46 protein-coding genes, 1 tRNA gene and 1 other RNA gene (2 of these 48 cut by a window edge) are annotated in these 52329 nt (G+C 47.4%); 40 read left to right on the plus strand and 8 right to left on the minus strand.

Going from position 1 to position 52329, the window contains the following annotated elements; translation table 11 throughout:
• A protein-coding gene (locus V1224_00330; protein WWR15944.1) for a DUF885 domain-containing protein crosses the window boundary here: on the minus strand, positions 1-532 show its 5' end (the start). It extends 1280 nt beyond the left edge of the window; the window shows 532 of its 1812 coding nt (coding positions 1-532); its start codon is at positions 530-532; its stop codon lies beyond the left edge, outside the window.
• Between the two features lie 122 nt (positions 533-654).
• Here V1224_00330 and V1224_00335 point away from each other — a divergent pair, with 122 nt between their 5' ends.
• From V1224_00335 to V1224_00445, 23 genes are all read left to right on the plus strand, one after another.
• Positions 655-2283 (plus strand): response regulator, encoded by a 1629-nt coding sequence (locus tag V1224_00335; GenBank protein ID WWR15945.1) that lies wholly within the window; start codon positions 655-657, stop codon positions 2281-2283.
• A complete protein-coding gene (locus tag V1224_00340) occupies positions 2280-3734 on the plus strand; it encodes a sensor histidine kinase (GenBank protein ID WWR15946.1) in 1455 nt (484 codons plus the stop codon). Before V1224_00335 ends, V1224_00340 begins: the two co-directional genes overlap by 4 nt.
• A 169-nt stretch (positions 3735-3903) precedes the next feature.
• Positions 3904-4989: an ABC transporter substrate-binding protein gene (locus V1224_00345; protein WWR15947.1), complete on the plus strand. Its 1086-nt coding sequence runs from the start codon at positions 3904-3906 to the stop codon at positions 4987-4989.
• 108 nt (positions 4990-5097) lie between these two features.
• Positions 5098-6618 (plus strand): sugar ABC transporter ATP-binding protein, encoded by a 1521-nt coding sequence (locus tag V1224_00350; GenBank protein ID WWR15948.1) that lies wholly within the window; start codon positions 5098-5100, stop codon positions 6616-6618.
• 2 nt (positions 6619-6620) lie between these two features.
• A complete protein-coding gene (locus V1224_00355; protein WWR15949.1) occupies positions 6621-7721 on the plus strand; it encodes an ABC transporter permease in 1101 nt (366 codons plus the stop codon).
• 1 nt (position 7722) lies between these two features.
• Entirely contained in the window at positions 7723-8778 is a 1056-nt protein-coding gene (locus V1224_00360) for a sugar ABC transporter permease YjfF (protein WWR15950.1), read from the plus strand.
• 315 nt (positions 8779-9093) lie between these two features.
• Positions 9094-9465 carry a response regulator gene (locus V1224_00365; GenBank protein WWR15951.1) on the plus strand — a complete coding sequence of 124 codons (372 nt, stop codon included), beginning with the start codon at positions 9094-9096 and terminating at the stop codon, positions 9463-9465.
• Positions 9462-12026 carry a response regulator gene (locus V1224_00370; GenBank protein WWR15952.1) on the plus strand — a complete coding sequence of 855 codons (2565 nt, stop codon included), beginning with the start codon at positions 9462-9464 and terminating at the stop codon, positions 12024-12026. The genes V1224_00365 and V1224_00370 overlap by 4 nt, the downstream gene beginning before the upstream one ends.
• 166 nt (positions 12027-12192) lie before the next feature.
• Positions 12193-14895 (plus strand): DegV family protein, encoded by a 2703-nt coding sequence (locus tag V1224_00375; GenBank protein WWR15953.1) that lies wholly within the window; start codon positions 12193-12195, stop codon positions 14893-14895.
• 135 nt (positions 14896-15030) lie between these two features.
• Positions 15031-16083, plus strand: coding sequence for an ABC transporter substrate-binding protein (locus V1224_00380; GenBank protein ID WWR15954.1), 1053 nt, complete (start codon positions 15031-15033; stop codon positions 16081-16083).
• Positions 16084-16102: 19 nt separating this feature from the next.
• Positions 16103-16381: a hypothetical protein gene (locus V1224_00385; protein ID WWR15955.1), complete on the plus strand. Its 279-nt coding sequence runs from the start codon at positions 16103-16105 to the stop codon at positions 16379-16381.
• Positions 16382-16405: 24 nt separating this feature from the next.
• A complete protein-coding gene (locus V1224_00390; GenBank protein ID WWR15956.1) occupies positions 16406-18013 on the plus strand; it encodes an FGGY-family carbohydrate kinase in 1608 nt (535 codons plus the stop codon).
• A 99-nt stretch (positions 18014-18112) separates the two neighbouring features.
• Complete coding sequence (locus V1224_00395; protein ID WWR15957.1) at positions 18113-18952, plus strand: transketolase; 840 nt, start codon at positions 18113-18115, stop codon at positions 18950-18952.
• Positions 18952-19896: a transketolase family protein gene (locus V1224_00400; GenBank protein ID WWR15958.1), complete on the plus strand. Its 945-nt coding sequence runs from the start codon at positions 18952-18954 to the stop codon at positions 19894-19896. Before V1224_00395 ends, V1224_00400 begins: the two co-directional genes overlap by 1 nt.
• 12 nt (positions 19897-19908) lie before the next feature.
• A complete protein-coding gene (gene rpe / locus V1224_00405; GenBank protein WWR15959.1) occupies positions 19909-20556 on the plus strand; it encodes a ribulose-phosphate 3-epimerase in 648 nt (215 codons plus the stop codon).
• 107 nt (positions 20557-20663) lie between these two features.
• Positions 20664-22637 carry a methionine--tRNA ligase gene (metG, locus tag V1224_00410; protein WWR15960.1) on the plus strand — a complete coding sequence of 658 codons (1974 nt, stop codon included), beginning with the start codon at positions 20664-20666 and terminating at the stop codon, positions 22635-22637.
• Between the two features lie 114 nt (positions 22638-22751).
• Entirely contained in the window at positions 22752-23732 is a 981-nt protein-coding gene (locus V1224_00415) for a 2-hydroxyacid dehydrogenase (protein WWR15961.1), read from the plus strand.
• 74 nt (positions 23733-23806) lie between these two features.
• Positions 23807-24286 carry a GNAT family N-acetyltransferase gene (locus tag V1224_00420; GenBank protein WWR15962.1) on the plus strand — a complete coding sequence of 160 codons (480 nt, stop codon included), beginning with the start codon at positions 23807-23809 and terminating at the stop codon, positions 24284-24286.
• A 35-nt stretch (positions 24287-24321) separates the two neighbouring features.
• The gene (locus tag V1224_00425) at positions 24322-25587 is read left to right on the plus strand and encodes an HD domain-containing phosphohydrolase (protein ID WWR15963.1); all 1266 of its coding nucleotides are present in this window, start codon (positions 24322-24324) and stop codon (positions 25585-25587) included.
• On the plus strand, positions 25584-26225 hold the full coding sequence (locus V1224_00430; protein WWR15964.1) for a DUF624 domain-containing protein: 642 nt from the start codon (positions 25584-25586) through the stop codon (positions 26223-26225). Before V1224_00425 ends, V1224_00430 begins: the two co-directional genes overlap by 4 nt.
• 113 nt (positions 26226-26338) lie before the next feature.
• On the plus strand, positions 26339-27448 hold the full coding sequence (ugpC, locus tag V1224_00435) for a sn-glycerol-3-phosphate ABC transporter ATP-binding protein UgpC (protein ID WWR15965.1): 1110 nt from the start codon (positions 26339-26341) through the stop codon (positions 27446-27448).
• A gap of 8 nt (positions 27449-27456) precedes the next feature.
• Positions 27457-28545: a helix-turn-helix domain-containing protein gene (locus tag V1224_00440; GenBank protein WWR15966.1), complete on the plus strand. Its 1089-nt coding sequence runs from the start codon at positions 27457-27459 to the stop codon at positions 28543-28545.
• Positions 28546-28629: 84 nt separating this feature from the next.
• On the plus strand, positions 28630-29772 hold the full coding sequence (locus tag V1224_00445; GenBank protein WWR15967.1) for a hypothetical protein: 1143 nt from the start codon (positions 28630-28632) through the stop codon (positions 29770-29772).
• Here V1224_00445 and V1224_00450 read toward each other — a convergent pair.
• Positions 29748-30296, minus strand: a complete 549-nt coding sequence (locus V1224_00450; GenBank protein ID WWR15968.1) for a GNAT family N-acetyltransferase — start codon at positions 30294-30296, stop codon at positions 29748-29750. The two genes, V1224_00445 and V1224_00450, sit on opposite strands and share 25 nt — an antisense overlap.
• Before the next feature lie 123 nt (positions 30297-30419).
• Between V1224_00450 and tadA the strand changes: the two genes are divergently transcribed.
• Positions 30420-30890, plus strand: coding sequence for a tRNA adenosine(34) deaminase TadA (gene tadA / locus V1224_00455; GenBank protein WWR17393.1), 471 nt, complete (start codon positions 30420-30422; stop codon positions 30888-30890).
• Positions 30891-30946: 56 nt separating this feature from the next.
• Positions 30947-31032 (plus strand) — tRNA-Ser (locus V1224_00460).
• Positions 31033-31087: 55 nt separating this feature from the next.
• On the opposite strand, the gene ffs is transcribed toward V1224_00460, so the two are convergent.
• Positions 31088-31350: signal recognition particle sRNA large type (gene ffs / locus V1224_00465), an RNA gene on the minus strand.
• Positions 31351-31527: 177 nt separating this feature from the next.
• Here ffs and V1224_00470 point away from each other — a divergent pair.
• Positions 31528-32349 carry a MurR/RpiR family transcriptional regulator gene (locus V1224_00470; protein ID WWR15969.1) on the plus strand — a complete coding sequence of 274 codons (822 nt, stop codon included), beginning with the start codon at positions 31528-31530 and terminating at the stop codon, positions 32347-32349.
• A gap of 83 nt (positions 32350-32432) precedes the next feature.
• Here V1224_00470 and V1224_00475 read toward each other — a convergent pair whose 3' ends face one another.
• From V1224_00475 to V1224_00495, 5 genes are all read right to left on the minus strand, one after another.
• A complete protein-coding gene (locus tag V1224_00475; protein ID WWR15970.1) occupies positions 32433-33200 on the minus strand; it encodes an SDR family oxidoreductase in 768 nt (255 codons plus the stop codon).
• A gap of 67 nt (positions 33201-33267) precedes the next feature.
• Positions 33268-34293: an alcohol dehydrogenase catalytic domain-containing protein gene (locus V1224_00480; protein WWR15971.1), complete on the minus strand. Its 1026-nt coding sequence runs from the start codon at positions 34291-34293 to the stop codon at positions 33268-33270.
• A gap of 86 nt (positions 34294-34379) precedes the next feature.
• Positions 34380-35498, minus strand: a complete 1119-nt coding sequence (locus tag V1224_00485; protein WWR15972.1) for an ROK family transcriptional regulator — start codon at positions 35496-35498, stop codon at positions 34380-34382.
• 208 nt (positions 35499-35706) lie between these two features.
• Positions 35707-36903 carry a hypothetical protein gene (locus tag V1224_00490; protein ID WWR15973.1) on the minus strand — a complete coding sequence of 399 codons (1197 nt, stop codon included), beginning with the start codon at positions 36901-36903 and terminating at the stop codon, positions 35707-35709.
• A 54-nt stretch (positions 36904-36957) separates the two neighbouring features.
• Positions 36958-37941 (minus strand): aldose 1-epimerase family protein, encoded by a 984-nt coding sequence (locus tag V1224_00495; GenBank protein ID WWR15974.1) that lies wholly within the window; start codon positions 37939-37941, stop codon positions 36958-36960.
• A 271-nt stretch (positions 37942-38212) separates the two neighbouring features.
• Here V1224_00495 and V1224_00500 point away from each other — a divergent pair, with 271 nt between their 5' ends.
• The 14 genes from V1224_00500 to V1224_00565 form a co-directional block, all read left to right on the plus strand.
• Positions 38213-39088: a ketose-bisphosphate aldolase gene (locus tag V1224_00500; GenBank protein ID WWR15975.1), complete on the plus strand. Its 876-nt coding sequence runs from the start codon at positions 38213-38215 to the stop codon at positions 39086-39088.
• A 303-nt stretch (positions 39089-39391) separates the two neighbouring features.
• On the plus strand, positions 39392-40720 hold the full coding sequence (locus V1224_00505; protein WWR15976.1) for an ADP-dependent glucokinase/phosphofructokinase: 1329 nt from the start codon (positions 39392-39394) through the stop codon (positions 40718-40720).
• Positions 40721-40739: 19 nt separating this feature from the next.
• The gene (xylB, locus tag V1224_00510; protein WWR15977.1) at positions 40740-42245 is read left to right on the plus strand and encodes a xylulokinase; all 1506 of its coding nucleotides are present in this window, start codon (positions 40740-40742) and stop codon (positions 42243-42245) included.
• A 35-nt stretch (positions 42246-42280) separates the two neighbouring features.
• On the plus strand, positions 42281-43804 hold the full coding sequence (locus tag V1224_00515) for a sugar ABC transporter ATP-binding protein (GenBank protein WWR15978.1): 1524 nt from the start codon (positions 42281-42283) through the stop codon (positions 43802-43804).
• A gap of 10 nt (positions 43805-43814) precedes the next feature.
• Complete coding sequence (locus V1224_00520) at positions 43815-44777, plus strand: ABC transporter permease (GenBank protein WWR15979.1); 963 nt, start codon at positions 43815-43817, stop codon at positions 44775-44777.
• A 123-nt stretch (positions 44778-44900) separates the two neighbouring features.
• Complete coding sequence (locus V1224_00525; protein ID WWR15980.1) at positions 44901-45977, plus strand: substrate-binding domain-containing protein; 1077 nt, start codon at positions 44901-44903, stop codon at positions 45975-45977.
• A gap of 147 nt (positions 45978-46124) precedes the next feature.
• Positions 46125-46577 (plus strand): ribose 5-phosphate isomerase B, encoded by a 453-nt coding sequence (rpiB, locus tag V1224_00530; GenBank protein ID WWR17394.1) that lies wholly within the window; start codon positions 46125-46127, stop codon positions 46575-46577.
• A 37-nt stretch (positions 46578-46614) separates the two neighbouring features.
• Positions 46615-47688 carry an ATP-dependent 6-phosphofructokinase gene (locus V1224_00535; GenBank protein WWR15981.1) on the plus strand — a complete coding sequence of 358 codons (1074 nt, stop codon included), beginning with the start codon at positions 46615-46617 and terminating at the stop codon, positions 47686-47688.
• Positions 47689-47723: 35 nt separating this feature from the next.
• A complete protein-coding gene (gene dnaX, locus V1224_00540) occupies positions 47724-49286 on the plus strand; it encodes a DNA polymerase III subunit gamma/tau (protein ID WWR15982.1) in 1563 nt (520 codons plus the stop codon).
• A gap of 18 nt (positions 49287-49304) precedes the next feature.
• Positions 49305-49658: a YbaB/EbfC family nucleoid-associated protein gene (locus tag V1224_00545; protein WWR15983.1), complete on the plus strand. Its 354-nt coding sequence runs from the start codon at positions 49305-49307 to the stop codon at positions 49656-49658.
• Positions 49658-50254, plus strand: a complete 597-nt coding sequence (gene recR, locus V1224_00550) for a recombination mediator RecR (protein WWR15984.1) — start codon at positions 49658-49660, stop codon at positions 50252-50254. Before V1224_00545 ends, recR begins: the two co-directional genes overlap by 1 nt.
• 14 nt (positions 50255-50268) lie before the next feature.
• A complete protein-coding gene (locus V1224_00555) occupies positions 50269-51306 on the plus strand; it encodes an aldose epimerase family protein (GenBank protein ID WWR15985.1) in 1038 nt (345 codons plus the stop codon).
• Between the two features lie 251 nt (positions 51307-51557).
• The gene (locus tag V1224_00560) at positions 51558-52238 is read left to right on the plus strand and encodes a hypothetical protein (GenBank protein WWR15986.1); all 681 of its coding nucleotides are present in this window, start codon (positions 51558-51560) and stop codon (positions 52236-52238) included.
• Positions 52239-52269: 31 nt separating this feature from the next.
• On the plus strand, positions 52270-52329 hold the 5' end (the start) of the coding sequence (locus V1224_00565; GenBank protein ID WWR15987.1) for a DUF5711 family protein. Its footprint extends 1134 nt past the window's final position; only the first 60 of its 1194 coding nucleotides appear in the window; its start codon is at positions 52270-52272; its stop codon lies off the right edge, out of view.

Raw genomic sequence — 52329 nt, forward strand, 5'->3', positions numbered from 1 at the left:
CTGCAATGCTGTCAAAATAATCGGGAATTAATGACAGTAGTGTCAGATAGTTTTCCACGTCCTGTCTGGAACGGAATGTATATTCAGCGAGAAGGATTGGCAGATTCGATTGCAGGCCGGAGGAAGGTGAGAGCGGTTCTTCATAGTAAAAGTAATCTGCGGCGTGCTGGCGGAGTGTGAGCCACTCCTTCAGCAGAGTATATAAAAGCCGGTCTTCCTTACTGATAAAAATGGGCGGAATCCGTTCCAGCTCCTGTAATATCTCTGTGATCTGTTCTTTCGAGTCTGCATAGGCGGCCCGGGAATACAGAGGCAGTACAGCGGTCTGATCAGAAATGCCGTATTTCTGTGGCTCGGCGAGTATGTAATGCATACTTAAAGTGTCCGCGGACATCTCCTCCGTGAAGAGCTGCGTCAGCAGTTTATGAAACCGCCGGGCGGGAGAGAGCAGATACAGAAAAGAGGCGAGGACAACCAGTATAACGAGAAAAACGATAACCGTTTTTCGGCGGAATTTGGATACATATTTCATGGGATACCTTCCAGTACCTTCTTATGACGATTAATTATATGTATGAGAATCGGGTTACGGATAGAATTTGTCTTTTCGATGTAGTAAAATGAGAAAGTAGCAGATCAATGCGGGAGGCGTTTATGTTAAAAGTATTTTTAGTGGAAGATGAGTTTGTCGTGCGTGAAGGGATTAAGAATAATGTGGACTGGACTGCGCACGGCTATGAGTTTTGCGGAGAGGCGAGCGACGGCGAACTGGCTTTTCCGATGATACAAAAATGCAGGCCTGACATTGTGATCACAGATATTAGAATGCCCTTTATGGATGGTCTTACGTTGAGTAAACTGATCAAGAAAGAGCTGCCGTGGACGGAGATCATCATTCTCACGGGATACGAAGAATTTGAATATGCCAAAGAAGGGATTAAAATCGGGGTAGCCCGGTATCTTTCCAAACCGATCAGCGGTGCTGAACTGATACGGGAAATGGATGCGCTTGCGGTTAAAATAGAAGAAAAGCAAAAGGAACGCAGTATTCACGAAAAATATGTGCAGGAGATGGAGGAAAACTTCCGCACCGAGAGAAAGACACTTTTTCAATCTCTTGTGACCGGGGATAAATCAGCGGCAGAGCTGCTGGAGATGGCGGATAAGCTGGGAACTGACCTCTCGGCGCTCTGGTATAATATCGTTCTCATTAAAGTACAGTCCAGAGAGCATGGATACAATGAATACTCCAACAGCCTGGTAGAGATTGAGCAGGCAATGAAAAGTCTTGACAATGAAGAACATCTGCTGATCTTTGACAGAAATCTGGAGGGAAATGCGCTTCTCTTTAAGGCAGATTCCCGGGAAGAGCTCTTGGAGTTTCAGGAGCATTATCTACATAAAATAAAACAGATACTGGCCCGGTATAAAGGAGTCCGCTATTTTGGCGGCATTGGGGCGCCCGTTGACAGACTGCGGGAGCTGCCCGTTTCTTTCGAGAAGGCAAGCCATGCGTTCGCGCACCGTTATCTGGTCAGTGACAGTCTCATATTGAGCAGCGCCGGTGGCAGCCAGGTCGCTTATCGGGAGAAGGAAGCATTTAACATGAGTACTGTCGATCTCAAGCAGCTTGACAGAGGCAAGATCAGGGAATTTCTCAAGCTCGGGGAAAAGGAGGAGACTATCTATTTTATTGAAGAATTTTTCAACGATCTGGGCGCCAATGCCATGAGATCGACGATGTTCCGGCAGTATATTACAATGGATGCCTACTTCTGCGTCTGCGAATTTCTGGAAGAGCTGCAGATCGAGCGCAAGAGCATAGAACCGCCGGACGCTGTCGCGGGCGTTTTGCAGGACCGGGAAAGCGCGATGCAGTATATTGTCAAGATTATGAAAAAAGCGCTGGAACTGCGGGAAAGTACGGCAAGTGGACATAACAGAGATATTGTAGGGGAAGTGATCGATTACATTGAGAAACATTATGCGGACGAAGAGCTGTCGCTGAACCAGCTGTCTTCGCATGTAAATTTTTCTCCCAATTATCTGAGCATGATCTTCAGTCAGCAGACAGGTAAGCCGTTTATCAAATACCTGACTGACTTTCGCATGAGTAAGGCAAAAGAGCTGCTCCGCTGCACCGGAAAGAGAAGCAGCGAGATCAGCGTGGAAGTCGGATACCGGGATTCACATTATTTCTCTTATCTGTTTAAGAAAACGCAGGGCATGACACCGACGCAGTATCGGGGCAGGAACAATTCCGAGGGAGGAGCCGGGGCATGAGAGAGCGGATGAAGCGGCTGTATGACGATTCCACACTTGCCACCAAGATCAGATATTCTTATCTGATGCTGCTGGTTCCGATTGTGCTGTTTCTGATCTTCTGTTTTTATAATCTGTGGTCGAGCAACCGCAAATATGAAGATATGATCAACTCCACGGTAATGGCCAGCGAGTTCAGCCAGGAGTTTAAGAAGGATTTTGATTATGAAGCCTATCTGCTGATTGTGGAAAATAAGTCGATAGCGGAATCTAAACTGGGGGATATGCTGAGCGAGGCGAGACGAGTAGTGACAGGACTGGAAGAACTGACGGATCCCAGAGAAAAAAATGCGCGCCTGAACAGTATGAAAAAATACCTGGAAAATCTCGAGACATACGTTGACCGCATTGAACAGAATCTGCTGGAAGGGAACCGTTACGAAGATAATATCGAGATCTGGGAAAATGACATTCAGATTGTGACAACGCTCATGCAGGAGACGATCTCGCAATATATTTATTATGAAGTCCGGGGAATCCAGGAATCGCGGATCGAATATCAGAATTTTTTTATGGATATGATCCGTTCTTCAGTCATTGCCTTTACCGGGATCGCGCTTTTGCTCCTCTTCCTCTCTTACAGCATACCGCTCAGCATCACGAGGCCGATCAAGGAGATCGGCAGGGTGACGGATCAGGTGGCGAAAGGAGACCTCACGGTCCGCTCGAATGTCAAAAACGGTGCCGAAGTGAGCCGATTGAGTGATTCCCTCAATGCGATGATTGATAAGATCAATGAATTGTTGGAACAGGTGAAGGAAGAACAGATCAGACTGCGGAAAGCAGAGTTTGAGAGGTTACAGTCTCAGATCAACCCGCACTTTCTGTATAATACGCTCGATGCGATCATCTGGCTGGCGGAGGCGGGAGAACAGAAAAAAGTTGTGAGCATGGTGGGAAGCCTCTCGGAATTCTTCCGTACCTCATTGAACCGTGGCAAGGACATCATATCTATCCGTGAAGAGCTGCAGCATGTGAGGAGCTACCTGGAGATCCAGCAGATGCGCTATCAGGATATTCTGCGCTATGAGATCAATGTCCCCCGGGAGCTGGAAAAATACCTGATCCCCAAAATCACGATCCAGCCTCTTGTGGAAAATGCGCTGTACCACGGAATCAAAAATAAGCGGGGAACCGGAATGATCACCGTGAGCGGCAGAAAAGAAAACGATTATTTTCTCATTCAGATCGGGGATAACGGTATCGGTATCGACGAGATGAGGCTGGAACAGGTGAGAGAGGGCATTAAAAATAAGGTATTGACGGGAAAAGACATGTATGGACTGTATAATGTGCACGAGAGAATTCGTCTGAATTTCGGAGAAAAATACGGGATCTCGATCGAGAGTGTCTATGGGGAGAGCACGATTGTGAATATTTGCCTGCCTTATATGGAAGTGGAAAATCAGTGAACATAAAAAAACAAACTTTTATCATAAAAATTTGAACTTTTCCCTGCTCACAATAAAAAAATGAACTTTTACAAGAACGATGTGAATGGATTTTCAGAGAAAACAACGATAAGATGAAAACATCAAAAGAACAGTCTTTTGACAGAATATTTTAAATGGAGGATAAGATATGAAAAAGAAAGTATTGAGTGCATTGCTCAGTGTGGCAATGGTGGCAACTCTGCTCGTTGGCTGCGGCAGCAGCGCTCCGGAAGAGACAGCAGCTCCTGCAGAAGAGGCAGAGGCAGCTCCCGCAGAGGATGCGGCAGAGGAAGCAGCTCCTGCAGAAGAGGCAGCAGGGGAAGAGGAAGCAGCAGAAGCTCCCGCAGCTTCCGGTGAGACAATCAAAGTAGGTATTATCAACAATGACCCGAACGAGTCCGGTTATCGTACAGCAAACGACAAAGATATGCAGGAAATGTTCACAAAAGAGAACGGATATGAGGCATCTTTCGCTTACAGTCTGAAGAATGATGAGCAGATTACAGCAGCTCAGAAGTTTATTCAGGACGGCGTTGACTATCTTCTTCTTTCCGCAGCAGATACGGCAGGCTGGGATTCCGTACTGCAGGACGCACAGAACGAAGGTATCCGCGTAATCTTATTTGACCGTACGATCGACGCTGATCCGGAACTGTATGAGGCATCCATCGTTTCCGATATGGCAAAAGAAGGCGAGACAGCGGTTGAATGGTTAAAGAGCCAGGGACTTGACGAATACAATGTTATCCACCTTCAGGGTGTTATGGGTTCCGCTGCACAAAAGGGACGTACAGGCGCTCTTGATGCAGCAGTGGAAGCTGGCGAGATGAATATCGTGACACAGCAGACCGCAGAGTGGAACGCTGAGAAAGCACAGCAGATCGTTCAGTCCGTAATCGATGCAGGCGATTCCTTCAACGTAATTTACGCTGAGAACGATGACATGGCGAAAGGTGCAGTGGCTGCTCTTGACAAGGCAAACATTTCTCACGGCGTTGGCAAAGACGTAATCGTTATGGGCTTTGACTGCAACAAGTGGGCATTGGAAGAACTGTTAAAGCAGAACTGGAATTATGACGGACAGTGCAATCCTTTCCAGGCATCCTATATCGATGAGATCATCAAGACAATCGAGAGCGGCGGAACAATTTCCGAGAAGACGATCATCATGGATGAGAAGGGCTTCGACGCTACAACGATCACACAGGAAGATGTAGATAACTACGGAATCTAATCCGATGAGATCATTTTAAAAGGTCGAAAAGGCGCGGCGCAGCGTAAAAGAAAATTGGTACGCTTGCACTGCGCTTTTTATCATAACAGGAAATTTGACAAGGGGGAAATGCAGGTGAAAGAGAAAGCCATATTGGAAATGAGAAATATCAATAAATCATTTCCCGGCGTACGTGCGCTGCAAGGGGTGGATTTTACCTTGTGTGAAGGGGAAGTCCATGCTCTGATGGGAGAAAATGGTGCGGGAAAGTCGACGTTGATCAAAGTCCTCACCGGAGTTTACGGAAAGGATGAAGGTGAGATCTTCATCAAAGGGCATGACAAAGCAGTAGCAATCCATTCTCCTCAGGATGCGCAGAATCTGGGTATCAGTACCGTATATCAGGAGATCACGCTCTGTCCGAACCTTTCCGTTGCCGAAAATATGTACATAGGCCGGACGAAAGGGCTCTGCCAGAACTGGAAAAAGATGAATACGGATGCCGACAGGATTTTGCAGTCACTGGATATTCCGGCGAAGGCAACACAGCAGCTTGCAAGCTGCTCGATCGCGATCCAGCAGATGGTTGCCATTGCCCGTGCGGTTGATATGGATTGTAAAGTACTGATTTTGGATGAACCGACTTCCTCGCTCGACGAACAGGAAGTTGCAAAATTATTTGGTTTGATGAGAGATCTGAAGGCAAGGGGAGTCGGCATCATATTCGTCACTCATTTTCTGGATCAGGTGTACGAGATCTGTGATAAGATTACGGTCCTTCGCGATGGTAAACTTGTGGGCGAATATGAGATCAAAGATCTGCCGCGTCTGAAGCTGGTATCCAAGATGCTTGGCAAGGAAATGGACGATATGTCTGACATCAAGGGTGAGCAGGCTGCCTACGACAATAAGGGTGCGACAGTGCCGGTACTGGAGGCGGAGCAGCTTGTCAGCGACGCGGGTATCAAACCGTTTAACTTCTATATTAATAAAGGCGAGGTAAACGGCTTCACAGGTCTTCTCGGTTCAGGACGAAGCGAGTGCGTGCGTGCGATCTTTGGCGCAGACAGAGTGCTTGGCGGAACCGTAAAGAAAAACGGAAAGACAATCAAAATCTCCAAACCGCTTGACGCAATGAAAAACGGGATCGCCTATCTGCCGGAAGACCGCAAGGTGGACGGTATTGTTGGGGACCTTTCCGTGCGGGAAAATCTGATCCTTGCCGCGCAGGTGCTTCGCGGATTCTTTAAACCGTTTACCAAGGCAGAGATGAGCAAGTTTGTAGATGAATATATCGATTTGCTCGACATCAAGACAGCGTCCCCGGAGACGCCGATTAAATCACTCTCCGGTGGCAACCAGCAGAAAGTAATCCTTGGGCGCTGGCTGCTGACGCATCCGGAATATCTGATCCTGGATGAACCTACGAGAGGAATTGATGTGGGAACAAAAGTTGATATTCAGAAACTTGTACTAAAGCTCGCCTCGGAAGGTATGAGCATCACCTTTATTTCTTCTGAGACAGATGAAATGCTCCGTACATGTTCCCGTCTGATCGTTATGCGCGATCGTGGACAGGTAGGAGAACTTTCGGGCGATGAACTGAGTCAGAGTATGATCATGAGTACGATTGCCGGAGGTGACAGATAAGTATGCAAACGAAAGAAAATAAAAAATCAGGGGCAATGGAGATGCTGAGCGGCCTTGTACGGAAACAGATCTTTATTCCGATCGCAGCCCTGTTGCTGCTGGGGATATTTAACTTGATTGCCGATCCTTCTTTTTATAAAATATCATTTGGTTACAACAGTGTGGGAGATCCCGTTCTCTCAGGATATTTGATGACTATTCTCGATTATGGTTCGGAATTAGCGATTCTGGCGATTGGTATGACGCTCGTGACAGCGGCATCCGGCGGGCAGGACATCAGCGTGGGCGCAACAATGGCTATCGCTGGCAGTGTCGTGCTGCGTGTACTTTGCGGAACCAATTCACGTCCGGAAACACTTCAGGCACCGATTATCGTGGCATTTCTCGTTGCCTGTGTTGTCTCCATGCTGTTTGGAGCGTTTAATGGCGGACTTGTGGCATATCTCGGGATTCCGCCGATGGTAGCGACACTGATCCTTTTCACAGCAGGACGTTCTATTGCGGCGTGGATCAATAACAATGAGCTGCCGATCGTCAGCGATGCGACCTTTACTTATTTCGGAGGATTTATCCCGGGGATTCCGATTCCGACTCCGTTTTTCATTGCCATGCTCTGCGTGGCCGCCATCGCGATTGTGCTGAAAATGACGAACCTGAGACTTTATATCCAGTCCGTAGGAATCAACGAGAGCTCTTCCCGGCTGAATGGTCTCAATCCGGAACTGATCAAGTTGTTGTCTTTTGTCATACTTGGTCTCTGTGTGGCGGTAGCCGGTTTTATCAAAGTGAGCCGTCTCTCTTCCATTAACTATTCTGTCATTGCCAAGGATATTGAGATGGATGCCATTCTCGCGGTAGCGCTGGGCGGCAATTCTCTTGGCGGTGGTAAATTTAATATGACGGCGTCCATTCTTGGCGCTTATGTTATCCAGTTCCTGACGACGACACTCTATAAACTCAATGTACAGTCCGATGCACTTCCGGCATACAAGGCTGTCGTAGTCATTGTACTGGTCGTATTGAGCGCGCCGATCGTGAGAGATTATCTCTCCGGCCTGTGGAAACAGCTTAAGGGAAAATCCAACGCAAAGGAGGTCGCTTAATATGGCAGACAAAGCATCAGGCGGAAACAACAGTTTCAGCGTTAAATTCAAAAATATGAGCGATACCAATCTACTGCTGACGATCACGGTCGTGGTCTTCTTCCTCATGTATATTGGGGCGATCGTATTTCAGGGGAAAGGATTCTTAAAGCCGCAGACTTTTATGAACATTCTCAACGCCAATGCGGCGCTGATTATTACTTCCTGTGGTATGAGTCTTGTCATGATCACAGGCGGCATTGACATTTCCGTAGGCGGCGTGGCTGCGCTTGTCAGCATGTGCTGCGCCGTATATCTGGATTTTAAGGGCGGCAGTGTGTTCGGGGCGATCCTGATCGCCATCGGCATTGGCCTTGCCTATGGCCTTGTACAGGGGTTCCTCGTCGCTTATCTGGAGATCCAGCCGTTTATTGTATCACTGGCAGGGATGTTCTTTGCCCGCGGCATGACGACGATCGTCAACACCAATCCGTTTAACGTGGAGAATGAGGCGTTTGTAGCGATCAAAGATACACGTGTACAGATCCCGGGGCTTGGCTCTGTCAATAAGATCGGGAAATATGTGCCGGCCTATATTGAAATCGGAGTCATTGTGGCACTGCTCATCGTCATCATATTGTTCTGTCTGCTGCGGTGGACGAGAACGGGCCGGGCGTTTTATGCCGTAGGCGGCAACAGTCAGAGCGCCCTGATGCTCGGTATCAATGTAAAACGGACGCGGTTTCTGTCTCATATGATTTGCAGTTTCCTCGCCGGAGTCGGCGGATTTGTCTATTTCCTTCATGTCGGCTCGGGTTCGCCGTCTCATGCCGCCGGTATGGAAATGAACGCGATTGCTTCCTCGATCATCGGCGGTACGATGTTGACCGGCGGTGTCGGCAACATCATCGGTTCCTTCTTTGGAGTACTTTCCCTGAGTACGATCCAGAATATCGTATCATCCGCCGGGCTTGACAAGGCATGGTGGACGGGGATCACGGTTGCAGCCATGCTTTGTCTGTTCCTTGTGATTCAGAGTGTGATCATGGTGCGTAAAAAGAGAGCTTTGGGCAAATAATATAAAATGACAAAAAGGTGGTCAATAAGGTCTGCCTCACATAAGAACAATAACAAAACTACCGTTCAGAGCATAGCGAAAGGGTAGCAGTCATTATGATTGCTGCTCTTTTGCTGTAGCTATGACCATATATTTCCACTGCGTAGCAAGTGACTAAAGAAAATGAAAGAAAGACGGCCGTGATACAGCCGGATGTGATTTAACTAATCGACAAAAAGGTTTCCTAATTAAACTTGATTTTCTCAGAGCATTCATTTAGAATAGATTTCACAGGCCGAAAAAAACTTGACTATAAAAATAAGGAGGCAAACTTTTATGCAGAATATGCAGAAACGCGTTTTGGTGGTGGACGATGACGATATGAATCTGATGAGGACGAAGAAGATCCTCGGGAAAGAATATGACGTATTTTTAGCCAGATCAGGGGCTGAGGCGCTGAAAACGCTGAGGCGTGAGCAGATGGATCTGGTTCTGTTGGATATTGAAATGCCAAGGATGGATGGATTTGAAACTTTTGAGCGTATGAAGGAGTTTGCGGATGAGACGCCTGTAATCTTTTTGACTGCCTCAGGACTGGAAGATGATGTGGTCAATGCAATTCGGCTGGGCGCGGTGAATTACCTGAAAAAGCCGTTCCCTCCGCAGGAGTTGCTAAGCAGAGTGGCGCGGGAGTTTGAGAAGAAATGAGGACGGCAGAACAGACGGGCAGGTATCTTTTGCTGGCTGTTATCACCACAGTATTCAGCGGGATGCTGAGCCTGATTACAGTTGTGATGGCGTGGGAGCTCTGGACAATTCCTCTGATGTTGACCAGCTGCTTTTGCATCTGGCTGCTGCACATAGGGAAGATAGGTTCGGAAAAATTTTATGAAAATATTTGCGCTGGCCTGATGCTGCTGGAATTCTTTTTCTTTGGCGTACACGAGACCAGCCTTTTTGATATACCGGCTGTAGCCTGCATTACGATTCTTGTGTTGTTTATGCTGAATAAAAATTGGATCCTGCATGTGCTCCGGGCGCTCTATATATTAGTGCTGCTGTACCATGTAATAATTCTGCATACTATTTCTTACAGCATCGAATTCCAGAATGCTTTTCGCCTGTTACTGGGCGCTGTTATAATCTTTGGCGGGGCGGCACTGGCGGGATACTGGATCAAACAGCGCCGCATCCAGCGGAAATGGTACGATCGTGTGTTTAATGAACTGGAAACGACCAGCAAACAAAACGCTGTCCTTTTATCCAATGTGTCCCATGAGCTGCGCACGCCGATCAATATGGTAATCGGGATCAGCGAGGTGGCGCTTGGAAAAGAACTTTCCCAGGATATTCGGGAGGATATGAGAGCCATTAAGCTGGCTGGGAAACGTCTGTCCAACCAGATCAACAATATGCTGGACTATACGGAGATCGTAGAGGGTACGCTGACTCCGGCCAGGGAAGAGTATATGATTACCTCGGTATTAAACGATGTAATCACAATGACTGCGCTGCAGAGTAATCGGCAACATCTGGAGATCGTGTTTGATATAGATCCAAAAGTGCCCGCGGTTCTTGTGGGAGACGCGGAGAAAATTTCCCATGTACTCAAAATTTTGGTGGAAAATTCTATCAAATTTACGGAAGAGGGCGGCGTAAACATTCGTATTGGCTACCGGCCGGAAAGTTATGGAATTAATTTGCTTATAGACATCTGCGATACGGGCATCGGCATGACAGATTCCCAGATGCGGCAAATGTACGATGATTTTTATCAGGCGGATTCCGGAAGCAGCCGCTTTGTAGGCGGGCTTGGGCTTGGACTGCCTATCGCCCGGGGGCTTTTGAATGCTATGGGCGGATTTGTCCATTTTGACAGCAAGCGACAGCAGGGTCTGCACGCTCATATTGCGATTCCACAGGGTGTGGCAGATAAGCGGCCGTGCATTGTACTTAATCACGCAGACGAGACGTGCGTTGCGTGCTATTTCAGGCCGGAGCGCTACAGCTGTGACGAGGTGAGAGGGTATTATGACAATCTGATTTTCAATTTGTTGAACGGGCTTGGCATCAATGGCTATCAGACGCATAATTTTGAGGGCCTGCTCAAGCTGCAGCACAGTCACAATTTGACCCATGTGTTCATCGCGCAGTCAGAATATGAAGAAAATCAGCCATACTATGAAGAGCTGGCGGATACGCTGCAGGTTGTTGTCATTGCAGATAAGGAGTTCGCTTTAGACAGTGAGAGTAAGCTGCATATTATACATAAACCTTTCTCAGCGTTATCTGTTGCCAATCTGATGAACGGGGAGATGGGGGCTCGCGGGTTTGCAGAGGCTCAGGCCACAGGAAAGAAACCCTTTACCTGCAAAGGCGTACGCGCGTTGGCGGTGGACGACGAGGAGATGAATCTGGTGGTGGCCAAAGGCGTACTTGGGAGCTATGGGATCGAGGTGGATACGTGTCTGAGCGGCCGGGAGGCTGTGGAGCAGTGTGACAGCGTTTCTTATGATATTATCTTCCTGGACCATATGATGCCGGGATTTGATGGCGTACAGACTTTGAAAAAGATACGGGAACTTCGCAGCGGTGCTTATCAGGATTTGCCAATCATTGCACTGACTGCAAATACCGTCAGCGGTGCACGTGAAATGTTCCGCAGCGAAGGATTCACAGAATTTGTCCCCAAGCCTATTGAACGCACTGTTTTGGAACGGGTACTGAGAAGAGTGCTTCCGAAACGCTTTATTGAGTATGGGGAAACATATGCACAGAAGAACATGCCTGAGAACAGCATGGCTGCCGATTCGGATGCGAAACAGCAGGAAATGTCCGATCAGGCACCGGAGCCGGTGGAACAGTCGGAAGCTGTGGAGGCAGCTTATTCTGCGAAACCATCTGTGGATAAGCCGTCAGACCCCTATGAGCGGTTGGCTCAGGCCGGCATTAATGTGGAACTGGGGCTGAATTATTGCGGCGAAGACAGGGAATTTTTCCAGGAGATGCTACAGATGTTCCATGAACAGAGTGAAACCAAAAAGGCGGAGATTGTATCTCTGTATGAGAATGCCAACTGGGCGGATTACACGGTAAAGGTTCATGCACTCAAGGGCACATCGCTGACCATCGGCGCGGAAGCCCTTTCCGCACAGGCCAAAGAACTGGAACTTGCGGGGAAACGCGGCGATGTGGACTTTATTCGGGAGCATCACGCCGCGCTGATGTGTGCGTATGATGAAATTTGTGCACAAATCGCCGGGATATAACCGGGTTCGGCGGTTTTTCTTATCGTTTAGGAAATTCCGATACGATAAAAGTCAAAATGCGCAGCTTGCGGAGTGGAAACTGCTGCCGAAGTAGTCCGCTCGCGCGCGGCGAAGCGCGTATGTGCGCTTCTTTTTTTAGATTTATTTTGGAAGGAGTGGAGTTTGCGTGATAAGAAAATGGTTTGACATCATCTCTGACCACAAGATCAGCCTGCACGAACGTATGTTTCGCATCGTGACTGTGATCTGTATGATTGCATTGATATTTACTTTGCCTATGGGCAGGAGCATCGTAAATATTTTGCTTCTGGTAATGAGTCTGGCATTTATTGCGGTAATCGTGCGGCTTAGCATTCGAAAAGGATGTGTCCAAACGGGGGCTACGGCGATTGTGGTGCTATTGCTTGCGCTGTTTCCGTTCACATTTTTCAGCGCGGGGGGATTTTACAGCGGGGTGCCGGAGTGGTTTGTACTCTGCTTTATCTATGTCTGTATTACCTTGCATGGAAGACGTATGATTACATTTTTTGGGCTGTGCACGGCGGAAACGCTGCTCTGTTATGGCATTGCCTATTACTTTCCGGAATTGGCCAACCTGAACAGCCAGCAGCGTTCGTTTTTTGATTCTGCCTTATCTATGGTTATGGTTGGGCTGCTTACCAGTGTGCTGCTCATGTTCCTGAACCGGATGTATGAGGAAGAAAACGCCCTCACCCAGCAGCAGAAAAAGGAGATTGAGGAGCTGAATCAGGCGGAGAACCATTTCTTTTCCAGCATGAGCCATGAGATCCGCACCCCTATCAATACGATCATAGGGCTGAATGAGATTACACTTCGGGGCGATATTCCGCCGGAAGTGGCGGAGAACGCCAGGAATATTCAGGGAGCCAGCAAACTGTTGCTTATGCTGATTAACGATATTCTGGACATATCCAAAATCAAGTCCGGAAAGATGGAGATTATCAATACCTCCTATGAGACAGGGACGCTTTTTTCCGAGATTGTCAATATGATCTGGATCAAGGCGAAGGAGAAGGGGCTGGAATTTAAGCTCCATATAGATCCGTCTATTCCAAGTATGCTCTGCGGAGATGAGATGCGGATCAAGCAGATTCTGATTAACCTGCTGAATAATGCGGTGAAGTACACCAGCGAGGGTTCTGTCACTCTCTCCGTCCGCTGTGAGCGTATAGGGGTCAACCGGGTGCAGGTCTGGTATGCTGTGGAAGATACCGGACAAGGGGTGAAAAAGGAGAACATTCCCTATTTATTTAACGCGTTCCGACGGGTGGATGAAGAGAAAAACCGCCATATTGAGGGAACCGGGCTGGGACTGAGCATTGTCCAACAGCTGGTGGAACTGATGGGCGGTGAGATCAGCGTGAACAGCATCTACACCAAAGGTTCAAAATTTGTTGTTACCCTGGAGCAGGACATCGTGGATGAGAAAGAGCTGGGAGCCTTTACGCTGTCTTCCCGGGCAAAGATTCATGACGAGGGAGTGTACCAGCAAAGTTTTGAGGCACCGGGCGCGCATATCCTGGTGGTAGATGACAATGAGATGAACCTGATGGTGGTGACCAAGCTGCTGTCGGAGACAAAGATTCAGATCGACACCGCATCCAGTGGACTGGAGTGCCTGAAGCTGACTCAAAACCATCATTATGACTGTATCCTCATGGATCATTTGATGCCGGAAATGGATGGAATTCAGTGTCTTCATGCACTGCGGGTGCAGCCGGGAGGTCTGTGTCAGGACGCGCCGGTAGTAGCTCTGACGGCCAATGCAGGCAGTGATAACCAGATGCTTTACCGAAAGGAAGGATTCAGCGGCTATCTGGCCAAGCCGGTCAGCGGCGCCCTGCTGGAGGCAGCCGTACTGAATATTCTGCCCAAAGAGCTGGTGATGCGGTATGGGGAGGATGTTGGTCAGTCGGACCTGGAAAAGGACATTTTAATTTTTGACCAGGCGCAGCGGCGTTCTTATCTGATTACAACGGACAGTGTGTGCGATCTTCCGGAATCGCTCAGAAAGGAGTACGGTATTTCTGTCTGTCCCTATTATGTCTGTACGGAGGAAGGCCGTTTCCTGGATGGACGGGAACTGAGATCGGATGAACTGCTGGCTCACATTGCCAAGGGTGGGACAGGATATTCCCAGCCTCCTGATGTGGAAGACTATGAGCGGTTCTTTGCGGAGAAACTGACAGAGGTGCAGAACGTGATCCATATCTCAATGGCAAAGCACGTCAGTGAAGGGTATCATAACGCTGCTGAGGCGGCGAGATCCTTTGATAATGTCACTGTAATAGATTCCGGCCACCTCTCCAGCGGCATGGGGCTGGCGGTATTGTATGCAGCTCATTTGGCGGAACATCACGCCGGAAAGGCGGAGATTGTCGCATCGGTGAAACGGCTGGAACACTTTATTTCTTCTGCTTTCATCATAGATAATACCCATATGATGTGCCAGGCCGGACGAATTCCGAAACGGATACAGGTGCTTTGCGATGCGTTATTCCTGCATCCGGTCCTTGTGCTGAAAAAAAGCAAAATGGTGGTAGGCAGTATGGAAGTAGGCGGTTTCACCCGTATTGCCAGAAGATATATCAGGAAAGTGTTACAGGAGACCAGAACGATCGACAGGCGTATCCTGTTTATCACATATTCCGGTCTGGATGCGGAAAAGCTCCAATATATTCAGAACCTTGTAAAACAGTACTGTCCCTTCGAGCGGGTTTATCTGCAAAAAGCATCTTCCGCTATTGCAAGCAACTGCGGTGCGGGCTCATTCGGTTTGCTGTTTATGCGGAAAGATGATGCGGCTACATTTGCTGTCAGGACGGACAATCAGGATGGAGCAGCATAATCAGGCGATCCGTTCGTTTTGGAGTATGATAATCATGCAGTACTCGGAATGGTCTGGCAACGAAGGTCAGGCCAGACAGCTCTTTTTTATCTATTGCAGATGTGGTACAATAAACAAATGAAGCAGATAAAGATAATGAAAAAAACTTCTGTGATCATGTTCCTCCTGCTTATCTGTGTTTTTGCATTCAGTTGCCGGAACGATACAATGACAGAGGACGTGTCGGAAGAAGCTGCGGAAAGCGAATGTATTGTCGTGGGCTTTTCCCAGCTTGGCGCGGAATCGGACTGGAGGAGCGCCAACTCAGAGTCCATGAGATCGACATTTACGGAGGAAGCAGGGTATCGCCTGCTTTTTGAGGATGGGCAGCAAAAACAGGCCAATCAGATCATGGCGATTCGTATGTTTATCCAGCAGGAAGTAGATTATATCGTGCTCGCGCCGGTGACAGAGACCGGGTGGGACACTGTCCTCCAGGAGGCGAAAGATGCGGGTATACCAGTCATTATCGTAGACCGCATGGTGGATGTATCGGATGAAAGCCTGTTTACCTGCTGGGTCGGTTCTGACTTTGAGTTAGAGAGCAAAAAAGCGGCGCAGTGGCTGCATCAGTATGCGCAGATTCATGAGATTCCCCCGGAGGCGATCAACATCGTCAATATACAGGGGACAATCGGGGCTTCCGCCCAGATCGGACGCACAAAAGGGCTTGCGGATGCCGTGAGAGAGAATGACTGGAACCTGCTTGCGGCTGTTCCGGGCGATTTTACACGGGCCAAAGGGAGAGAAGTGATGGAATCTCTTCTGAAAAAATATGTGGACATCAATGTCGTCTACTGTGAGAATGACAATGAGGCGCTTGGAGCCATTGATGCCATCGAAGCATTCGGAAGGCGGGTCGGTTCACGTATTATGGACGGTGAGATCATGGTCATTTCTTTTGATGGCGTCAATAAAGAGGCCATGCGCCATGTCTCAGACGGTAAGATCCGCTGTATTGCGGAATGCAATCCGCTGCATGGTCCCCGCGTGAGGACGGTGATCGAAATGCTGGAGCAGGGAAAGACACCGGACAAGTTCTACTACGTGGAAGAAGGCATGTACACGCATGACGATACGGTGAAGGCAGTGATGGTGGATGGCAGGAAATATCCGGTAACAGTCGTATCGGAAACAGTTAATGAATAACGGGCAAAAGGAGAAGGATATGGCAAGAGAAAACGGGCAAAACGGCAGAGCGCTGCCGACAAAAGTGATGCTGACGATACGTGTTCTGGTAGGCGCTTACCTGCTTTATACGGCTTATTCACTGATCGGCGGTGTGGTTGGCGGAGAGGGAAGAGATAAATATTTCTTTGGCGCATTTATCGTTTTCTTTACGATTGCAGGAATTTTCCTGATGATCTATGCAGGCAGAGACTTACTTCGGGGCAAATATATCGGCGGTGCGATGGATGATACACCGCAGGATGAGGATACAGAATAAATTCAAAAACAGGAGGGTAAGGAAATGGGGATTGACAAAAAGGCAGCAAAAGAGATCATTGAAGCCGGAAAAGCCGTGCTGGGTATCGAATTTGGTTCTACCCGTATTAAGGCAGTGCTTGTGGGAGCGGACCATGCACCGATCGCATCAGGCAGCCATGACTGGGAGAACGACTATGTGGATGGGATCTGGACGTATGCGCTCGATAAGATTCATACGGGACTACAGGACTGTTACCGGAGTCTCCTAGAGGATGTAAAGGCGCAGTATGGCGTTTCGATCAAATCGCTGGGGGCGATCGGGTTCAGTGCGATGATGCACGGTTATATGGCTTTTAACAAAGACGATGAACTTCTCGTACCGTTCCGCACATGGAGAAATACGATTACGGGGCAGGCGTCCGCAGAGCTGACAAAGCTGTTCAACTATAATATTCCGCAGAGATGGAGTATTTCGCATCTCTATCAGGCGATCTTAAACCACGAAGAACATGTGAAAGACGTAACATTTTTTACGACGCTGGCAGGTTACATCCATTGGAAACTGACCGGAGAGAAAGTGCTCGGTGTGGGCGATGCGTCGGGTATGTTCCCGATTGATATTGCCACCGGCGGTTTCCACAAAAAGATGATCGCTCAGTTTAACGAAAAGGTGGCTTCCTGTAGCTATCCATGGAAGCTGGAAGAGATTCTTCCCGGAGTGTTATCAGCCGGGGAAGATGCCGGAAAACTGACGGCAGAAGGAGCGAAATTCCTTGACTTGTCCGGAGAGCTGGAGGCAGGTATCCCGCTCTGTCCGCCGGAGGGAGACGCTGGGACCGGTATGGCGGCGACAAACAGCGTGGCAGTGCGTACGGGTAATGTATCTGCCGGTACAAGCGTATTTGGCATGATTGTTTTGGAGAAGGAACTTCAGAAAGTACATGAGGAGATTGATCTCGTGACAACTCCGAGCGGTCATCTTGTGGCAATGGCACACTGCAACAACTGCACTTCCGACCTTAATGCGTGGGTGAATCTCTTTAAGGAATTTGCGGAAGATATGGGCATGAACGTTGATATGAGCGATCTGTTCGGAAAGCTGTACCGTAAGGCGCTGGAAGGCGATGATGACTGCGGCGGTCTTCTGGCATACAATTATTTGTCTGGGGAGCATGTTGTCGGTATGGAGGAGGGCAGACCATTGTTTGTCCGTACGCCGAATTCGAAGTTTAGCCTTGCGAATTTCATGCGTGTACATCTCTTTGCTTCTCTCGGTGTGTTAAAGACAGGACTGGATATACTTTTTAAGGAGGAAGGCGTTCAGGTAGACGAGATTCTTGGACATGGCGGATTGTTCAAAACGAAGGGCGTAGGACAGAGAATCCTTGCGGCAGCAATCAACACTCCGGTTTCCGTGATGGAGACGGCGGGAGAAGGCGGTGCGTGGGGGATTGCCCTGCTTGCTTCGTATATGGTTCATAAGCAGGATGGGGAAACGCTGGACGGATTTTTGAACAGAGCCGTTTTTGCAGGAGAAAAAGGCAGCCGGATGGAGCCGGATGCAAAAGATGTAGCCGGATTTGATGCGTTTATGGAGCGGTATACAAGGGGACTTCCGATTGAGAGAGCGGCGATCGATTTCCTGAAATAAGAAAATTCTTATTGTGAATTACCGGTATGGCTATGGACGGAAGTTGTGTATTATGCTAAATTAAGAGTAGTAAAATTATATAATATGGAGGACAAGGCTATGAACAAACTGGAATTAGCAAAGACAGCTAATGAAGTGCGTAAAGGTATCGTAACAGCAGTGCATAGTGCGAAAGCAGGACATCCGGGCGGATCTCTTTCGGCGGCAGACCTGTTTACGTATCTTTATTTTGAAGAAATGAATATTGATCCGAAAAATCCGAAGATGGAAGATAGAGACAGATTTGTGTTATCGAAAGGACATACGGCTCCCGGTCTCTATTCGGCGTTGGCGCACCGCGGATATTTTCCGGTGGAAGATTTAAAGACACTGCGTAAACTCGGCTCTTATCTGCAGGGACATCCGTGTATGCAGGACACGCCGGGTGTGGATATGTCCAGCGGTTCTCTGGGACAGGGACTTTCCGCAGCGGTAGGTATGGCGCTTGCGGCAAAGATGGACAAAAAGGATTACCGTGTTTACTGTCTGTGCGGTGACGGCGAGATCCAGGAAGGACAGATCTGGGAAGCCGCCATGTTCGCAGGCCACAGAAAGCTGGACAATCTGGTCGTGATCGTGGACAACAACGGTCTTCAGATCGACGGCAAAGTGGAAGATGTTTGTTCTCCTTATCCGATTGATAAAAAATTTGACGCTTTCAATTTCCATACGATCAATATTGACGGCAATGATCTTGAGCAGATCGCAGCAGCGATGAAAGAGGCGAGAGAGACAAAGGGGCAGCCGACGGCGATCGTGATGAAGACCGTAAAGGGCAAAGGCGTATCCTTTATGGAGAACAATGCGGGGTGGCATGGGAAAGCGCCCAGCGATGAGGAATATGCGACCGCGATAGCAGATCTGGAGAAGATCGGAGCAGAACTGGGAGGTGCAAACTAATGGCTGATGCAAAGAAAATAGCAACAAGAGAAAGTTATGGCAATGCACTGGCACAGTGCGGAGATAAATATCCGAATTTAGTCGTATTGGATGCCGATCTGGCAGGTGCGACAAAGACAAGCGTATTTCAGAAAGCATTTCCGGACCGTCACATCGACTGCGGGATCGCGGAATGTAATATGACAGGTATCGCGGCAGGTCTTGCAACTTGCGGCAAAGTGCCGTTTATCAGTTCTTTCGCGATGTTTGCGGCAGGCCGTAATTTTGAGCAGGTGAGAAATGCTATCGGTTATCCGCATCTGAATGTGAAGATCGGCGCAACTCACGCAGGCATTACGGTAGGTGAGGACGGAGCGACACATCAGTGTAATGAAGACATCGCGCTTATGAGAACCATTCCGGGCATGACAGTAATCGTTCCTGCGGATGACATTGAGGCAAAGGCAGCTGTGGAAGCAGCCATCCAGTTTGATGGCCCTGTATATCTGCGCTTTGGACGTGCAGCTGTGCCGGTAATCAATGATAAGCCGGACTATAAATTTGAGATTGGAAAAGGCGTCGTTGTCAAAGAGGGCAAGGATGTGACGATCGTAGCTACGGGCACCTGTGTATCCGGTGCACTGGAAGCAGCGGAAAAGCTGGCAGCAGACGGTATTGATGCAGAAGTGATCAATATCCATACGATCAAGCCGATTGATGAGGAGCTGGTAATCGCTTCCGCGACAAAGACAGGCAAAGTAGTAACCGTGGAGGAACATTCCACAATCGGTGGACTGGGCAGTGCAGTGTGTGACGTACTCAGTGCAAAAGCGCCGACTAAAGTGCTGAAGATCGGTATGAACGATGTGTACGGTGAATCCGGTACGGCAGCAGGACTTCTTGAGAAATATGGTCTGGACGGCAAGGGCATCTATGCAGGCGTGAAAGCGTTTGTTCAGGAGTAATCAGGAGATTTTATGGAGACAATTATTTCACCATCCATTTTGTCTGCGGACTTTAATGTCTTGGGCGAGCAGATAAAAGAAGTAGAGAGATCCGGTGCAAAATATCTTCATATCGATGTTATGGACGGGATATTTGTCCCGTCCATCTCCTTCGGTATGCCGGTGATCGCATCGATCAGGAAAAATACGGATCTGTTCTTTGACGTCCATCTGATGATCGTGGAACCGATTCGATATATTGAGGAATTTGCAAAGGCCGGAGCAGATTTGATTACATTCCACCTGGAAGCTGCGGCGGGCCATGTGCAGGAGACGATCGACAAGATTCGCAGTTTTGGCTGTAAAGTAGGCATTTCTATCAAACCGAAGACACCGGTGTCCGAGCTGGAACCATATTTGGAGATGGCGGATATGATATTGATCATGACGGTGGAGCCCGGTTTTGGCGGACAGAAGTATATTCCGTCTTCGACGGAAAAGATTCGTCAGGTGCGCCGGCTTTCGGAAGAAAAAGGGCTGGCTATGGACATACAGGTTGACGGCGGTATTTATGCAGATAATGTGTCGGTAGTCAAAGAAGCGGGCGCCAATGTGATTGTGGCGGGCAGCGCTGTCTTTATCGGGGACATTGTGGAGAATGTGCGGAAGCTGATGGAGTAGTCACGGCAGAAGATGAGAAAATCTGCCATTTACGTCTTCTTGTTCCAGTGGATAAGAAGACGTTTTCTTTGTTATCATCTTAGATTGCAGCGGAAAGGAAGAAACGGATGAGTAAGGGAGCGTATTATATTACAACGGCGATTGCCTATACTTCGGGGAAACCTCATATCGGAAACAGTTATGAGATTGTGCTGGCGGACAGCATCGCCCGGTTTAAGAGAAAAGAAGGCTATGACGTTTATTTTCAGACAGGGACGGATGAACATGGACAGAAAATCGAACTTAAAGCCCAGGAGCAGGGACTGACACCCAAAGAGCTGGTAGATGGGATGGCAGGCACGGTTCGGGAACTGTGGGACCTGATGAACACTTCTTATGACAGATTTATCCGTACGACCGACGATGATCATGAGAAACAGGTGCAGAAAATCTTCAGGCGACTGTACGAACAGGGCGACATTTATAAAGGTTCGTATGAAGGGCTTTATTGCACGCCATGTGAATCCTTCTGGACACAGTCGCAGCTGGTAGATGGTAAATGTCCGGACTGCGGCCGGGAAGTGAAACCGGCGAAGGAAGAGGCTTATTTTTTCCGTATGAGCAAATATGCGGACCGGTTGATTGAGCATATCAATTCTCATCCGGAATTTATCCAGCCCGTATCCCGCAAAAATGAGATGATGAATAACTTCCTGCTTCCGGGTCTGCAGGATCTGTGCGTCTCCAGGACTTCCTTCAAATGGGGCATTCCGGTAGATTTTGATGACAAACATGTCATTTATGTCTGGTTGGATGCGCTGACAAACTATATAACCGGTATTGGCTATGACTGTGACGGGAACAGCACAGACCAATATAAAAAATACTGGCCTGCGGACCTGCATCTGATCGGAAAAGATATTATCCGTTTTCATACGATCTACTGGCCGATCTTCCTGATGGCCCTGGGAGAACCACTGCCTAAACAGATATTCGGACATCCGTGGCTGCTGCAGGGCGATGGTAAGATGAGCAAATCGAAAGGAAATGTGCTCTATGCCGATGATCTCGTCAATTTCTTTGGCGTCGATGCTGTCCGTTATTTTGTACTTCATGAAATGCCCTTCGAAAATGACGGTGTGATCTCATGGGAGCTGCTGGTGGAACGATTAAACGCGGACCTGGCCAATACGCTTGGCAATCTTGTCAATCGCACGATCTCTATGAGCAATAAATATTTTGGCGGGACTGTCGCAGATCGGGGTGCAGAGACGGATGTGGATGCGGATCTGAAAGCCGTTGTCACAGGTACGCTGAAAAAAGTATGCGCAAAAATGGAAGAGCTGCGGGTGGCAGATGCGATCACGGAAATATTCACTCTGTTCAAACGCTGCAATAAATATATTGATGAGACAGAGCCATGGCTGCTGGCGAAGGATGAAGCACGGAAAGACAGGCTATCTACAGTGCTCTATAACCTGACGGAAAGTATTGTCATTGGCGCCTCCCTGCTGGAGCCATTTATGCCGCAGACGGCAGGCAGAATCGTCAGCCAGCTGAATACACAGCTTCGCGGGTTTGATACTCTGGAACAGTTTGGGCTTTACCCTTCCGGCAGTCGGGTGACGGACAAGCCGGAGATCCTTTTTGTGAGACTGGATGTCAAAGAAGTGGTGGAGAAAGCGGAAGCGATGTTTGCAGAGAGGAAGGCGGCGCAGCAGCCACAGCAGGAGGCGGACGAGACAAAGACAGACGTGATCGATATCGAGCAGAAACCGGAAATCACGTATGATGATTTTGCGAAGATGCAGTTCCAGGTAGGGGAGATCGTATCCTGCGAGGCGGTCAAAAAATCAAAGAAACTGCTCTGCTCACAGGTCAGGATCGGCAGCAGCATAAAGCAGATCGTATCCGGCATCAAGCAGTATTATACGCCGGAAGAGATGGTCGGCAAAAAGGTGATGGTACTTGTAAACCTGAAACCGGCTACACTGGCTGGCGTCGTATCGGAGGGAATGCTTCTGTGTGCCGAGGATGCAGAAGGCAATCTGGCTCTCGTATCACCGGAGAAAGAAATGCCTGCGGGTGCGGAGATCTGCTGATGTGTTCTTACATGATTTTTTGAGAACACCGTATACTATAGCAAAACAGGTAATTGCGAAACGGTAGTTTCGCAATTATCTATATAGTAAAATTCTGAGAAATGAGGTATTTATATGAAAATCATGTTTTATAATACGAAACCATATGATAAATTCTGGTTTGAACCGATGGCGAAAGACTATGGATTTGAGATCCATTTTGTGGAAATGCAGTGTGATGAGGAGACAATCTCACTGGCGAAAGGGTATGATGCGATCTGCATCTTTGTCAATGATTATGTCAATGCGGCCATGATTGACAGGCTTTGCGAAATGCAGATCAAAGGTATCCTGCTGCGGTGTGCCGGATTTAATAATGTCGATATAAAGGCTGCGGAGGGCAGGCTCCATGTATTGAGAGTTCCCAGCTATTCGCCGGAGGCTGTGGCAGAATTTGCGATGGCAATGCTGCTGACCGTAAATCGGTATACGCATCGGGCTTATACGAGAACAAGAGATTTTAATATGAATATCAATGGCTTCATGGGCGTGGATCTGTATTCCAAGACGGCCGGTGTCGTGGGAACCGGGAAGATCGGACAGGCGATGATACGGATTCTCAAAGGATTCCAGATGGATATTGTGGCTTACGACCCCTATCCGAATCCGAATCTGGATGTCAACTATGTCTCTCTGGAGGAATTGATGAAACGCGCGGACGTCATCAGTCTGCACTGTCCGTTGACAGACGACACAAAACATCTGATCAATGCGCGTACGATCGGCATGATGAAAAAGGGAGTTTATCTTGTCAATACGTCAAGGGGCGCGCTGATTGATACGGAAGCGCTGATTGACGGACTTTTGGAAAAAAGGTTTGCAGGCGTGGGTCTCGATGTATATGAAGAGGAAGAGGGCGTTTTTTACGAGGACCGCTCCAATGAGATCATGAAAGACGAAGGACTTGTAAGGCTCACCTCCTTCCCGAATGTGCTGATTACATCGCATATGGGATTTTTTACGAAGGAGGCAACCAAGGCGATCGCGCAGGTCACGCTGGAGAATGCCTATGCGTTAGAGACAGGTAAACAGCTTGTGAATGAAGTTTTGCCATAGGAGAGTCCGACCTACTTGTATTTCATGAAAAAATTCGCTATGATGTATAGAAAAGAGTAATTGGGGATGGAACAATGGAAGAACACAATTCCCAGTGGGAAGTCAGGCCTGCATATCGGGAAGAGTGGCAGGATGCAATGGCGCTGGCATGGAAAACTTTTATGAAATATGAGGCAGATGATTATACGCCGGAGGGTGTGAAAAGTTTTCTGGATTTTATTACCGATTCGAGACTTTATCGGATGTTTTTGATCGGCAGCTATGAAATGATGGTTGCGATGAAAGAAGAACGTATGATCGGAATGATTACGCTTCGTGGGAGGAATCATATCTCACTTTTGTTCGTGGATGAAAAATATCACAGAAAAGGTGTGGGCAGATCTCTGATGCAATATCTATGCAACTATCTGTTGAAAGAGGAAGGTATATCGAAGATCACAGTCAATGCGGCACCGTATGGGCTGGAATTTTACCATAAACTGGGTTTTCGGGATACCGGGCTGGAGATGCAGCAGGACGGGATACGGTATACACCGATGGAGTTTGTTTTTTAATCTGCGGGAGAAGTGGTGAATAAAGGGGGAATACAATGGGACCGATGGATTATATTACCAGCGCCAATATCTGTTACCTGATCTGTGACGCGCTGAAGCTCATAGACGAGCGACCGATCGATCATGGAATGCGGGTCGCATACATGATGATGAAAATGTTACAGTGTAAAGGCGGCTTTGATGAATATGAGATCGCCGAGTTTGCTTTTCTGGCTATGATCCATGACATCGGAGCTTATCAGACAGAGGACTTTTCACAGGCGCTTGCTTATGACACGGAGGAAGCCGGAAACCGTCATGCCGTATATGGCGGTATTTTTCTGAGTAATGTGTCGCCTTTTGGTGCACGGTCGGACATTGTCAGGTATCATCATCTGCCTTATACAAAGCTGAGCAGAATCCAGTTTAAAGACAGTAAGATCGCCATGTGCCTGAGCCTGTTGGAGGATGCAGATGCCCTGTACTGTAAAGATGGGGCCGAGATGGATTGCAAGAGCTTTGAGTCAGGTGTGGGAACACGGTATTTTCCTGAGGCCGTGATGCTGTTCACACGCTGCGTCCGGATCGAGGGGATGTTGGACCAGCTCAAGTCGGGCAAATACAAAGAAGAACTGCGTGAGTTTATGAACAATGTTCTTTTTACCAATGAAGAAAAAGAAAATTACATTAAATTTATCATGCATTGTTACAGTCTGAGGGGCAAGATGCGGACGGTGGAAGCGATCCTGTGCTGCTGCGCTGTGGACGAAATCGCTACCAGCATGGAAATGATCGGGCGTGAAAAGGAAAAGCTCGAATATGCAGCGATGCTTCATGATATTGGAATGCTCCGGTTTGATAAAGCGGTTCTCAAAGCAGCGGAGAAGCTGGAAAAAGCGGCGGAAGCAGTCAGAGACCATGTGAGCATAGGGAAGGACCTGGTGGAACGATATTTCGATACGAAAGAGATCGCGGAGATCGTGGCCGGACATCATGAAAAGTTAGATGGACGGGGTTATCCGGCAGGACTGGCAGGAGATCAGGTCACAAAACCTCAGCGGGCTCTGCAAGTGGCAGAGTTTATTACAAAAACAATGTTAAAAAACCGCATGAATCTGGAAAGAGCCGAGATGATCGCGCTCCTGCAAAAGTATGCGGAAATCAAGGAACTGGGTCCGAAAGCGGTGCAGGGGCTGGCTGACCGCTATGATATGATAGACAGAAGGATACAGTCGGAGACGAGAACGTTTCTGGAGATGCACGTTCGTATCCAAAACAGTTATAAGGTTCTGACGGGCAAAAATGCAGAGGAAAAAGTATGAATCGTTTATTTGATGCTGATAATCCGATTATGTCACTTCTTAGCAGAGCTGCAGACCTTGTCTGGCTCAATCTGCTGACACTCATCTGCTGCATCCCTGTTGTCACGGCGGGGGCGGCATTGACGGCTCTGTATTATGTGTGTATTAAAATAGTCAGAGATGAGGAAGGCTACCTGACCAGAAGCTATCTGAAATCATTCAGGGATAACTTTGTGCAGGCGACGGTTCTCTGGCTCTTATTTCTTGTGGTACTTGCCATAGGAGGCGTGGATTTTTATTTTATAGCAACGCTGAGCGGCAGCAGCGCTTTTATCATGCGGATGATTGTGTGCGCTTTTTTCTTTTTCTTTTTGTGCGGCAGTATTTATTGTTTTCCGCTTTTGGCAAGATTTGAAAATTCCCTGAAAACGACGATCAAAAACTCATTTTTGCTCGGTATTGTTAATTTCCCCAAGTCACTGTGTATTCTTTTTATTCAGGGGATCTTTGCCCTGTCTTTTGTGTTGTTTTTTATATGGCTGTTGCCTTTCTTTTTCTTATTCGGCATTTCGCTTCCGGTTTATCTGACTTCTCACCTGTTTTCCGGCATATTTCAAAAGCTGGAGCCGGAGGAGGAAGAAATTAGTGAATCTGTATAGAAATGATGGAAAAGTTTGTGGATTCATGGCATGGCAAAAACAGAGAACTCCGGTTATACTATGAAACAGAAAAAGTGATAAAGGAAACGGAAAAATAACAGGAGGAAAAGAAAGTGGCAAGTTTATCATTAAAAAATATCTGTAAAAAATATTCCAATGGTTATGAGGCAGTAAAAGATTTTAATCTGGAGATCGCAGACAAAGAGTTTATCATTTTCGTAGGACCTTCTGGATGCGGGAAGTCCACGACACTCCGTATGGTTGCAGGGCTGGAAGACATCTCTTCCGGTGAGCTGCGCATAGACGGCAAACTGGTCAATGATGTGGAGCCCAAGGACAGAGACATCGCCATGGTCTTTCAGAACTATGCGTTGTATCCGCATATGACCGTATATGATAATATGGCATTTGGCTTAAAGCTGCGCAAAGTGTCCAGTGAAAAGATTGATGAAATGGTAAAAGAAGCGGCCAGAGTTCTCGATCTGGAAAAGCTGCTTGATCGTAAACCGAAAGCGCTTTCCGGTGGCCAGAGACAGCGTGTGGCTATGGGCCGTGCGATCGTTCGTAATCCGAAAGTGTTCCTGATGGATGAGCCGCTGTCTAACCTGGATGCAAAGCTCCGTGTACAGATGCGTACGGAGATCGCAAAACTGCACCAGAGACTGGGCGCTACGATTATTTATGTAACACATGACCAGACAGAGGCGATGACGCTGGGAACGAGGATTGTCGTGATGAAAGACGGTATCGTTCAGCAGGTAGACAGTCCGCAGAGTCTGTATGACAAGCCGCAGAACCTGTTTGTTGCCGGATTCATGGGTTCTCCGCAGATGAATTTCATGGACGCACAGATCGAAGTGAAGGGCGACAAGGCGTTTGCAAAGACCTCTGGTCTTACGATCGAGCTTCCGGCTGAGAAAGCAAAGAAAGTCATTGCAGGCGGCTATAATGGAAAGACGGTCGTTCTCGGTATCCGTCCGGAAGATGTCTATGACGCTGCAGCGGCGGAAGGAAAATATAAGACACAGTTTGATGCTACGATCAATGTCTATGAGCTGCTCGGTGCGGAAGTGTGCCTGTACTTTGATCTGGGTGAGTTCCCGATCACGGCGAGAGTGGATTCCAGCACGCCGGCAAGAAGCGGCAGCAAAGTAAGATTTGCCTTTGATGTAGAGAAGATGCACGTATTTGACAAAGAAACAGAGCAGGTTATCACAAACTAAGGAGAAACATGCTGTCCAATCAGGTTATTCAGTCGGCGATCGATGAATTAAGAAATATAACAAGAATCGATCTGTGCGTCACAGACGCACAGGGAACGGTCGTGGCCTCCACAATGGGGCAGACCGACATATTGCCGGAGGCAGTCCGGGAATTTGCGCAAAGTGCGGCAGACAGTCAGGCAGTAAACGGGTATTTCCTTTTCAAGGTGACAGAGGAGGAAGAACCGACCTATCTGGTTCTGGCAAAAGGCGGTGAAGATGCGCATATGACCGGAAGGATCGCGGTCAGCCAGCTGCGTCAGCTTTTGACAGCCTATAAAGAAAGGCTGGACAGAGAGAGTTTTCTTCAAAATCTGATTCTGGATAATCTTTTGCTGGTGGATATTCATAACCGCGCCAAGAGACTACATATTCCGGCAGAGGCGGACAGGGCAGTCTTTCTGATCGAAACGGCGTTTGATGACGATATGGACATCATGGAGCTGATGAAGGGCCTGTTTATTCCGTATAACGGGGATTATCTGCTCACTGTGGAAGAAAGAAACATTATTCTCATCAAGGCGCTGTCAGATGGGGATGACTATGAGGTCCTCAAAGAGACGGCGGCGATGATTGTTGATATGGTCAATACGGAAGCGATGGTCAATGTCAAAGTGGCTTATGGGACAATCGTTCACGAGCTGAAAGACGTGTCAAAATCATTCAAAGAGGCAAAGATGGCTCTGGAAGTAGGCAAGATTTTCTATGTTGAAAGAGATGTAATGGCGTTCCATCGTCTCGGCATCGGCAGGCTGATCTATCAGCTCCCGGAAAATTTATGCCGAATCTTTATCGAAGAAGTTTTTGGCAATGATACGTTGCCCAAAGAAATTGACGAAGAAATTCTGACTACAGTGCAAAAGTTTTTTGAAAATAATCTTAACATTTCGGAAACCGCCAGAAAACTATTCATACACAGAAATACGCTTGTCTACCGGATTGAAAAGGTACAGAAGGCGACAGGTTTGGATATGAGAGTTTTCGAGGATGCGCTCACATTCAATATTGCCCTGATGGTAGTGAATTATTTAAAGTATGTGGAATCCATGAATTCCTGAAAAACAAATATTTTAAGGTCTGGAAAACCCTGTCCCTGAATATAATAGTCATAGGTATGGAAACTTAGGACTGGAGGGACAGGGTTGTATTATTTTAAAAAGATCATTTCTTATTTAGATTATTATGAATACGGGGAAAAAAAGAAAAACTGCGGATACGGTAAGATCATGGTAAAAGACCAGGAAGTGACCGTGGAAGTACATATCAAGGGGCTGACATCAAAGGAAGGGTGTATGTGCGACATCATTGCCACCGGGAAGCGCGGAGGACAGCTGGGAAGGATCGTGCTGGACAGAGGGACAGGCTACTACAACGCTTGTTTCCATGGTATGGACATGGATGGAGACGGCCTGCGCGTATTTGACATCACCGGTCTGATGATCCGCATTGACGGAGATCGGTATTGTGAGACTGCCTGGGAGTGGGGCGCGCTGCCTGAGCAGATACCGCCTGCGGGAACGCGGGAAAATAAACCGCAAAAAACAGAAGCGGAAAGGATGGTGCCGGAAGAGCCGGAAGAAATCTTTCGTCACGGAGCAAAGAGCGACGATCAGGGAAAGAGACCGGAAACAGAAGAGCAGACAACCGGGGAACGTCCGTCTGCGGAGAAAGCACCGGACGAACGAGAGAGCAGGAGAGAGCCCGTGCAGGAAAATGAGCGCGGAAATATCCGGAAAGACGTTCCGGAAACCGTCAGGGAGCCTTTGCCGAAAGATGTGCCGGAGAAAAAGACAACGTCGGGCGATCTGCCGCTTCATAAGTCTCAGATATGTGATACCCGCACGAAGCGGAAATTCAGGGACGAGTTAGAGGACATTCCGCTTCAGGATGTGCTGCATGAAGATAAATGGCAACAGCTATGCGCACTTTACCCGGTATGCCATCCGTTTGAGGATGGGGAGGAATACATTGCGATCGCACCCAAGGATTTTGTGATCCTGCGCAAAGAATATCAAAATCTTGTGAGTAACAGTTTTCTTTTGCACGGCTTTTATAATTATCACCATGTCATTCTCGGCAAGACGGGAGAACAGGATATGTATTATATCGGGGTGCCGGGTGCATATCTGGACAGAGAAAAGAAAGTCGCGGTCATGTTTGGGTTTGAGGGATTCGCACAGTCGGTGAGAGGAAACGGAACGAGAAGCGGCAGTGTGAGCGAAAAAGGAAAGCCTGTCGTGGAGACAGGCGCCTTCGGGTATTATATGAGAAAGGTGGAAATCTGAACATTTTTGGCCAGAGCCTGACCATATGTATTTTGGTAAACGCCAACATATTCCTCGGGCGTGAGAGACATGTTATGGCCGAGCAGTTCCATATTCGTTCCAAATACGGTGACGTCGATGCCAAGCTCGGTCATCTTGTTTTTCAGATAAAACTGTTTTCGCTTCTGCCGTTGTATCATATTGTCGGCTTTTTCTTTTGTTGTCTCAATTTCCAGAAAAAAACGTTTCTCCGCATAATGCTCAAATAACTGCCGCAGGGCAGCAGAGCCGCAGCCCATGCCGTGCTTCTCCTCCGCGATGGCAAAATAGTCCAAAAGAATCAGGTCCTTATCCTTCATTGTAATGGCGAGACCGTAAAAGGTCTTGTCCTCTTCTATATACAAGATGTCTACGTTGCCTGTTGCCTGCTTTTCGCGTATGAGAGTAAAGGGTTTGCGCTCATATTCCGGAAATGCACGCTCATAGAGCGCTTCTATTTGCTGCAACTGTGCTTGTTCGGTTGCCGGGATCAACTGCATACTCATCGCCTCTTTCTTTTTGTTATATTGTAATTACAATTATAGCACAACATTTTATGAATAGAAACCATATTATTTTTATGATAAAATAAGTAGCGGGAGGGATGGGCTGTGGGACAGATACAAATGATGACCGAAGACGAGAGATATATGAGGGAAGCGATCCGGCAGGCCAGAAAGGCGGAGCGCCTTGGCGAGGTGCCGATTGGCTGTGTGATCGTATATGAGGACAAGATCATAGGCAGGGGATACAATCGCCGCAACACAGATAAGAGTACATTGTCTCATGCGGAAATATCTGCGATCCGCAAGGCCAGTAAAGTGATCGGGGACTGGCGCCTGGAAGGGTGTACTCTGTATGTGACGCTGGAACCCTGTCAGATGTGTGCCGGAGCTATCGTGCAGGCGCGAATCCCCCGCGTTGTCATGGGCTGCCGCAATCCGAAAGCAGGCTGCGCCGGATCGGTGCTGAATATTTTACAGGAGCCGGCTTTTAATCATCAGGTAGAGATCGCGGAGGGGATATTGGGAGAGACATGCAGCAGTATGCTGACGGAATTTTTCAGAGAACTGCGGATCAGGAATAAAATTGCGCATTGACTTACAAGTCAATTCCCATTATAATATATTTCGTGGTTATAAACTATGTGGTATATGGAGACGTATCGAAGTGGTCATAACGGGGCGCACTCGAAATGCGTTTGCCCTCCGGGGCACGTGGGTTCGAATCCCACCGTCTCCGCTGGAAATTTAACACAATAAAAAATCCGGGACGGTTTGTTCCGGATTTTTTATTGCCGTGCATTCTGCTTCGGGCGACATCCATACACGTTACCTTTACAGTTAGCTCACCCCAGGCACCCTCACGGCACACGGGTGGTTCCGCTTAGTGCTGCTTTGTTCCCAACCTGACACGGTTCGCGGATACCCGTTGCGTGAGACCCAGGTTTCGACACCACTTATAAAGGGCAGCTATACAGATCAAAGCTCTCAGACAGAATATGACCCCTGCTATAGCGGATTGCAGGTACAGGGTACCGCTGACACCCCGGCTGCACGGCTCTATTAGTATACTTGTTTTTTCTGGTAAAGTCAACGCTGCCTGCCGGATTTTATGATTTATCCTGAAAAAGTTGCCGTTTATCTTGTTGAAAGGGCAGATGAAATATGTTAGAATGTAATAATTATAGCAGCCCGCCGTTAAAAAACAGAAAGGGATATTATTTTGAACAGACCTGTGTTGGATGTGATTCAGGAAAATTATGAGAAAATTTTTCCTGCAGAAAAGAAGGTCGCAGATTATGTACTGAAAAATCCGCAGACGACAGTTAATCAGACTGTTTCGGAATTGGCAAAGCTCAATGGCGTCAGTGAAGCTACGGTAGTGCGTATGTGCCATCATCTTGGGTATAAAGGGTATTATCAGTTTCGGCTTATGCTGGCCAGAGATGTGGGGCGGTCTGCCGGAGAAGAGAAAGAAGAGCCGCAGCAGGCGGATAATCCGGCCATCAGGATTTCGCAGCAGTATGCGAAAGAGATCGTTGAGATGGGGGAAAATATCGATCTGGAGACATTGCAGGCATGTGTGACGCTGATCAAGACATGTCATCAGGCGCATATTCTCGCGGTGGGTAATACGAGCCCTATGGCGTTGTATATGGGTTTTCGCCTTGGAAGACTTGGAATCAAATGTACGTATGGCGCAGCCTCGGAATATTTTATGAATCATGTGAATCTGGCAGAGAAAGAGGACATTATTATTGCGATCTCGTTGTCAGGAAGTTCGAAACAAGTCATTCAGGCGATGGAGCTCGGAAAAGAAAAAGGCCTGAAGATGATCGCGATCACAGGCTACAGACAGTCCATGGTGGCGCAGCTTGCGGATTACACGCTGATTTCCAACGGAGAAAATGAGATTTTTGGATTTTACAAGAGCTACGACCATCTGAAAGAGATGGCGATGATCGACATCCTGTTAGAGCTTGTGATGAGTTGGAAGAAGATCCAGGAGATGGATGCAGATAAACCGGAATTTTTACTTATGGAATATAAATTATAGAACATTTTGCAGCAGAAAGCCCTGACCTTTACGGTCAGGGCTTTTGTTATCGATAGATTTCTGTGTAAGCGGCAAATACCTGACTATACACAAGTATAAGCACCGTCTACAATAATATCGCTGCCGCTTGTGTAGCCGGAAGCGTCACTGCACAGATAGAGAAGAGCCGGAATCAATTCTTCGGGTGTTCCCATACGGTGCATCGGCATCAGCGGTGTCCAGGCATCTTTCAACTCCTGAGGAGTGTCCACGGACATGGGAGTTGCGATATATCCGGGACTCAGGCTGTTGACGCGTACGCCTTCCAGTGCCCATTCTGCTGCGAGAGAACGTGTCATATGGATGACAGCGGCTTTCGAAGCATTGTAAGAACACTGCCACTGAGGTATATTAACAATGCTGCCGGACATGGAAGCCATATTAACGATGCTTCCTTTGATATGATTGTCAATCATGATCTTGCCTGCAGCCCGGCATACGATAAATTCGCCGGTGAGATTGCAGTCGATAACCTCGCGGAATTCTTCGATTGTAGCCTCAAAAGTACCCTGGTGCATACAAATACCGGCATTGTTGAAGACAATATCAAGAGAACCGGAGCGTTTCATGATCTCTGCGAAAGCAGCGTCTACCTGCTCTTCTTTTGTTACGTCACAGATGAGATCGTATGCCTTGCCGCCGTCTTTAATAATATTGTCTACAGTTTCCTTTGCGCCGCTTCTGCTCAGAATTACGACTTCAGCGCCTGCTTTGGCAAGTCCCTGTGCGGCAACCTGGCCGATTCCGCGTCCACCGCCTGTGACGACAGCGATTTTTCCCTGCAATCCGAAAAGTTCGTCTAAATATGACATGTGTGAATCCTCCTCGCTTAATTTGTTTTATTGTGTGACTACAAAATACAGTCTGTTATTTTGGTTGCTATTCCTGTACGTTGATAATGACTTTCATCGTTGTCTCACGATTTGCATCTATGTACTGATATGCCTGTAAATAATCCTGGAAGGCGAAATGCTTTGACACGAGAGGCGGTAAAAGCACTTTCTTTTTACATGCAAGATCGATCGCATCGATGTAATCTTCGTTCCGGTACATCATCGTGCTGTTAATATCCAGTTCATGGTCGTTGGCAACAGCCAGATCAATATTTGCCATCTTGGCAAAGACAGCAACCAGAATGATCATGCTCCCCTTCCGGGCATATTTGATCGCCTGACCCATCGTAATATCATTTCCTGCACAGTCATAGATAACGTCTGCCTTGTCCGGACCAAATGCCTCTAAGATTGCTTCGCCGAGGTCTTTGTCGCGGGTGTTGACACGGTGTTCAATGCCGCATTCAGCAGCTTTTTGCAGACGATAATCACTTACGTCGGTGATCATTACGCTGCCTGCGCCAAGACCCTTTGCAGTCTGTGCCACCAGATTACCGATAGGACCGGCTCCAAGTACGACGATGTTGAGCCCTTTGACATCTCCGGCGCGTTTTACGGCGTGGACTGCCACTGCCAGCGGTTCGATCATCGCGCCCTCATCATAGGACATATCCTCCGGAAGCGGTGTTACCTTTGCAGCATCCACAGCAAAGTAATGAGAAGCCACACCTGTCGTCTGGAAGCCCATGACTTTCAGCTCTTCGCATAAATTATACTTACCATGTGTACAGGGATAACATTTACCGCATACGACCTGAGGCTGAATCGTAACCTTTTGTCCTACACTGAAATTTTTCACATCTGCGCCAAGAGTAACGATCTCTGCAGATACTTCATGTCCCTGGGTGACAGGGTAGGAGGTAAAAGGATGTTCACCGTGGTAGACGTGAATATCCGAACCGCAGATGCCGATTTTCATAATCTTGACCAATACTTCGTTGTTGCCGGGAGTGGGAGTGGGGACTTCACGAAACTCGATGACGCCCGGACTTGTCATGACTTGCTGTAACATTACTACACCTCTTTCTATTACTTAATTAAAAAACTTTATTAAAGTAATTTAATTATGTAGCACAATGTGGAATTTGTCAAGGAAAATCAATGTATTTGTGTAAAAAAACGGTTGATAAAATACATGGCGATGCCGACTCCTGCCGCAGAACGTTTGAAACGGCAGAGGCGAAGAAAACTGCTGTCCTCGGGGAACAGAAGGTTTTCCTGCATATAGTCCCATAAAAGTGATAAGTAAGGTTCCAAATGGCTTCCGACATAACCTCCGAGTATGACGTCGCAGTCGAAAATGAGCCGCAGATTGGAAATAGCGATTCCGAGATACTTTAAATAATTATACCAGAGAGAGCAGGCGCCGGCTTCGCCTGACCAGAGCTTTTGAAAAAATATTTCCAGATCCCCCCCCGCGTAATCTGCCAGAATCTGTGCGGAGCAGTAAGCGTCCATACAACCGTGCTTGCCGCAATAACACTGCTTACCGCCCGGTTCAATAACCATATGGCCGAATTCAGCGCTGCGGAAGTGGTCGCCATAATAAATCTCTTCATTGAGGAAGACAGCTCCGCCAACGGAATTGCTCAAAGACAGATAAAGCATATTGCGGTGAAAATAATTTAACTCTGCCATGGCGGCACAGACGGCATCGTTTTCGAAACGGACCGGAAATGGAATGTGTTTCGATAAAAAACGCAGATCAATCTCTTTTAAATTGAGCACATGAGAGATGACAAGCCAATTCTCATCGCTGATCACGATGCCGGGGATGGAAATGCCAACACCGAGAATCTGCTCGGAAGAGACAGAGGAGGAGGCCAGAAACAGGTGCAGCATTTCTGCCAGATCCACACTGTAATCTTCCGTATAGGAGAAAGCGTGCCGGATACGCTTTGTTTGGATGATATTTGCCTTCATATCGATGATGACAAAAGAAACATGATTGACAGTGATCTCGATCCCTGCGGAATAAGCCAGATCTTCGACTACGGACAGTGTTTTGGCTTTGCGGCCGCCGGTAGACTCGTATTCGCCTGATTCATGTATGATGCCCTGGCAGAGCAGGTCTTTTACACATTGCAGGACGGTAGGCATACTTAAACCAAGGGCAGAGGCGATCTCATTTTTGGAAATTTCTCCCTGCTCCAAAATATATCTGGCGATACGGATCAGATTACTTTCTCGTCCGGTTTTTTTGTAGTCTTGTCTCATATTTCGCTCCTAACTGATGATATAGTGTATTATACCTTATTTTTCGATTTTTTCCAATATCCCGCCAGGGATGCTTTTCAGAGGGGAACGTAAAGCGGTGAAAAATGCCACCCTCGCGCTGTATGAACAGGCTATGGAGCGATATAACAAAAAGGCGCCGGATGGCGCCTTTTGCTGTTGCATGTTTTCCTGTAATGATGAGAAACGATTATACGTGATCGGGAACTTCTTTGTTGTTGTTCGCAAAATGCTGGAGAATTACGAGAGGCTCATAGGAACCGGTGTTCGTAATGGTAATTCCCTTGCCGGCAGCGTCTTCCGATACGAAGAACTCATCTCCGGAAATATCCTCAAAGCGAAGCAGCTCCGGTGCTGCGCATTCGAAGGTACCGAATGTGCCATGCCCCTGTACGACGAGAGCCATATAGCAGGCAGCATCTTTGATTGTCACGGTCGTCTTGGGTGCTACTGTGATCTCTTTACCTGCGACCCAGTCATTGGCATAAGCGATCCATTTCTCAACAAGGCCTTCCTGGTTGGTCTCACGAATCTTAGGTGCGCGGAAATACTTCTCTTTGTAATCTGCGCGGGTGCTTTCTTCCCAGTTGATCTGGCTGAACAGTGCATCGATGTCATCCTTTTCTTCCTCAGGCTGGCAGTCTGTGAGGAGATTGTGAGGATTTACTTCACCCATCGTCACGTTTTCCATGATAGTATTGACATCACTGTTCCACTGCGGTTCGAAAGTTACGAGAGAGGCCGGTGCGTGGATAACGCCTGCTTCTGTATACCAGCCTGTGCCAAGCTGTATCCGGTATGCACGGGAGAGTTCGGTGATGCGGGTGTCTTTCTTGTCATAATTGCGCAGACACTCTTTTACCTGCTCTTTCGTTGTGGACGGATCGAATCCGAAATAGGTGAGCGGGAATCTTCCAAGATAAGACGCATTATACTGCACCGGGAAATAATATGCCTCCGGCTTGCCGTGCATACCGATGCGGTTTGCCATCTCCTCTGTCAGATGAAGGTGATGGAACAGAGGCTTGTCATAGTCATATAATTTGGCGAACGTAGGCCATGTTCCGTATTTCTCCTGGAGTGCGGTGCCGATCAGTTCTGCGCCCAGTTCGTCAACACAATCTTTGAATAATATCTTTTCACCTGTCTCATCATCATAGACAAAGCTCATACCTTCCGTAGGGCCGGTCTTGGGTCCGTTCAATGCGACCGTAGTAGAGCCAAGCCAACGCTCGCAGATACCGCCGCGGTCCATACCGAATGCATAGTAGTCGTCGGGATGCAGTCTCAGACGATGGCCCGGCTCGTTGAATCCGCGGGGCACCCATGTGGGAGCCAGATGAAATATGCCATTCCCCTGTTCAAATACTTTTCTAACATTGCTCATTGCTGATACCTCCATAATCATTGCCTGTTATCTGTGTCGGTTTAATTTCGATTGTTAATTCGTTCTGAATAAGCGGATGGAAGCGCCGTAGCTGCGGGATTCGCCGGGTGCCAGACAGGGCAGTTCACCTTGCTTGCGCAGACCATTGCGGCCTTCGAGTGTGTTTGTGCACGGCTCAATGCCCAGAACATAGTCGCGTTCTCCCATCATTTTCCACTGTGTAAACTCAGGGAACTGCTTCGTGTCAAAGGAAAGCTCCAGTCCTTTACCGATGGATTCGTTGCTGACGGATACCTTTGCGACAGCTTCCGTAAATTTATGATAATAGCATTGCTCTCTGAAGTTGGGAATCGGTTTTAACATGTGATCCCATGTGTCGATGTCTTTGGCAGCCCAGTCATCCCTCGGTACGACCTGAGAAGAGTTGATCAAGAGGTTTGTCGTCTCACTGAGCAGCGGATAACCGACATTCATGTGATAGAGAAGGAAGACAGCCTCTTTCTCAGATCCCTCATTGTGAACCGTATCATGGATTGTCACGACATTATCGGTGAGACTTACGGTGATGACCCGTTCCAATGTGAGCTTAGCGCCGAAAATGATATGATCGCGCATTGTGGCGTGCACACGGATTTCTTTCTCCGAAGTTTCATAGCACACATGATCTGCAGGAATATTGCCGATCGTTCCGTGGAGTCCGTAAAGCGTTCCCTCGTCTTCGTTGGGGGTGCCGATATTCTGCAGACCGCAGGTGGTGAGCATACCACAGTTAAAGGACTTTAAGAAACCGAAACCGTCCCGGCCTTCCTGAAAATAGGAGGGACTGACATAGCCACAGGGAGAAATGTAATTCATCCGGCAGCCATCAAAATAGAGATCTGAAATATCCAGGCAGCGGTCCGCGCAGAGCGTCATGTCGATGCCAAGGCCATTGCGCACACGCAGAAGACGCATACCGTCGCCTTTTCCGCCCTGAAGCCGGTACTCTTCCACGCCCGACAACTGCAGCGGATGACCTATGTATTGATTGGTGGTCATTGGGTTCTCCTTTCTTGTATTTTGCTGAAATCATATAGTTGCGATTACTAATTTCATTGTAGTAGCATTGAACGCGAAATGCAAGAAAAAAATTTTTTCTTGCACCTGCAATTTCTTGCAATATCAGGAAAAAAGCAGATAGACATATTAAGAAAAAAAATTTCTTGAAAATTGTTGACAGGGGTCAGAGGCAGGGGTATTATGTAACTATGTAAGATACCATTCTACAAAACGTAACAGATTTATGTTCAACAAAAAGGAGGAGTTACCTATGTTACTCAACATGAAAGAACTTTTAAAAGTAGCCAATGAGCACAATTTTGCAGTTCCTGCATTTAATATTGGTACAGGCCAGATATTGAATGGTGTAATGGATGTCTGCGAAAAGCTGCAGGCGCCGGTTATTCTGGCGATCCATCCGTTAGAGCTGGAATTCCAGAGCGACAGCTTCCTGAAGATGTGCATTGACCGTGCATGCAAATCCAAAGTGCCGGTATGTATCCATCTGGATCACAGCGAATGGGGACCGATCGTACGTGCAATCCGTGCAGGTTTCACATCTGTTATGATCGACGCGTCTTCTCTTCCTTTTGAAGAAAATATTGCCATCACAAAAAAAGTATGTGAGCTGGCACATCCTCTTGGCGTTTCTGTAGAAGGTGAACTGGGAACGATCGGTACGACAGAAGGCGATACGGAAGGCGGTACGGAAGACATCATTTATACAAAACCTGATGATGCGGTTCGTTTCGTTGAGGAGACGGGCTGTGATACACTGGCAATCGCAATCGGTACAGCGCACGGCATCTATCCGGAAGGAATGAAGCCGGAGCTGAAACAGGATCTTCTGTCTGAGATCAAGAGCAAAGTATCCGTTCCTCTCGTACTGCATGGCGGTTCCGGAAACAAAGATTCCGAAATTGCAGAGGCAGTTAAGAGAGGTATCAATAAGATCAATATCTCTTCTGATATTAAGGACGCATTCTATCAGCAGCTTCGGATTACGCTGGAAGATAAGAAAGTTCGTGAGCCTTTCGAACTGTATCCGGCAAGCGTGAAGGCAATGCAGGAAGTCTGCGAGCATAAGATCAAACTCTTCAATGATGATGATAAAGTGAAATACTATGAGCTGTCCAAGATGATCTAGGGATTGCGCGTGATTTACAATAAAATATCGGGTCAATATGGGAACGGCAGGGCACAAGCGGCAGAATTGCTGGCAGTGCTCCTGCCGTTTGCTATACACACGACATCCTATTTTCATGGGATGCGAGATGGATTGGATGACTTGTATAAAAATATCATGAAATATTTCATAAAATATACAAATACAATAGATAAAACTGCATGTAAAGGGCTGTAAGAAAAAAAATTTCATCAAATATATTGACATAATGCCCTGTGCAATATATACTTTTGTTAAAGATTTGATAAAAGAAAGGACAGAAAAATGTCTTATCAGGATAAATATCAATATTATTTAGAAAAGATTCCGGAACTGGCAGCATACAGCCGCAAGGAAAACAAAGCGCCTGTATTTGCCTATACAAGTAATCTGGATGTGGTTCTTACCTGGGATATAGAGAAATATAATGAAATACTGGATACTTATTTAAAAGAAGAGCCTTATTTTTATGACGGTGATACGATCGATTCCATGGAAGATTTTGCAAGGATCAGCAGTTACTATCTGATGCGTGGCCTTGGCGGGAATTTTGATCTCACAAGCATTGAAGTATGTAACTTTCTGAAGGATAAGTTTCAGTATGATTTTTTCTTGGGCGGTACATGCGCACAGGGGGCTGCAGCGATCGGCACTCTGGGATTTCCGGTCAATGTACATCTGTCGGACGAATGTGCGGAAGTGATGAATATCCTGGATGAAGTCGGGGTGACGGTCATCCGCGACGGAAGGAAAGTTCCGGCGGGCAGCGCTCCCTCGGGAGAAGAGCCGGTCTATCACTTCATTCTTCAGTTTAAGAAGGATGACAAGCTGCGGATTATGGGCCGGGAGGTTGCTATCCCGTTATCAAACCGTCTGATTCTGTTTTATGACGAGATACATAAAATCGTGCCCATTCAGAAAGATTTCCTGCAATATTGGAAAGATGCCAGCGAAGTGCCTACCTCATGGCTCATTTCGGGATTCGATGCCGTTGTGGAAGAGGATAAAATGCAGAACTGTCTTGACGCGCTGGAGCCCCATCTGAAATATATGAAAGAAAACCATCCGGAGATGACACTTTATTTTGAGGGTGCGTTTTACATGAACCCGAAAGTAAAAGAGATGGCTGGCAGCGCTTTCTGCAAATATGTCGATATTCTCGGTATGAATGAGGAAGAGCTGGAACAGCAGGTGAAACGTTTTGGCGGGGAAGCGCCCGGGTCTGCGGCGACGGGGGTGCTGGGTGGTTTGGATATGATTCTTTCGAGATTCCATCCGAAGGGAATCGTTCTCCACACAAAGGACTATTCGATGTATTACGGGCAGCCGATTCCGGGTGTTGACATCGAACAGGGACTGACGATGGGAAATATCATGTCGACGACGAGAGCGCGGATCGGTAAATATGGTAATTTTGAAGAATGCAGGGAGACATTGCCGCTTCCGCTGAGTGCAAACGGTCTTCGCTTCGCGGAGGAGGCCGAGGAGTGGAAGAGTGAAGGCAGGATCGTTGTCGTCGTACCGACCAGGTATCTCGAATATCCTAATTTTACGATTGGATTAGGTGATACATTCGTATCGGGTGTACACACTTGTTTTATCAGGAAAGAGTAGGAATGACAGGAGGGATAAGATGGCATATTTGATGGGAATCGACCTTGGCACATCCAGCCTCAAGACATTGCTCATGGATGAGAATGGTCAGATCGAAGCGGTCTGTGCCAGAGACTATCAGTTTGCCTCGCCACGCAACGGCTATGCGGAGCATGATCCGAGAGAGTGGTGGGATGCGTGTTGTTTCACGATCCGGCAGGCAATCAAAGAGAGCGGCGTGGCTCCGCAGGAGATAGCAGGTCTCAGTTTTTCCGGACAGATGCACGGAGCTGTGCTCCTGGACGAAAAGAAGGAGGTCATCAGGCCGGCAATCCTCCATTGTGACGCCAGATCGGCGGTACAGGTGGAATATATTAAGAAAACATTGGGAACAGAGCGGATCCGGCAGTTGATGATGAATCCGGTCTACTCCGGGTTTCTGCTTCCTTCGTTGCTATGGGTGAGGGATAACGAACCGGAAAATTATAAAAAGGTGTGTCATGTATGCCTTCCGAAAGACTATATCAAATTCAGGCTGACAGGTGAGATCACATCGGACTATTCGGATGCGTCTGCGACGCTTGCTTTTGACATCGAGAATGGAACGTGGTCAGAAGAGATCCTGAATCTTCTCTCTGTGCCTTCCACGATCTTCCCTAAGTGCTTCCGCACAGACGAGGCTGTGGGAACAGTCTGCGGTGAAGCAGCGAAGGAGACAGGGCTTTCCACAGAGACGGTAGTCGTTGCCGGCGGCGGAGATCAGGTTATGCAGGGGATCGGGAATGGGATCACACAACTGGGCGGCGCTTCTGTCAATATCGGTACAAGCGGGCAGGTTTCGTTCCAAAGTGACCGTCCTGTCCTTAATCCGCAACTCTCGACAAACACATTCTGCGGATATAAGAGAGACCGCTGGTTTACAATGGGTGCGATCATGAATGCCGGTTTGTCGCTGAAATGGTGCAACCGTCTGCTCGGGCAAAAAGACTATCGGAAAATAAATGAAGCCGTAGATCAGGTGAAGCCGGGCAGCGGCGGAGTGATCTTTCTGCCGTATCTGAATGGAGAGAGAACGCCGCATGTAAATCCTGACATTAGTGGAGAGTTTGTGGGACTTAACATTAATACCGGTCCTGCGGAGCTCACAAGGTCTGTCATGGAAGGGGTTGCCTTTGCGTTAATGCAGTGCATTGAAATCTGCGGTGAGCTTGGGCTGAAGGCAAAGGATTATATGGTCGCTTCCGGGGGAGGCTCCAGAAGCGGTCCGTGGCTGCAGCTACAGGCAGATATTTATAATATTCCGCTTCGCGTTATAGAGACAGAGGAGCAGGCGAGCCTGGGCGCTGCGATTGCTGCCGGTGTGGGTGCAGGTATTTATAAAGATATTGAAGAGGGCTGCCGGAGGGTAGTGCATTATAAGGACATTCTTGTAGTACCTTCTGCCGATGCACATAAAGTATATGAGGAGTACTATGGGTTATTTAAAGAAATCTATGAAGTGGGAAGCGGGGTGTTGAACAAGGTTACATTGCTGGGGAGAAGATAATAACATATTTACAAGAAAAAATGGAGGTGAAAGCTTTGGGGGAAAATATACAAAACAGCGATGAGTATATCTTGCAGTGTTCCGGAATCAGTAAAGCATTTGGAGGTACGCAGGCGCTGAAGGATGTACAGCTGAACATTAAACGAGGCGAAGTGCATGCTCTGTTGGGAGAAAACGGAGCCGGCAAGTCCACTTTGATGAAGATTATCATCGGCCTTTACAAGCAGGATCAGGGAAGCATGATGTTTGAGGGGAAACCTTATCAGGCAAAAGGACCGGTGGAGGCGATCAAAGCCGGGATCTCGATGATCCATCAGGAGTTGAATCCGGAGCCGCATCTGTCTATCGCAGACAGTATCTTCCTGAAAAGAGAAGATATGGTTGGAAAGATTTTCCTGAATAAGAAAAAACAGAATGAAAGAACCGACGCCATTTTAAAACAGTTTAATTTCCCGTATGATGCCAGGACTTTGATCAAAGAACTGACGCTTGCACAGGTACAGATGGTGGAAATTATCAAGGCGGTCTCTTCTGACGCCAGACTGATTATTATGGATGAGCCTACCTCATCTCTGGACAGCGAAGAAACAGATCATTTATTCCGTGTGATCCGGGAGCTGAAAGAGAAGGGTGTAGCAATTATATATATTTCCCACAGAATGGAAGAGATATTTGAGATCTGTGACCGTGTATCGGTGTTCAGAGATGGTACGTTCATCAAATCCTGTAGTATGGAAGGGGTAACGAGAGACGAACTGATCTCCATGATGGTAGGCCGTAAAGTGGAGAGTGTGTTCCCGAAAGTGGACTGTGAGATCGGTGATGTTGTATTCAAGGCGGAAGGGCTGACCGGAAACGGATTTGAAAATGTCAGCTTTGAAGTACACGCCGGAGAGATACTGGGTCTGTCAGGTCTGGTAGGAAGCGGACGAAGTGAGACGATGCGGGCGATCTTCGGTCTTGACCCGATCAAGAGTGGTAAAATGTATCTGGAAGGCAAAGAGATCAAAAACAGAAATCCCCGCTCTGCGATCAATAAGGGAATCTGTATGGTCAATGAAGACCGTAAAAATTTTGGTCTGTGTCTGATGCGTTCCCTGAGAGAAAATATTTCCCTGCCCAACTTGCCGAAAAAGCAGAGAGGCATTCTGATCAATCAGAAGAGAGAGATTAAGGAATGTGAGGAAGTGGCACAGAAACTGACGGTAAAAGCGGCAAGTATCGAACACAACGCCTTTTCTCTGAGTGGTGGAAATCAGCAGAAAGTAGTTATCGCCAAGTGGATCATGGCCAATCCCAAACTTTTGATCCTGGATGAACCGACCCGAGGCGTGGACGTAGGCGCAAAGTCGGAGATTCATTCGCTTATGTGCGAATTTGCTGCAAAAGGTATGGCTGTCATTATGATCTCCTCGGAGCTGCCTGAGGTTATGGGCATGAGCGATCGTATTCTTGTTTATCACGAAGGAAAGATCAACGGAGAAGTAAAACGTTCCGAGATATTAAACAATACTGTGACAGACAAGGTGATTTTAGCTAAGGCATTTGGCGGAAAGTAGGGGGATAAAGATGAAAACTAAGAAAAAAGGCAATGATAATTTAAGAATGTTTATGGGCAAGTACGGAATCGGCGTCGTACTGTTGATCATGATGGTTCTCATCGGTATTATGGAGCCTACCTTTGCCACCGGCACAAACTTTATTAACGTGGCAACGCAGGTGGCGATCAACGGTATGATCGCGTATGGTATGTGTCTTGCCATTACGACCGGCGGTATTGATCTGTCAGTGGGTGCACAGCTTGCATTGACAAGCTGCGTACTTGGAGTTACAATTACCAATAATGGAATGAATGTATGGCTTTCCTGTCTGGTGGCGCTGCTGGTAGCAACATTCTTTGGCTTCCTGAACGGCGTACTGATTGCCAAGTTTAATATGTTTCCTTTCGTAGTAACGCTGTCAACGCAGCTTATTATCAGAGGTCTGTCTCAGGTTATCAGTGGTGGTAAAGCAATTTCTCTGACAAGCGACGCTTTTAAAGGCATTTATTCCAACAAATTCATTGGGATTCCGGTTCCGATTGTGCTTCTGTTCCTGGCTACAGTCATTATGTATCTGTTGCTTCACTGGACTAGATTTGGCCGTTACATATTTGCGGTAGGTGGTAATGTAAACGCTGCGATTGCATCTGGTGTCAGTGAATTCTGGACGAAAGTAGGCGTGTATACTGTCAGTGGTTTTCTGGCGGGTCTGGCAGCAATCATCTTTACGGCAAAAACAGGTTCCGCACAGTCTAATATCGGTGTCGGCTATGAGACAGACGCTGTTGCAGCCTGTGTATTGGGGGGCACATCGTTTGCCGGTGGTATCGCCACGATCCCTGGTGTACTGATGGGTATCTTTATCATCGGTTTCATCTATAATGGCATGAACCTGATCGGTGTATCCTCTTACTATCAGTCGATCGTAAAAGGCTGTGTTATCATCGGAGCGGTATTGCTCGACATGGTTATGAACGGAAAGAACAAATAATTAGAAATTTAAGATCATTTATTCAGGTAATAACTTTCCGCTGTGCGGAGGGCGTATCAGCGGAAAGTTTTACAATATTTATTTAATTGGCACTAAAATCAAAAAAGGAGGAAACAATTTGTTATGAGAAAGAAAATTTTAGCAGTAACACTTGCAGCATGTATGACATTTGCTCTGTGTGCATGTGGTTCCAGCGCAGAAGCTCCGGCACCGGAAGCAGCTCCCGCAGAAGAGGAAGCAGCTCCCGCTGACGACGCAGCAGAAGCTCCGGCAGAGGATGCAGCAGAAGAGGCAGCTCCGGCAGCAGCTGGCGCAGACGTAAATGGCGATGGAAAGGTTGTCGTAGGTTATATCTCCAAGAACCTGACAGACCCGTTCCATGCACCGATCAACGAGCATGCAACAACAACTTTTGATCAGCTGAAAGCTGACGGCGTTATCGATGACTGGACAGGAATCCTTGACGGCGAGACAGACCCGAACAAACAGATCGACCGTGCTGATGAGTGTATCACAAAAGGCTGCGATGTTGTTATCATTCTCCCTGCTGAGTCTGAGGCATCTGATCCTGCAGTGACAAAACTGGTAGATGCAGGCATCAACGTAATCGTAGTAAACTCCAAGACAACAAGCACAGACGAGAAAGCAATCGCTTACTGCGGTTCTGACGACGTAGAAGCCGGCAGAATGCTTGCTGACTGGGTGATCAAGAACTGCCCGGATGGTGGAAAATATGTACACTGCACAGGTATTCTTGGAAACTCCGCACAGCTTGACCGTGGCCAGGGTATCAACGAAGTAATGGCAGAGCATCCGGAATTCGAAATGGTTGCTGAGCCGGATACACAGTGGCAGGGTGACAAAGCTGCAAACGCTACAACTGATGCAATCGCTCAGTACGGCGAAGAGCTTGTAGCAGTTATCTGCGATAACGACGATATGTCTTCTGCAGCTCAGAGAGCAGCTAACGATGCTGGAAGATCTGACATTATCTGCGTAGGTGTTGACGGAAACCAGAACCCTCTTCAGATGGTAAAAGATGGTGACCTTGGCGCAACTGTTCTTCAGGATGGTGTTGGCCAGATTTCCGCAGCAATCGATATCATTACTTCTATGATCGAAGGTAAAGAGTATGACAAGGCACCTGTAATTCCTTTCGTACTTGTTACAAAGGACAATGTAGACGAGTATCTTCAGTAAGGAAAAGACTGGGCAACAGTCGGAAAATGATAAGTGCTGATTAAATCATGAAACGATAAAATAGGAAGCCTGGATTGTATTTCAGGCTTCCTTGTTTTATAATAGTTTTATGAAGTAAAACAAACGAAAACAGGAGGTATCATGAGTATGAAACTGGCAATCGGATGCGATGAGGCTGCATATGCCTTAAAAGTAGTGATCATGGATCATTTGAAAGAGATCGGTGTGGAGTATGACGATTTTGGCGCAGACAAGGGGGAAGTAGTTCTTTATCCTGATGTAGCGCAGAAAGTGGCACAGGCAGTTGCTGATGGGAAATATGAGAGAGGGATTCTCGTGTGCGGTACAGGGATTGGTATGGCGATCACAGCGAACAAGGTGCCTGGCATCAGAGCAGCTGTATGTCATGATCCATTTTCTACAGAGCGTTCCAGAAAGAGTAACAATGCGCAGATCATGTGCATGGGTGAGAGAGTGATCGGACCAGAGCTGGCAAAATATCTTGTTGACATCTGGTTAAAATGTGATTTTGCAGGTGGCGGGTCGGCACCGAAGGTAGACAGGATCATGGAAGTGGAGCAGTCCTATTTCAAGAAATAACTACGTTTTGTAATGATGGAAAGAAGGAGGTTTTCTGATGAAAAGAATTGGGTTATTGACCAGTGGGGGAGATTGTCAGGCACTGAATGCTGCTATGCGCGGCGTCGTGAAAACGATCAGCAATGCGTCGGAGCAGGTAGAGATCTATGGCTTTTTAGAGGGTTACAAAGGTTTGATCTACGGCAATTACAGAATGCTGCAAAGTTATGACTTCTCCGGCATTTTGACAAAAGGCGGAACAATTCTGGGAAGTTCCAGAACGCCATTCAAATTGATGAGGGAACCGGATGAAAATGGTCTGGACAAAGTAGAGGCCATGAAACACAATTACTATAAATTGAATCTGGACTGTCTGGTCATTTTGGGCGGAAACGGAACACATAAGACAGCCAATCTTCTTCGTCAGGAAGGGTTAAATATTGTCACGCTGCCAAAGACGATCGATAACGATCTTTGGGGAACAGACATGACATTTGGTTTCCAGAGTGCGGTGGACATTGCGACGCAGGCGATCGACTGTATCCATACAACGGCGGCTTCCCATGGTCGTGTGTTTATCGTGGAAGTTATGGGCCATAAAGTTGGATGGTTGACGCTCAACGCTGGTATTGCCGGAGGAGCTGATATTATATTGATTCCGGAGATTCCTTATAATATTAATAAAGTGGTGTCGGCGATCGAGGCAAGACATAAGGGCGGCAGCAGATTTACCATTCTGGCAGTGGCCGAAGGTGCGATTTCCAAAGAAGATGCCGCGCTTTCCAAGAAAGAATTAAAAGAAAAACAGAAAAATAAAATTTACCCGAGCGTGTCCTACCAGGTGGCGGCGGAGATTCTCGAAAAGACCGGTAACGAGGTACGTGTGACAGTTCCGGGACATACACAGCGCGGCGGCAGTCCCTGTCCTTATGACAGAGTATTTGCAAGCCGCCTGGGATCGGAAGCAGGCAAGCTGATCATGAAGGGCGAATATGGTTTCATGGTGGGTTACAGAAACAGAGAGATCGTGAAGGTACCGCTTGAGGATGTGGCGGGCAAACTCAAATATCTCTCCCCGGATGCTTCCATCATTCAGGAAGCAAAGATGCTGGGAATCAGTTTTGGTGATTAAGGCAGCAGAATTTCAATCAGTTAGGGGCAGTAAACATGTCGTATACGGCGCTTTACAGAAAGTTCCGTCCTGATAGTTTTGAAGATGTAAGAGGGCAGGAGCATATTGTTACAACATTAAAAAATCAGATGAAAGCGGACAGGATAGGCCATGCCTATCTTTTCTGCGGCAGTCGGGGAACGGGCAAGACGACGGTGGCGAAAATATTTGCCAGAGCGGTAAACTGTGAAAACACACAGGATGGCAGTCCTTGTGGACAGTGTGAGACATGCAGAGCGATCCGCTCCGGCGCCAGTATGAATGTCATTGAAATCGACGCAGCTTCCAATAACGGTGTAGACAGTATACGCCAGATCGTGGAGGAGGTATCTTATTCGCCGGCACAGGGGAAATATAAGGTTTATATTATCGATGAGGTTCATATGCTTTCAATAGGCGCTTTCAATGCTCTGTTAAAGACTTTGGAAGAGCCGCCTTCTTATGTCATTTTTATTCTGGCGACGACAGAAGTTCATAAAATCCCGATCACGATACTCTCAAGATGTCAGAGATATGATTTTAAGCGGATTACGATTGATACAATTATGGAACGAATGAAAGAGCTGACGGGGGCCGAGTCAGTGGAGGCAGAGGATAAGGCTTTGCGCTATATTGCCAAGGCGGCGGACGGCTCCATGCGCGATGCTCTGAGTCTGCTCGATCAATGTATTGCCTTTCATTTTGGTGACATGCTCACTTATGACAAAGTGCTCAATGTGCTGGGAGCGGTGGATACTTCGGTGTTCAGCAGAATGCTGCGACTGCTCACAGAGCAGAATATCATTGGTGCCATTGAACTGTTGGAAGAGATGATCATGCTTGGCAGAGAGCTGTCGCAGTTTGTGACGGATTTTACCTGGTATCTGAGAAGTCTGCTGCTCGCGGGGGCTTCGGATTCCATTGAAGATGTGATCGACATGTCAACCGATAATCTGAACAATTTAAAGGAAGAGGCACAGATGGTGGAACCGCCGGTCGTCATGCGTTATATCAGAGTGTTTTCCGAAGTATCCGACCAGATGCGTTATGCTTCTCAAAAGCGGATTTTGTTGGAAATGGCGATTATCAAACTGTGCAGACCACAGATGGAGACAGATCTGCATTCGCTGCTGGAGCGGGTTCGCAATCTGGAGAGACAACTTCAGGAAGGCGTCACAGTAGTGAGGAAGGAAACGTCTCAAGAAAATGTCACTGCGGAGAAGGGAAATAAAAAAACAGCGCAGCCAATGCCGAAAGCGATTCCGGAAGATGTCCGGCAGCTTGTTGAAAAGTGGAAAAGTGTGATCGGTAATGCACAGATGCCGATGAGGCAGTATTTAAAGGAGGCAAGACTGACCCTGGGCGGAGATAACAGGTTAGTGCTTGTATTGCCCGACGGAGTTGCGTCGGACTATTTTTTGAGGCAGCAGGAACATTTGATTCAGTTAAACCGCCTTTTGTCAGATTGTGCCGGGAAAGAAGTGGAGGCAGCTGTCGAGACAATGCAGGCAGAGCGGGAGTTTGAGGACACTTATGTAGACCTGCAGTCGGTCATTCATATGGAGATCGAAGAAGAATAAATTTCAGGAGGAAGAAAGATGGCGAAACGTGGAGGCTTTCCGGGCGGAGGTATGCCGGGGAATATGGCGAATTTAATGAAGCAGGCACAGAAAATGCAGCGTCAGATGGAAGAGGGCCAAAAAGAGCTGGAGGCAAAAGAATTTACTGCCAAATCAGGCGGCGGCGCCGTGGAAGTGACAGTAACCGGAAAGAAAGAAGTGACTAAAGTGACGCTTTCTCAGGAAGTGGTGGATCCGGATGATGTGGAGATGTTAGAAGACCTGATCATGGCTGCCGTCAATGAGGCGATTCGCATGGCGGATGAAGCCAACGCACAGTTGATGGGCAAAATGACAGGAGGATTAGGGCTTGGCGGAGGTATGCCGTTTTAATGGACCTGTACAGCGGATATATCAATCGATTGATTGAGGAGTTTGCCAGTCTTCCGGGGATCGGCAATAAATCGGCGCAAAGACTGGCGTTTTATCTGATCAACCTGCCAAAAGAAAGAGTAGAACGGTTTGCAGGAGCGATTCTGGAGGCCCGGGACAATGTGAGATATTGCAGTCAATGTTTTACTCTGACGGATCAGGAACGTTGTCCTGTCTGTGCCAATACAAAGAGAGATGCAGAGACGATTATGGTTGTGGAAAACTCCCGTGATCTGGCAGCCTATGAAAAGACCGGGAGATATGAGGGCGTATATCATGTGCTGCATGGAGCAATCTCACCGATGTTGGGGATCGGTCCCGGTGATATTAAGCTGAAAGAGCTTATGGCAAGACTTCAGGGTGATGTCAGAGAAGTGATTATCGCCACCAATTCCAGCCTGGAGGGGGAGACGACGGCGATGTATATCAGCAAGTTGATCAAACCGACCGGCATAAAAGTAACGAGGATTGCCAGTGGCGTTCCGGTAGGCGGAGATCTGGAATATATTGACGAAGTAACATTACTTCGTGCCCTGGAGGGACGCACGGAGATATAGGGAAGGAAGACGGCATGATAAAGGAAAGATTCGGAACGACAAAAGAGGGGAGAGATATTTTCCTCTATACACTGGAGAACAAAAATGGCATGAAGGCGCAGGTTATAGATTATGGCGCTATTCTTGTGAACTTGTTTGTGCCTGATAAAGAGGGAAAGGTACAGGATGTAACGCTTGGTTATGACAGGCTTGAAGACTATTATGAAAACGGCAGCTTTTTCGGCGGTACAATCGCGCCGAATGCGAACCGTATCGCAGATGCCGCTTTTGAGATTGATGGCGTGACATACAAACTCGATGTCAATGACGGCCCGAATAATCTGCACAGCCATTTTAACCTGGGCGGTCATAAAAGGGTGTGGGAAGCGCAGCCACAGGAGAATGGGGTTTGCTTTACACTGATATTAAAAGATGGAGAGATGGGATTTCCCGGAAATAAAGAGATTTCCATTACTTATACATTGACAGATGCAAATGAACTGCGGCTTGATTACCATGCGATTGCTGATCAGAAGACGGTACTCAACCCCACAAATCACGCATATTTTAATTTGGCAGGACATGATGGGGGTCAGATTATCGATCATGTTCTCTGGCTGAAGGCAAGTCATTATACCCCTGTCGTTCAGGGGGCGATCCCGACAGGGGAAATTGCGCCTGTGGAAGGGACACCGCTTGATTTTACGAAAGAGAAAAGGATCGGGGACGAAATCGACGCTTCTTTTGAACAGCTGCAGCTTGTCAGTGGCTATGATCATAATTTTGCAATCGATGACTGGAACGGAGAACTGCAGCTTGTGGCGCGGATCTCTGAAAAAACGAGCGGAAGAAGTATGAAGGTTTACACAGATCTTCCGGGAATCCAGTTTTATGCGGGGAACTGTATTGCGCCCACAATCGGAAAAGGCAAGACCGCCTATGGAAAACGGGAAGGTTTTTGCCTGGAGACGGATTATTTTCCGAATGCGGTCAATGAAAAGGCATTTGCATCTCCGGTCTATGGCCCCGAAAAGGCATATACTTCCACGACGATTTATCAGTTTGAATATTAAGAGCATATATTTTCAGGGAATAGAGGGGATACACAGTCCTTTGTCCGGTGGGAGTATATCATTATGAAGATGAAAAAGAGTCTTTCTGCGTATGTTGAGTCCGCAGAGGCTCTTTTTGTTTTGGCGGTGTAATATCATGACGGCTTTTGTCAGGAAAAAAAGGAAACCAGTCGACAAAATATGATAAATGTCTTTCTCATTCTGACGTATAATGTGGACAAGAAGAGATAAATTTTTCAAACAGGAGGTACATGATGAAAGAAAAACTCCCTCAAAATATATGTCTGGTCGGAAAAGCCGAAGAAGACAGGAAAATATTTGTAGAAGAATATGTGATCTCATATCTGCAGAAAATAGCAAGTAATGAAAAAGAGCCTCAGATCGTTGTGTTTTTTGGCGACGGATATGAGAGAGAAGGGATAAAATATTATTTCTTAAATGGAGTTGCCGCACATAAAGCCTCCGGAGAGATACTAAAAAAGACGGACGAGTTTTATTTTCAGACTGTGGGCAGGCAGTATTTCCCTCAGTCCAAGGGAATTGGCTGGTATTATATGAACAAGGGTTACAGTGAAATGGTGAAGATCCTGCAGAATATGCAGGAGCAGGATTTCGCATCCATAAAGGGATACTATATGTATTTTGAGAAGAACTGTGCCATGGAGGAATATTTTGCAAATCTGTCAACAAAGGAAAAAAGCGACACGAGTATCATAAAAAAGAGGCCGATACAGAAATTAAAAGGGAAAAAAGGGCCGGTCCCAATGCTTGCCGTACAAGTGTTGAATATGGTCAGTCTGTGTATCTTAATCATTTGCTGTATTATAGCGGTCACGACGTTAAATCAATATGATAAAATGAAACAACTGGAAGAAACCGTGACTTATCTGGAGACAAGCATAGAGGAACAAAAAAATTTACCGGAGGAATAAAATGTGCTATACTGTGTGAACAGGAGCCTTTATGACGAATATCAGAGATTACATAAAAAGAAAAGAGAAAAAACAGGAAGACAGTTTTGGC

It is taken from the genome of Lachnospiraceae bacterium JLR.KK008 (assembly GCA_037015955.1).
Lineage (GTDB): Bacteria > Bacillota > Clostridia > Lachnospirales > Lachnospiraceae > VSOB01.

Coding starts and splice junctions, on each gene's coding strand:
- V1224_00335 (WWR15945.1), top strand. CDS start 655: ATGTTAAAAGTATTTTTAGTGGAAGATGAGTTTGTCGTGCGTGAAGGG.
- V1224_00340 (WWR15946.1), top strand. CDS start 2,280: ATGAGAGAGCGGATGAAGCGGCTGTATGACGATTCCACACTTGCCACC.
- V1224_00345 (WWR15947.1), top strand. CDS start 3,904: ATGAAAAAGAAAGTATTGAGTGCATTGCTCAGTGTGGCAATGGTGGCA.
- V1224_00350 (WWR15948.1), top strand. CDS start 5,098: ATGCAGGTGAAAGAGAAAGCCATATTGGAAATGAGAAATATCAATAAA.
- V1224_00355 (WWR15949.1), top strand. CDS start 6,621: ATGCAAACGAAAGAAAATAAAAAATCAGGGGCAATGGAGATGCTGAGC.
- V1224_00360 (WWR15950.1), top strand. CDS start 7,723: ATGGCAGACAAAGCATCAGGCGGAAACAACAGTTTCAGCGTTAAATTC.
- V1224_00365 (WWR15951.1), top strand. CDS start 9,094: ATGCAGAATATGCAGAAACGCGTTTTGGTGGTGGACGATGACGATATG.
- V1224_00370 (WWR15952.1), top strand. CDS start 9,462: ATGAGGACGGCAGAACAGACGGGCAGGTATCTTTTGCTGGCTGTTATC.
- V1224_00380 (WWR15954.1), top strand. CDS start 15,031: ATGAAAAAAACTTCTGTGATCATGTTCCTCCTGCTTATCTGTGTTTTT.
- V1224_00385 (WWR15955.1), top strand. CDS start 16,103: ATGGCAAGAGAAAACGGGCAAAACGGCAGAGCGCTGCCGACAAAAGTG.
- V1224_00390 (WWR15956.1), top strand. CDS start 16,406: ATGGGGATTGACAAAAAGGCAGCAAAAGAGATCATTGAAGCCGGAAAA.
- V1224_00395 (WWR15957.1), top strand. CDS start 18,113: ATGAACAAACTGGAATTAGCAAAGACAGCTAATGAAGTGCGTAAAGGT.
- V1224_00400 (WWR15958.1), top strand. CDS start 18,952: ATGGCTGATGCAAAGAAAATAGCAACAAGAGAAAGTTATGGCAATGCA.
- rpe (WWR15959.1), top strand. CDS start 19,909: ATGGAGACAATTATTTCACCATCCATTTTGTCTGCGGACTTTAATGTC.
- metG (WWR15960.1), top strand. CDS start 20,664: ATGAGTAAGGGAGCGTATTATATTACAACGGCGATTGCCTATACTTCG.
- V1224_00415 (WWR15961.1), top strand. CDS start 22,752: ATGAAAATCATGTTTTATAATACGAAACCATATGATAAATTCTGGTTT.
- V1224_00420 (WWR15962.1), top strand. CDS start 23,807: ATGGAAGAACACAATTCCCAGTGGGAAGTCAGGCCTGCATATCGGGAA.
- V1224_00425 (WWR15963.1), top strand. CDS start 24,322: ATGGGACCGATGGATTATATTACCAGCGCCAATATCTGTTACCTGATC.
- V1224_00430 (WWR15964.1), top strand. CDS start 25,584: ATGAATCGTTTATTTGATGCTGATAATCCGATTATGTCACTTCTTAGC.
- V1224_00440 (WWR15966.1), top strand. CDS start 27,457: ATGCTGTCCAATCAGGTTATTCAGTCGGCGATCGATGAATTAAGAAAT.
- V1224_00450 (WWR15968.1), bottom strand. CDS start 30,296: ATGAGTATGCAGTTGATCCCGGCAACCGAACAAGCACAGTTGCAGCAA.
- tadA (WWR17393.1), top strand. CDS start 30,420: ATGACCGAAGACGAGAGATATATGAGGGAAGCGATCCGGCAGGCCAGA.
- V1224_00475 (WWR15970.1), bottom strand. CDS start 33,200: ATGTCATATTTAGACGAACTTTTCGGATTGCAGGGAAAAATCGCTGTC.
- V1224_00480 (WWR15971.1), bottom strand. CDS start 34,293: ATGTTACAGCAAGTCATGACAAGTCCGGGCGTCATCGAGTTTCGTGAA.
- V1224_00485 (WWR15972.1), bottom strand. CDS start 35,498: ATGAGACAAGACTACAAAAAAACCGGACGAGAAAGTAATCTGATCCGT.
- V1224_00490 (WWR15973.1), bottom strand. CDS start 36,903: ATGAGCAATGTTAGAAAAGTATTTGAACAGGGGAATGGCATATTTCAT.
- V1224_00495 (WWR15974.1), bottom strand. CDS start 37,941: ATGACCACCAATCAATACATAGGTCATCCGCTGCAGTTGTCGGGCGTG.
- V1224_00500 (WWR15975.1), top strand. CDS start 38,213: ATGTTACTCAACATGAAAGAACTTTTAAAAGTAGCCAATGAGCACAAT.
- V1224_00505 (WWR15976.1), top strand. CDS start 39,392: ATGTCTTATCAGGATAAATATCAATATTATTTAGAAAAGATTCCGGAA.
- xylB (WWR15977.1), top strand. CDS start 40,740: ATGGCATATTTGATGGGAATCGACCTTGGCACATCCAGCCTCAAGACA.
- V1224_00520 (WWR15979.1), top strand. CDS start 43,815: ATGAAAACTAAGAAAAAAGGCAATGATAATTTAAGAATGTTTATGGGC.
- V1224_00525 (WWR15980.1), top strand. CDS start 44,901: ATGAGAAAGAAAATTTTAGCAGTAACACTTGCAGCATGTATGACATTT.
- rpiB (WWR17394.1), top strand. CDS start 46,125: ATGAAACTGGCAATCGGATGCGATGAGGCTGCATATGCCTTAAAAGTA.
- V1224_00535 (WWR15981.1), top strand. CDS start 46,615: ATGAAAAGAATTGGGTTATTGACCAGTGGGGGAGATTGTCAGGCACTG.
- dnaX (WWR15982.1), top strand. CDS start 47,724: ATGTCGTATACGGCGCTTTACAGAAAGTTCCGTCCTGATAGTTTTGAA.
- V1224_00545 (WWR15983.1), top strand. CDS start 49,305: ATGGCGAAACGTGGAGGCTTTCCGGGCGGAGGTATGCCGGGGAATATG.
- recR (WWR15984.1), top strand. CDS start 49,658: ATGGACCTGTACAGCGGATATATCAATCGATTGATTGAGGAGTTTGCC.
- V1224_00555 (WWR15985.1), top strand. CDS start 50,269: ATGATAAAGGAAAGATTCGGAACGACAAAAGAGGGGAGAGATATTTTC.
- V1224_00560 (WWR15986.1), top strand. CDS start 51,558: ATGATGAAAGAAAAACTCCCTCAAAATATATGTCTGGTCGGAAAAGCC.